Source organism: Halobacillus locisalis, assembly GCF_013694105.1.
GTDB lineage: Bacteria > Bacillota > Bacilli > Bacillales > Halobacillaceae > Halobacillus > Halobacillus locisalis.
The window spans coordinates 1-57,238 of sequence record NZ_JACEFG010000005.1; the positions used below are offsets into that span (position 1 = coordinate 1).

Here is a 57,238-nt window from a genome sequence, read left to right on the forward strand (position 1 = left end):
CTTTCCCTGAACAACCAATGGAGCAACAACCAATGGAACAACAACCAATGGAACAACAACCAATGGAACAGCAACCAATGGAGAAATCAACAGCAGCACCAAACAAGTATAAATCGAAACCTAAGTCTTCTAAGAAAAAGGATAATAGAACATATGAGGTAGATTTTGATCCTAGTGAACTATCTTCATTTGAGGAATTTGAAAGCAGTGCTGAACGAATCGAGGGTGGAACCAACGGTAGTCCTGATTTTCCAAGCATGGATGAGAGCGAACTATTTTCTATAGAAGAAATGAAAGCACAAGAAGACAGTAAGACCTCAAACGAATAAATGGAGGGGTAAGAATTGTTTTTGAATATGAGTAGGCGATCATTCAGGTGGTTCATGATTGGTCTGGGCTTTATTATTGTTGTTCTCTTTACCTTCGCTTATATACGTGGGACCGAATTAAAGGCTCAAAATGAAGAGAAAAATGATGAAGAACAATCTATTAGTCTATCAGACATAAAGGGAGATCCTGAGAAATCTAATAGTGATGAAACAGTAATGATGGATGATATTGCAGAAGAAGCAGATATTTACGGTAATGAGCCGTTAAGTGAAGATGACGAGTTGGACGTAAATAAGTTAGAAGACTTCTTTTCTCAAGAACAAATAACAAAAGCTACAGAGGTTGCCGAAAGCTTTGTCGAGGCCTTTTACCCTTATAACGGAGACAGACCTGCTCAACATATTGAGCAGGCGTCTCATTTGATGAGTGAAGGTTTATATGAGGAAAGAATACAAAGCCTTCCAAGACCCACAGTAGATGTATTTAAAAAGGAACTGGTATCAATATCGAGTTACGAACCTTACGATCCTAATGATAAAACAATGAATCTGAGTGTAAGAGCCAAAGGTAAAGTTTTTAACGCTGATGGTGAGTTAACTAATGAGGAGCTAGTTGAGTACGATTTGATTCTTACAAAGAAAATGGATTCCTTTGTAGTAAAGAGTTATGGCTTTGTTTCTTTAAATTAGATGGCAGTCATATGTAAGTGGGAAGTTCAGATTATGAATTAAGGGAGTGAGGCGATTGAAGAAGTTAGGCTGTTTGGTTACAGGCGGTTTACTTATGACTCCCTTGCTCGGATTATTGTTTTTGGTAGGAATCGTATTCTTTTTTGTAACGGTACTTGGAGAAACTGATGAACAACCTACAAATTTAGCTATGTTGGATATACCACCTGAGTTTATACCTATATATCAAGAAGCAGGGGAAGAGTTCGATATAGACTGGTTGCTACTTCCAGCCATTCATAAAAAAGAAACCATTTTCTCAACATTAGAGAAACCTTCGCCTGTAGGGGCAATCGGACATATGCAATTTATGAAATGTACGTGGGTTGGTTGGAGTCACCCTAAGTGTGCAGGAAGTTTGTTAGGTGATGCAGCTATGACTCCATCCGAATATCATAGCTTATACAATATCAGTCAATATGGCGGTTACGGTATTGATGGTGACGGAGATGGAAAAGCAGATCCTCATAATATAGATGATGCCATATTCTCAGCGGCGAACTATCTATCAGCTAGCATGAGAGGTAGCAGTGAAGAGGAGCGTCTTAGAACGGCTATAAAGGCTTATAACCGTGCAGATTGGTATGTAGATGATGTTATGGCTTACTACGCAAGTTATAAAAATGGTTTTAATGAAAATATGGTAGTGGAGATGGATGGAGATACAGCTTGGATGGTCCCTCATACTAAAAATGCTACATCTGCATTTAACCCTAATCGCATTCACCCTATATATAAAGATGTGAGGCCACATAACGGTATTGATTTTGCAAGTGGAGGTCAGAATTTAGGACAACCGTTACTGGCTTTCAGGTCTGGTACTATAGTTGCTTCAAAGGAATCTAGTGGCTGGGGTAATTATGTCGTGATTGACCATGAAGATGGGATGAGAACTCTTTATGCTCACATGAACAGAAGAGGTGTTGAAGTTGGAGACGAGGTTGAGGCTGGACAGTTTATTGGTGAACTAGGAAGTACAGGTAGTTCAACCAATCCTCATCTACATTTTGAAATCTACGTTAACGGAAGTCCTGTTAATCCGTATCCATATATTAAGAGCTTTGAACCTACTGGGGTTTCGAACTGGTATCCTTATTAAAATCACGAAGTGTAAACACACTTGAACGTTGATATATCAAATGATTTAGATAGATTTTGGTTGAGATGTAAACATTACATGTAAACACTAAAAAATGTTGTTGTATCAGCGTTCAAACCTTCTAAGGTAGAAGAAATGTAAACAGATAATCTATTTTACTTAAATAACACGCTCAAAATGTTTACAAATAAGCCTTAAATGGATTTGTAAAGTATTGATACATAAGGTTTTATTCATGTAAACAAATAGGGGGACAAGATGAAAACACAGAAAACATTCAAGTATAATGACGAAAATATACCTTACTATCATTTTGTTTATCAAGGGGATTTTTCACACGTCATTCATAGAAAAAAGCGTATTCCAAGTCATGAAGATAGGATCAAGGTGAAAAATAGGACGGAATTAGCCTCTTTCTTAATAGATAAAACCATAGAACAGTTTGATTTTCCTAATTATCAAGGTGATTATCCTCATTTCAATGAGGCTGTAATCGTCATTATCCATTCTTTTACCGATTTATATACTAGAGACTTAGACAATTTCTATTACAAGCCGATCATTGATGTAATAAAACATACAGGAATTATTAAAGACGACACCTGGGATAGCTGCTCATTAACTAACTTTGGTAAGAATGATACTGAAAACAAGATACAGGCTTTCGTTATACCACATTCTTACTATCCGCATTTCTTTATTAATGAAGTAGAACCAGAGTTAAATAAGTTGTTTGAGAAGCAGACGAAAATTGAAACAAGGGCAATGCGGGAGGAGAAAATTCAAAAGGAAAAAACGGTCTGTAGCTTCTTTTTTGATGAAGAGTAGCACCCTATATCCACCCTTAAAATTATGATTTTCAAACAGAATAATTTTAAGTCACTTATTAAGCCACTTATTAATCTTTGATTTATGCTTTGAACCGTTGATAATAAAGGGTTTCACGTGAAAACATAAAACCCTTTACTTATTCTTATCTGACGATGAGTGTGGGCTAGGTTTACGAAAAACTGTTTTTTTGTAGTTCTATCCCGCACAGTCATCACCATTTCTACTATCTGGAGGTAATATTATGGAGACGCTTGTTGGGGAGTACAGAGAACAACTGAATGGCGTTAGATTATCGATCTTGCAAGACCTGGTGGAGTATCGAACAATGACCACTGAGCAAATAAGAAACAGGCACTTTGGGGGACGAGGAAACCACGTAAACAATGTGTTAGTTGAATTGCGTAAAAAGAAGTACCTCAAATCCACTTTGCTAGAGGGGAGCAGACAAGGTAGGAAAGGATACTCCTGTCACCGTATCACCGAGAAAGGCATTACGGCATTATTAGATAGCGGAATAGAAGTAACCAAATCTATGAATGACTTATATCTGAGGACAGCTCAACTTCGCTATGTGCTAATGGCTAACGATATTATGATGAATTTGAAACGAAATGGGTGGCAGACGCAAGATAGTAGACAGACGAAGAACGAGTACAACTTGGATGCTCGAGACAACATATTAGGTAGACTAGAAGATCCCGATGGTAAGAGGTACGGGTTCTATGTACTGGAGACGAATTCAAATGTAAGGACCATTGGGAAAATCCAAAGTGAAATAAAGAAAAACTCCATGAAACTCCCCAATTACATCATCTTTAGTAAAGGCCAAGCTTCATATGAAAAGTTTGTCCGGTTCGGAGAAGAAGTGCAGCTAGCGACAGGTAGTGATATTAAACTGATTTCATTGAAAATGGGGATGAATATATTCACGGAGTTCCCAACTCAGAGGAAATGGGCAGAAGCACTTTCGGCAGTGTTCGGCTTTAGAATCATCTCTACTGAGGTTGGTGAAAATACGACCCACCAGTCCTTCCCGATCTTGATTGAATATAAGGGAGAAGAGATGTATTTAGCTGACATGACATTTAGTGATCTTTCGATGGCAAGTAAAATCAATACTTACATGGATGCAGGCTATCGTTGGGAGAAGAAGCGCCTGTTCATCACGTATATGTTGGCAGACTCATTCGATATGCTCTCTGCCGAATCTCAGTCCTATCACCACAGTCAGGATATTACGCAAGAGGATTATGCTAGAATGGTTTCTTACTCAAACAAGGAGGATGGATAAAAATGATTGATGCTCGAACAGAAAAAGGGAAGCTACAGCTCATATTAGAATTAATCGACAGAGAAGATTTAAGGCATCAACTTGATCAGGAGCTAACGGATGCCCAACATGAAGAACTTCTTGCTAAAATTGCTAACTCAATAGCCGAAGAAACAGAACAGTTCAAGTTACGAAGTGTCGCTCACTAGATAAAATGAAAGCACTTTTGAAAAGGAGAGGTAATGATGTTTAAAGAGTGGAGATTAGATGACTGGATGATAGCAGCAGTCACATTTTTATCAGCTTTATTCTTCGTGACGATTTATGCAGATTGGTTTTATCCCCCTGTACAAGTTGTTCTTACGATTTTCGCTTTAAGTGGAATCATGTATGGGATAGTCCAATACCAAAAGGGCGGTAACAAAAAGGAGTTGATCCTCCTCTCTAATACGTTGGCCCAGGCGATGGTTTGGGTTTCGACCTACTCATACCATTATTGGGAGTGGGAATCGATTATTACAAATCGCGGTATGTCATTAGTAGTATTAACAACGCTTATTCCTTTAGCTGTGTATATAGTGGTGGGATATGTGCGTCTTAAGGTTAATTACAAGAGTGTACGAGGCAATCAGCGTCACTCGCAGCAGTGGAAAGTAACAAAGGGCGAGAAGAAGAAGTTAGAAAACTCAAAGGATATCTTTGTAGAACTTGGTGAGTTTTACGAAAAGCCAGAGGCATAAACGATTATACTTATGCCTCTTTTTGTTTGAAAGTGCTTTTGAATTTTTTTATGTTGATCACAATTAGAAATTAAAACCAGTTTTTAAGTGAAAAATTTATCTATATTCGATAAAATAGAGTAAAAATTAATAGGGGAGAGCTTTTGTGCAGATTACTTTGTTAGTAGGAAATGGGTTTGATATTCAGGCGGGATTACACACACGATATGCGGATTTCTACAAGTACTTAAAGTCCAAGGCGAAAAATGATGAACAATTAAAACGAAATGTAATCTATTTAGACATCGACGGTAACGAAGATAAATGGTCTGATTTTGAATTGGCTCTAATGGGGTTAACTCATGAGTGCGGTGATGGTCTAGAATCAAGGTTTACACATACTAAATTAGCTCAAGACAAACATGAGATTCAGAAGTATTTAGCAGAGTACCTTAACAAGGTGAATGCAGAATTCGATGTCGATGCAAACAGTAAAGAAATTATTGGTGAGTTCAAAAGAAGCATTTCCCGATTGCTAAATACTCTACCAATACAAAGGCAAGAAGAACTAACAGCTAAAGTTCCATTGACTGGTAATACTAATGAATTGCAACTAAATGTAATTGATTTTAATTATACATCTCTGTTCGAGAGCTCGTATGATTTGTTAGGTAATTCTCTACTGGAACGTATCGGATACTACGGTCAGAATAGTCAAAGAGATTTACCTGTGAAACGTAATGGCTACACGAAAATCCACGGCAACACCGTTTCAAACATGAATTTAGGTGGACATAAATCTCAGATATCTGAATCATTTGCCGACAGTGACTACTATTTCTTCTTTGATAAAGAGTCTTTAGAGCTATCAAACGGAACTAACAAATACAAAGATGCATCTAATTATATTAGGAGTTCAAACCTATACATTATCTTAGGAATGTCGCTTGGGGAAACGGATAGAGCATGGTGGGAAAAAATAGCTAAAGCTATGGGAGCTGAGAATAAAGCACTCATTATATATGAATACGACCCAAATGAGTCTATAAATGACAGTCCGTTCTTACGTAATCCTAGCATACAAAGAGTAAAAGACCGGTTCATGAGTTTCACTGAGAATCTGAATAGCAAACAACAAAAATCTGTCAGAGATAGGGTTTTTGTGCAATTCAACAGTAAGCTCTTCAATCTAAGTGAGTTGAATGTTGATCGGACTGATTATTCATCTATCGTGAATAATTAAATAAAAACGACCAGTGGAGTCCTGGTCGTTTTTTTATTTGGTTCAGCCTATTAGGTTCTCTTCATACTAATTTCTCCCGATCTCATCAGTATGTACCCCTTCTTCTCTAATTGAATAAGGATTTCTTTCACGCTGTCCTCGTCCTTGTTCACTTTGTATGTTAGCGATTTAATGCACTGGTTTATTGGAGGTAATGACAGTCTACCGTAAAAACTCATATTAACTAGTATGCGGTGCACCTTCTTTTCAGCGTGAGTTAAGTTGCCTTCCACCAGATCCCCCTCCTCAATCTTACCTAATTTTCGGTCTCAAAACTGAGATGCCTAACGGTATTAGTATTTTGGTACTTCATATACTCTTCTTTTCAGTATTTCGTACGTCCCCCACGGATGATCGCAGTTGTGGCAGCCCCTACTTCTATATACATGATCGTCTTTTCTTCGAGTACGACTTATCTTATTTTCAATTGAATCACATACTGGGCATTTCATATTTAATTCCCGTTTGGTCAGCAATTATTCAACCTCTAATTTATTATGGAAAGATCGTTCCTTACATGCTATTCTAACTAAGAATACAGACTATAAAAGTATTCGACAAGAGACAAAAGAGATGACGTATGAACGGGACTTCACTACTTTAGTGGAGTCCTTTCACTTGTCCAAGAGACTAATTTTTAATAATGAAATTGATTTCAAAAACAATATTTTTAATGATATTAATATTGCTATGTATAGTAATTGTAATATAATTATCGTTATGTCTAATAAAAGGTTTTACTTATTGAAATGACGGTGCTAAAATACGTTTTGAACAGTAAATTGTTAATTGGGTGTAGACTGATTACGATTAGGAGTGTGCATTTCATGGGTGAACCTGTAATGCTATCAGAAGTAAATGTCGAGTACATCGAAGCACTTAAACTAGAATATCCCATAGGTGTAGAGGTTCAACTCGTTAAAGCTGACTATAAGCGTTCTTCGTTAAAAACTGGTTTATTAGGTGAAGTGAAGTATGTTGATCAATTAGGCACTATATATGTTCTCTGGGGAAATGGTGAGATATCCGGTCTAATGTATGGGAAAGATGATTTCTTTGTTACAAATCAAACTGTGGCAGGTGTTAAATAATATGAATACAAACCAGGAATTGAATTACATCGGTGCAATCGTTTCAGACTATCAGTTAGCAGAGAGTGAGATCATCAGCTTTGCTAAAAGAGAAGGTATGCAAAGTTTAGTTGATAAATGGAGAGAAGAGAAAATTACGCTCCAAAGGAAACTTGATGTATCAGCAATGCTCAGGGATCTATTCAACAACATTAAAAGTGATAACTAAATTAATATTGTTTTTAAAATTGAAATTAATATTAATTAAGATATCGTTATGAATAGAAGGGTTGATATTGGTGTTAGACGGAAAAGGAATAAAATATCTGGTTGAAAGTTATACAAGCAGCAAAAAGTTAAGACTGTCTGTCCTCTTACTGAAAACGATGAAATCTAAAGGTGACACTGTGATTGAAGTAAGAACTTACGAGGGAAAGAATATGATTGAAGTCATCGCAGATCAGGAATGCGATGAATTATTAGAAGGATACATTGGGAAGATCAAAGTCAAAGAAACGTGTAACATACTAAGGCTTTCAGAAGTTTACGGTATATAAAGTAAAAACCCCTTATTCTCATGATTGAGAGTAAGGGGTTTTTTAATAGCAACATTTAAATGTGTTTCTCCAATTCTTGTTCACTTTCTAGTTCATCAAAAAGAGAGGGAGACGTTTCCTCACTCTTTTTGATCACCTGCTTTTTTGATTGTAAATTAGGCATCCCTTCAACCCTAGAGAAAATAGGGTGGTCAAAAAACTCTTGAAGTGTGATGTCACATCCATGTGCCACCTTGGATATTGTTAAGATATTTGGGTGACTGGAACGTCCTTTTAGAATTTCGTTCAACGTAGACTGGCGCACTTCGGATATATGGGCCAGCTTATGAACGGATCTAATGTTGTTTATCTTCATAAGTTCTCTTATTCGATAAACCACAGCCTCTTTAAGACTTACAACTTCTTTCTTCTCAATCTCTTCCATGCTATCAATCATAATTACCAGTCTCCTTCTTCTTCTCGCTTTAGAACAAGAAGATTAGTCAATTTTACTCTCCATAGTTCGTTTTAATATTCAAAAAATAAATAAATAGTCACTTGCCTCTAAAAGAAAGTGATTTTGAAATGTGTTTTTAAATAAAAAAAGTGATGCTTTGTATGAACTAAGTTGTAAAGAATCACTTGAAAACACTCAGATATGGTTATAAACCGTATTGTATCAACAAGAAATGGTTTTGAATAGTCAGAATCCAATATTTTTTCCAAAATAAAGAAAAATTAAATGAACAGTAAAAAGCACATTTTTAATAATAGCATACCCGAATCTATATATCATAAACAAAAAAATACATGGAAAAAAAGTGGTTAGAAGGATTGATATAACAGGATTTAGGGAGGGAAGACTTAAAATTATTATCACAAAAATGGAATAATTTTAAGTTTTTATATTGACGAACAGTAAAACGTTCATTATAATCGACCTATACCTAATAAACAGTTTACTGTTCAAAAAAAGACTTAAAGACTAGATAGCTAAAAGAAATTGCTTTTGTATGAATAAAAAGACATAGGTAAGCATCACACAATTTACATTAACTTGCAACGGTTTCTTAGAATTAATAAGATATGATTCTTTAGACTCATAAACGAATCGTTTTATAAAGATACTTTTTATAAATGCCATGAGTCTAAGGATCGCGGGTTTACGAGGAGGAAATTCAGTGTTTGGTGAATGGAATAAAGAAATGCGAAAAGCTAGAGGTTGGTCCCAGAGAGAGATGTCAAAGTTAAGTGGTATTCCACAGACTACTATTTCAGGCTGGGAAAACGGTTCAGAGTTAAGTACAAAGTGGTTGGTTCATCTGTGTAGAGTGTTTGATATTCGTATGGAGGAATTGCCATTTGAAGAAATGCTTGATCAGAGTGAGAACGCAAAGTCGAAGAGTGCAGCTGAGGCTGTATAGGAATGACAAACAAAAAAGACGACAGGAGGATAGAAGCCTTTTCCAACTAGAAAAATATAAAAAAATAGGAACAGACCTATCAATAACAGAACCAAAATGTGTGAAAAAATGTGTGAAAGAAGTGTGTGAACAAAAAAAGAAACACCGCATCAGCGGTGTAAGCTGATGCGGTGTTTCAGAATTTCAAATTCATATAATTCAAAAGGTGATTTCATTATAACCTTAAACATCTTTATTGTCAATCCTGAGTAAATACATACGCATGCTTAGTATTAAATGGGAGGTGGATACATGGGCAGCACAATACCTTACAATACTGATCGTTCTATTATGTGGGGGGGCAAAGATGCCTTTACTCATATGTTGGTGACTGGAGCGACTCGTTCAGGTAAGACAGCTTCAATCTTAGAGTATATGTGCTATCAATTGCTATTGCAGAAGAAGAAAGGTAAGAAACTTGGCTTTACTCTTATTGAGCCTAAAGGTGATTCAATTCAGGTAGTTAAAGAATTATGCGACGAAATGGACATTCCCTACATTTACATAGATCCAGAAAATCCAGATGAAACGGATAAATTTAATGTAATGGAAGGTCCAGTAGAAGAAGTCGCGGAGGCGACGGTTGCTGTATTGCAGTCGTTGTTCGGAAAGCAAGAAGCATTTTTCCAAACGATTCAAGAAATATCATCACGGAATATCACCAAGTTACTGAAAGAGCTTCAAGGAGACGAAATGGATCTACTTGATGTTCTGAAAACCTTGAGAAGTCCAGAGATTTTAAAGCAAAGAGTTGCTGACCTGAAGCAAAAGCAACCAGATTCAGAACTGGTAAAGTTCTTTGAATACGAACTGTTAGGTGAGCAAGCCCAGGACTATCGGAAGCTGGTATTGGGACTGAGAGCACAACTTGAGAACGTTACATCCAATGAATACTTAAGAAAAGTCATATCTGGAAAGAGTGACATTAACCTTAATGAGCATTTTGAAAAGGGTGGCGTCCTTCTTGTTAATACATCTCTTGCCAAATTAAAGAAATCAGGGGATGCTTTTGGACAATTTGTTGCCATGCACCTACAAAGTGCAACTTTCCGCAGGCCGAGACCTAAATGGGGGCAAGAACGAGTTCCTCATTACTTCATTTGTGATGAGTACAGTCGTTACATTAACCCTGATGTAGAGATATTTTTGAGTCTTGCAGCTAGTTATAGGGTGGCTGGAATACTTGCTACGCAGTCGTTGGGTCAACTGGAGATTGAAGCAGGCAAAATAAGTGGTCGAGCCATGAAAAAGGCTATTCTATCGAACTGTCGAAACAAAATCGCTTTCGTTGGTCACACTTACGAAGATGCTCAGGAGTTTGCTGATGAGTTTGGTAAAGACCAAGTAACTATAAGGCAATCAACCTTTACTAATCGAATCCTTATGCCAAGACTCTTTCCTGATTCGTATCGTGATACGGAAAGTGAAGAATATCGCTTTACGCCCACCTACTTAATGGATGGCATGAAGCAATATCACTTTGTTTGTAAGATGCTCAAAGATGGAACGCCACAAAAACCATTTGAAGCAAAAGGTAGGATTATCCCGCCTGATTGGAAAGAGCTCAGAGAATGGGAAGATGACGAATCTTCTCAAGGTGCACTTGAAGAAATGGTTGGTAAAGCAAAGCAGTTGTTTAAGTCCTTCAAGAACAAGACCAAACAAGATAGTAACAAGGCGATAGAGAAGAAAGAAAAAGTTGAGCCAGATATTACTGAAAGAGACGATGACATTTATATAGAAGAAAGTGCGGAGGATGAAGTGGATACTATACTGACACCTTCTGAACAACTAGAACATGAAAGAACGAATCAAGAACCTTGGGAAGAGCAGTATGCCCCATACGATCCAAACGACGTGCCACTGGAACCTTACATCCCACATAGTTCAGAAGATGAAGAATCGATGCAGAACTTGTTAGAAGAAATGAACCTTCTGGATGAAGGGTTTGCAATAGAAGAAACTGACGATAGTGAATCACCTTCTGTAATTCCAGACTCACCAGTGGAAGAAAAACCACCTTCTACTAAAGAAGTGGAAAATGAGAAAGCTTCTAAGAAAACCAGTAGCTTTAATGCAGACGGATTTTATTAAAAAAACGAGGAGAGTTTAATTATGTCAGAAGTATTAAATGATGTGCTGATCGAAGGCTTTGATGCCTCTAAGGTCGAGTACAAAGAAAAGAAGGAAGATATTGATAATCAGCATTGGATCAACATTCAGCGTTCATATAGAGTGGGGCGCATTGAAAAAGGTATGATCACAGGTTTTGAGTCAATTAAGATAGATGGCGTCAATGAGCAGCTCTGTGGAATTATCCGTCTGGGTAGCAAAATCAAAGGGATTGTCCCATTATCTGAATCTGACTTTGACTTGAAGAAAGACAGCTCTGCTACGAATAAATTCAGAAGCCTGGCTGGTAAAGAAATCACTTTCAATGTAATTAGCTTTGACGAAGAATCACGTATCTTTGTAGCTAGTCGTAAGCAAGCTCGTGAGCAAATGAGAGAGAAGTTCTTTCAAAACTTCGATGTAGGTCACAACATTCACTTTGCAATCAGGTTTGTGAACAACGACTACCTTGTAGGCGATATCGGAGGAGTTGAAGCCTTCCTTCATGTATCGGAATTAAGCTATGCATGGATTAATGATCTACGTGATCGTTTCGAGTCTGGCCAATTGCTAAGAGTCCAAATTACGGAGATTAACAAAGAGAAACAAGAAGTAAAGGTTTCACGAAAAGCGTTGTTAGAATCCCCGTTCCCCGACTGTGCCGAACGATATAAAGAAGGTGGCGAGTACGTAGCTACTGTAACAGGCGTCACTGGAGGGCACATCTTCACGAATTTAGAAGATGGTGTTGATTCAATCAACTCTCATTTGAAATTTGAGCTTCCTGAAATCGGTAGTAAGGTCTTGATCCGTATTACGAAAGTGAATATCAAGGACGAAAAAATCACATCACGAATTACTCGAACACTTTAAGAGAGGGATGAAAAAGACATGACGACAGAATCTCAACTGGTCACGCCTTTTTCTATCCATCATCATAAATGGCTGTTGTCTTGGAGAAGAATACCAGCTAATCCAAAACACGATAAGCCATACGCTCTTACATCCAAGAAGGAATACAAGGTGTTAGAAGCCATCGCTAGTGTCGGTGTAATCGGTCATTATCAGCTGAAGACCTTATTCAAGATGGATGAAAGTAAGATACAGAAGATGTTAAGAAAAAGGCTTATTGCTCACCATGAGATCTTTAAAAACGATGAAGCGATTGATATATACACCTTAGATAAACGTGGGGCTAACGATGTCATGCCAGAGTACAAGTCAAACTATTGGTTGAGCATGGATGTAAAGCGTGTTTTGCAAGCATTGTCCTTCTTTCAATTCAGTTATTTATTGATGGAAGAGCCTTTAGTGCTCGTTCCCTCACCAGCCCCTTTTATGGGTGGGGTGAAGATAAACGGAAAGTATTTCTACGTTTACATTGCAAAGGGCAGCATTGAAGATTTAACGATGTTTTTAAAATGGAAGCCTTACTTTCAACACCGAATCTTTATAGTAGCCGAACAGATTAATCAACTCAAATCTTTAGAGGTCTTTCTAGAGGCTAGTGAACTGAAAGTCAGAGTGTTGTTAGAAAAGGATCTACCTTATTTGAAGAGTGGTCAAACCCTTCATGATCTAGAGTTTTACCACTATGACAAAAAGCAGGCACAAGAAATGAAATGGCAATATAGCTAATGGAAGAGAGGAGGAACAATCATTGAAGTTTGTACTTGCGATAAAGTCTCAGTTTTCCTTCAAGGTTCTATATGACTTATTGCACTCGAATCCCGCATTTAACCTGATCCGAGTGCACAAGAAGAACATGGAGCATCAGGGGGATATTGAAGAAATCATTGCAGAACAGGAGCCGAACTTACATATAGTTGATTCCTCCCGTTCCGATTTCAAAAGCATTACAGCATATTTGAACAAGCATCATCATAACTTCATCATTTTTGAAGATGATTTTGAGCACACCCAAGAAAAGATTATGCGATTCATCTCAGATAGGGTCACAGATAATGACTATAAAAGACAAGAATCTGAGCAGCAGTATCACCAGGAAGAAAAGATTGTTTATCGGGACAGATATGTTGAAAAGCCTGTCGTCAAAACAGAATACAAATCTATACCTAAGAAGCTTATAGCTGTACTTAACTTCTGGAATGGGGCTGGCTCAACAACCTTTGCTACATCATTAGCAAGAGGGCTAGCTTCTCAAGAGTTAGCGGTTTCTGTAGTGGAGAGCCCTACACAAAAACCTTATCTGTTTGATTACTTGCAGGTGGGCGAGTATGAGGCTCTGAATGAAGAGTTCGTTTATACAGACCTTGCAAAAGAAGTGAAGAACACGGGATTCTACAAAATGAGTGAAGAACCTTTTCATTCTAAGGGGATAGACTGGTACGTCAACGATTCAAGATCCAAACCTGTTCAATCATTCGGTCAGGATGACTTCTTTCATATGATGGTTTCTATCAATACAGACATTCAAATATTCGATTTATCTACCACGTTATTAGATACAACGATGAAAGAGTATTTGAAACACATGGACCACATTTATGTAGTCATTGAAGCAGATCCTGTGAAACTGGATTGGCTGTCTAAGTATGAGAGTGACAGTGGTCTTGCGGATGACCATAGCCAAGAGCACCAGCTCTTTAATTATCTCGAGCTGTTGGAAGAGGAAGGGTATGAGTGGGGTTTTGTCCTTAATAAGTTCACTAAAGAAGGACGAATGAAAGAGTTTCTGAATCATATCCCGAAGAAACCAATCATACAACTACCGCCATTAGATTACCAATCCCTGAATGACTGTATATGGGGGTCGCGATTTGTTTATGACGCTCAGCAAGAAGACTTTGATGAATGGCTCCGACCGGCTTTTGAGGATATCCTACCGAAAGACTTCACGAGGAGTAAAAAACAAAATAAAAAAGGCTTAATAAAGAAATTTATGAGGTCAGGAAAGTAAACGAAAGGGGTTACGGAAAATGAAGAAAATATTTAGATGGGCGATTCCCTTTCTTCTAATGGTAGGTGGAATTGGGTTCATGCTCGCTTACGACTTTTACCTACAGCCAATGCTTAATACAGAAGAAGTAATTGTCTTAAATAAGAACATAGCTTTTGCAGATGAGATAACAAGTTCTGATCTTTCTATTCAGAAGGTTAATAAAGACCACGTAGTAGAAGGTGCATTGCGAAGGGATCAATTGGATCTTGTTCTAAACAAAAGAGCTTCTATTGACTTAGCAAGTGGGACTCAGATAAATAAATCGCTAATCGACTCCTACAACCTTGTTCCAGATACGAACAAAGGAGAGTTTATTGCCCCAATTCCTGAATCTTGGTTATTCGCAGTACCAGGAACATTGCGTAAGGCTTTCGTTGCTGATTTCTATGCTATCAGTGACGGAGAAGCCGTGGATATAGAGCAACTTATTAAAGACTCAGAAGAATTAGGAGGCAAGGCCTCAAGTGAAGAAGGAAATGAGAAAGAGAATGAAAGTTTGATCAAGGATACAGAAGAAGTTTCAAATGCTGTAGAGAAAACTCAAGACCCAATTCTTGAGAATGTAAGGGTTGCTTCCGTTCGTGACCGTAGTAACTCCGAGGTTATTACAACAGATGATCAGACTGAAAGTGGCAGTGGTTCTATTGCAGAACTAGAGATTGTGGCAGATGAAGAAAAGCTAGAAACTATCCAACGCTATGTAGATAAAGGATACAAGCTGTATGTGGTGTACCAGTTCAATATGGAAGATACACAAGATGAAGAGGGTGAACAGTAATGAAGTTGTATATGTTGGGGATCGATCGAGCATTGGAAGAACAGTTGACTCCACACTTTGGAGAAGGTCATATAGTCAATTCCTTAGAAGAAGTCTCTTCAACTACGGATGAAAAGAAGGATAAGAAGAAAGAGCAGCACATGCCGAGCGTACTTCTTATTTCTGATAAAGACGTTAATCCAGAAGAGCTCTCTAATATTCAATCACAACATGAATACATCTTTTACCTCGTCACTAATTCATACTCTAAGCCGATTGAGAAGAACATCCGAAGCCTTTGTCACTTGAATGACATTACTTTGATTCCACCTCGATTAACGGAAGAACAGATTGCAGAGAGGGTATTTACTACGATAAACCCAGAGGCTGAAAAGGAGAACAATGTTGTTTCATTCTTATCAACTGCCTCAAACATTGGAGTAACAACGCTTACTTTGAATGTAGCTCATTCATTTGCTAAACACTCTAAAGCGAAAATAGGTGTCCTTCTCCTGAACGCATGGGAGAGCGGTGAGGTACTATTACCAAACTTCACTGGATCTTATCTTAATGATATTAAAGGCAAACTCAGTAACAAGCTATTGGACTCTGATGAGGAGTTTCGTGCAATCTTCCATTCATACGAAAACATGTATGTGTTAGGTGGGAACAGGAACACTCGTTTAGAGCGTTTATTCAATAAAGAAGAGATTAGTTATTTGATTGAACGAGCTAAGAAAGAGTTCGATATTGTACTGATTGATGCAGGCTCTCATTTCGATAATGCTCTAATGATTCAGGTGTTGGAAGAGAGTTCTCACAAGTACATCGTCTCTAATCAACAACCAAAGGTTATGAATCATTGGAAACGAGTTAACCGCACGATTTTAGAACCTCTTGGATATTCAAAAGAAGAGTTCATGTTGATCATTAACGAATATAACGCGAATAACTCCCTGCAGAATGCTACTGACATTACGAAAGAGTTTGAAACGATGCTTCTCACGACTATTCCATGGTCAAGCTATGGGGCGGTAAGCGAAGCTGATAGCAAGTTTCTATATGACTTCAATGATGCTCCTTTCAATGAATCTATCGACCATATAATGAAGGCGATCAGTCGGGAAAATGACATTCCGTTAGAGGAAGTAGTCAAGAAACGGAAAAGTCTTTTCTCTTTAGCTAAATAAGGAATGGGGTGACGGCATGGGCCAAAGCAATCCAGTGGTTTTTAACTTGAACGAGTATATGAATGAAAACCAAAAGGTACAGAACGAGACAGCTAAAACTAAACTACAGTCTTACTCATTTAAAGAAGTAGCAAGCATGGTAAAGGAACACTTCCATGAAAAATATAAAGATGATGGCTTTTCCGATGATGAGAAGCAGAAAAGGCAAGAGATTGAACACGAAGCTATGTTAGGAGATTCTCAAGCTGAAACCTTCCTCATGAATGAAATAAACGAGTTTGTGCGTGAGGAACAGATTGTAGATGTATCTTATCCCGTATTCTTTGAGTCTCTTACTCACGCAATCTTCCATGAGATATACAGATTTGGAGTCTTCTATAAATGGCAAACCTTCCCGAACAGTCCTTCAGCCTTCATTCAAGGTAAGGAAATTTGGTTCAAGGTAGATGGGGAGCCAGTGAAGCAAGAAGAGGAATTCGAAAGTGATGATTATGTAGATGAGATCATCCGTAACCTTGCTGCTAGTAACAAAGGGCTGAAACTGAACGTGGATAATCCTCAAGAAGAAGTTGAAATGAAGGACGGAACAAGGGTCACGATTATTATTAATCCGCGATCCTTAGTTAAAACAATTGTATTCAGACGTTTCACTGTCCAAAACTTCTCCTTTGAAAAGCAGGCGTCTCTCGGCACGATTGCACGTGAAGATTTACAGCTATTCAAGTTGTTATCCAGAGCTCAACTCAATACAGTAGTGGCTGGTAAGGTTGAATCAGGTAAGTCTACATTACTTAAAACGATTTACGGTGAACGTGACCCTAAGAAGGTAGCGATTCTTATAGAGAATAAGCCGGAATCTTACCTGAAAAGGGACTTTCCCGAAAGACTGGTACATGATTTTTATACTTACGGAACGGATATAAATGATGTCATGCGTATTGCTCTCAGGGTGGATCATGATTACATCATCGTTCAAGAAGTTAGAGGGTTCGAAGCCGAAGGGGCTATTGGAGGAACGGAAAGAGGCGCTGAAGGTCTCTTGATGACGTATCATATCACGAACCCTGAGCAAACACCGATTCAACTTGCACAGCATATTGTCGATGTTTATCCGAACCGAGTATTAAAGAATGAGATCCGTCGTATCGCCAAGCACTTAGACTTAGGAATGATCATGAAAACGTACAAAGGGAACCAAAAGCGAGTGACAGCTATTTATGAGATTTGCTATTCCTTTGAGGATGATTCAGCGTGGATCAACTACCTAATGTGGTACAACGAGAAAACGGGCAAATGGGAATACAACGCCAATATTAGTGAGCAACTAAAGAGTCGTTTATACGAAGGTGACGAGCACATTCACGATGGTATTCTAAATCATCTGGAAAAGCGTCAAGAACAGTCGTCATTGAGCAGAACACCCATTGAACCCATTTATATCAAGTAGGAAGGTGTATAGAAATGTATTGGTTATTAGATGCAGCTGTCGGAATAATCGGCTACACTTCCTTGATCGTAGGAATTTGGATGATCGCAATTCAACCTTTGCTCATGGACGATTTCAAAAGACTTAAAAGGCGTTTTAAACGTAGCAGGCAATTAAGGTTGGCGAATAAAGAAGTTACTACCAAAGAAGGCAGGAGTGCCATTGGGAGACATGTTCGCTATATATTACTTGCACTCAACTACAAAGAAAGTGCAGTAGATATGTTTTTCTTTTCAACTATCACTTTGTTTGGTGTCACCTTTGCTTTTGTTTACATGAACATCAAAGATGTGGTGATTGCAGGTGGTATTTCTCTGATCATTGCTTGTATTCCGTACATTGTACTTAGGTTTATGGTCATAAGAAAACGACTGCATGCTTCCCTTGTGTTTCTGAATGAATTCAGTAACTTCATCCAGGTATATCAATCCACTAGGAGAGATATCTACTACACGATTATGAACATGGCAAAAGAAACTCAAGACAAGCATTTGAAGCAGTCTTACATGGGGTTGATGTCCTCTATTCAGAAGGATAGAAACCAAGAGGAATTCAAGGAATCAGTTTACATCTTTGTGTACTCGATCAATAGTTCCTTCGTAAAGCGACTTGGAAAGCTGATTATTAAATCATATTTGGATGGGACGGATATTTCGTCGGGTCTTAATGACTTAAATAATGACATCAAGAAACGTAAAAAGGATATGGCCACTGAGAAAACTTCAAAGTTAGATGCAATTATGACAGGTTATTTACCTGCAATCCTATTGCCAGCTTCTCTATTTGGAGCTTGGAAAATATCAGGAGTAGTTGCAATGGATGAAATATTCTTTGATCCTTTGGTTTTCACAGTCTTCACTATTTCCACTGTCATGACCATCATTTCAGTATTGCTAACAATTATTAACCAAAAGCCCAAAGCCTATATGTAAGCTTCAGGCATGGGAGAGGAGGTGTGTCTAATGTCTATATCACTAACGCTAAGTATTATAGGTAAAGTGATTTATGTAGCTATATTCGCTTATGCGGCTTACCTGTCTTACAGCTATTTAAGCTCTAACGAGGAAAGGCAACTCTTTAGAACTCGATTTAAAAAGCAGTATCAACAGAGGCAGGAACAGGTTAAGAAGCGCCTTAGCTATGGTTCATTAGACCAACGTTTAAAGAGTGTCGGTATAAGAATGTCGGCAATCAAGTATCAAAGCATTAGGTTCATTACCATTGCACTGCTAACTGGATATTATGTATTGCGTCCATTGGTGGTTCCAGAGCTTGAATTTCAGTTGCTGAGTGTAGTTCTCATAGGCTTCCTTCTAGTGATGACTGAACCGATGCTAGATTTCTCTTTCATTAGGATCGCTATTTCTTTTATAGATGCTAAGAAGAGGCGAAAGAAAACGATTGAAATGTTTACTCTTTATTCATTAATAAAGGTAGAACTTACAAGCGATAGTAGCATGGCTCAAACGAACGTCTATAACTTCCTGAGAGATACTCAGTCGCTATTTGATGATATAAACAGCACCATAACTAGGTTTTTGGCTCAATGGAAGTCAAATCCAGAATTAGCGAAAAACGTTTTCTATGAAGATGTTGGAGGGGACGACGCTAAGATACTTGGAGAGATCCTTTATCAAGTTGATAGCATCCCTAAAGAAGAGGGACTGAAGGTAATTGATTCAGAGAGTGAAGTATTCTCTCACCAATTCTTCGAAAGAGAAGTCGAGAGCAACATTAAGAAAAGTAAGTTGTTCTATCTGTTTGGTACAATCACAGTCTTTATGTGGTTAGCTTGGATCGTATTCTTTGTATTCAATATGACTGAAGGATATCTGATGTAAGCCTGTAAACTTGGTATTCATCATTGGGAACCAATGATTGATATAAATAAAAACACTTTTAAAGGAGATGGAGAAATGGATAACAAAGTATCGATTCTAATTGCGGTGGTATTCTCGTTGGCGATCTTCACTACAGTATTTGCATTAGGACTTGGGCCGACATTAGCGGATAAAGGCTCTGAAATGGACACTAAAATCGAGGGTATTTCCCTAGATGATGCAACACAAGGAAACTAAAAGAAATCTGTACCCCCTTCTTGGACAAGGAGGGGGCTAACTTTTAAAAAGGGGGAGTAAAAATGAATGAACAAATATCCATTTTGCTCTTATTACCATTCATTTTATGGTCGTCATTGCAAGGGATTCTCTACTCTAACTACACCATGGTAGATGAAGCTCTAAAGATTGGCATTTATGAAGGGCAAAAAGAGGCTTCTTTGCAAGGGCGATATGATGTAGAAATCTACGATGATATTAAAGGTTATCTGGTCGATGTCCATAACTTCGACCCTTCTAAAATTGAAGTAAAAGGTACAGAAAAAATCACCCCAAGAGGAGAGCATATGTCTATCCAGGTGACGATTCCCAGACCAGTAACCTCTGTATTAGGGATTTTTACGCCACGGAATGATTCACCAATGATAGTAAAGAAAGAGGTCATGTCTGAATACTTACCATGATCTACAGGGAGGAGGATGACAGATGAGCGAAAACGTTCGAGTAATATTTCTTGTCGGAGTCATGGTTCTGTTGTTCGTAGCTCAAATTAACACTTCAGCCCATGCACGAAGCCTCAAATATTTAAAGGAAGACTTGGAAGCAGCTGTCCATGATGCTTCTTTAGCAGTTGATGAAGAACAGTTGAGCAATGGGGTTTTGGTTTTCGATAAAGATAAGGCTTTATCTAACTTTAAAGAGAGCCTTACTAAAAATACGGTTTTAACTGACGAAGATTACACTGTGAAGTTGTTTAAGACATTTGATAACACCGATACCACCTTTCCGCATACTTTTACTGATTCAGCCACTGGATTGACGGAAGAAGTCTTATACCCTACAGTCCTTGTCGTTATTGAAACGGAAACAGGAAAATATTTCGGTGGAAGCGATCAGAAGAAGGTTGAGCGTGTCGCCTCCTACTCTTACCGCATGAAGGACCCGAACCCTACTGGGAGTATTACTTCATTATCAATGGGCGTAACCCCCTACATAGGAGGGCTCGAGCAATACGAAAGTGGTTTCTACTGGACGGTTCCGTACACCAAAAATGTTACTTCACAGCATGGAATGAGAGTCCATCCAATAACAGGTGTGACCAAGCAACATACAGGTATTGATATAGCTATGGGAGGAGTGGACAAACAGCCAGTGATATCTGCTAGGAAGGGCACGGTAACTTATGCAGGTCGCCTAGGTAGTTACGGAAACCTTGTAATTGTGGATCATGGGAAGGGACTTACGACTCGTTACGGTCATTTAAGTAGTATAGCAGTGAAAAAAGGCGAAGAGGTAGACGGTGCTCAGATTGTCGGAAGAGTGGGAAGTACAGGCTCCTCAACGGCTCCACACTTGCACTATGAAATAAGAGTTAACGGTGAACCGATTAATCCTTTATCTGCTTATTAATTAGGTGTTAATTAAACGAAAAACTGTTCATATTTAACCCTTTACCTATGTTAACTATGGTATAATAGGTGTATAACAGAAAAGGATTAACGAGGTACAAGGAAGGACTGATAAATGATGAAAAAGACTTCGGGTGAATTATTTCGAGGTATGAGAAAGAATATTGCAGCATTGTCATTGGTTGTTGCAACAGGAATATTTGCATCAGGTACTGTAAATGCAACAACAACTCAGTATTTAGGTGAAGAGGTTCCTGTTTCAAAAGAATGGACGATTACGTTTAACACGGAGATGGATCTTCAATCAATAAAGGATTCTTTAAGTGTTGAGGGTTTTGAATTGGCTGATTACGAGGTCAGTTATGGAGAAAGAAAAAATGTCGTAGTGCTCAAGCCAATTAAGAACTACGAACTAGGTTCGAACGTATCTGTGAGTTTTGATGCAACAAGTTCAACAGGCGTATCAATGAAGGAGGACTACACATTCTCTTTCGATGTGGTTGAAGATGTTGTTCCTGAATGGGCTGATATGTCTGTATCAGAGTTAGAGCAAACATATGGTGTTTACAAGTTTATGGCCAGATATCCAACATCCGTAGGACTACTTATTAAAGAATTTAATTGGTACGACGATTACGTCGAAGATGTAGCTTGGTATAAGGAAAGAGGACGCCTTGATGAAATGAAAACACCTGAGCAATACATCAATGAAATGTTGGAGGATCATGGCGGTATTACAACTCTTTTCAGCAGTACATCGTATCCGGATAATGAAGTGATTTCTTTTAATGGTAAACCATTTCTCGATTCTAAGATATACGACTCTTCTCGGTTAGATGACGATGATTGGGGAGGGCAGTATGGTGTTGAAGGTTATGCGATAGCTGCTCGTGATTACATTGCACACCCCCCATCTAATAAGGGAGATTTTCTATTAGATATTAATCGGGATGGTGCAGACTTCGTTATTTACAAAAAAGATGGAGTAAACATTCAAGATGGATTATCCCCTAAACGACCTAACCCATACTTAGGCGAATCAGAACAAGGTGAAACATTATATGTAGACGTTAAAGACGTTTTTGGTGCTGTAGGAGAGGTGGATTTAAAGGACGAACAAGCTACTATCTCTTATCAAGGAAATATATTGGAAATTCAAGATGGTGATCCCCATGCAAAGTTAAATGGAAAAGATGTCCAATTATCCTACGAACCTCAATTACACCAAGAAGGTTCTTACGAGGAGCGCCTAATGGTTGAATCCAGAGAAGTAGCAGAGCTGTTAGGGCTTCACACACGCTCGACAATTTATTATTACGCAGGCTTGCCTGACAGAATGAAATTAGAAGTTGCAAATTATGATTTAGGAGCTGATCGAGAGTTCGGGATTGAGTGGAACGGTTAAGCCAGACTTCTCTTTTCCATCTTTCTTAAAAAGAGGTGGAGTTCATGAAAGCAAAATACAAATACCTTATTGCATCTGTAGCTAGCTTAGTTGTTGTACTGAGTATTTATGGTTTTACGGTCTTCGGAAATGCCATCCCTCATTTAGCAGGCGATATTAGCGTGGGTGATACCTTTGATGTTGTGGGTGGAGGTTCAAAAGAAGGAGGGGACTTTTTAGATAATACTTTCGATTATGAAGCGCCTTGGTATGTTGATGTGAACGGGGAGGCGGAAGTCGGTACAATGCTCTTCTTCCGACCAACAGGTTCAAGTCTAGGAGACATAGCTTATAACAGGGGGCTAACATTCGCACAACCTCAAACTTGGGCGCGTTGGTTTGATACCTTTAATGCAAATGAAGAATATGCTCTTAATAATTTTAAAGAGTTGAGGAGCACATACTTACAACGAAAAGGTGACCAGGATAGTGAACCCTATAATCTTGGTCATAGTAGGCAACTAGGATGGATGAGTGGTGCAATTGTAACTCAACTAGAAAGATCATACGACAAGACAATAAAGTATGTAAACGTACAAACAACCCCTTGGGCAACTGGTTCTGTTTCTGCTCCTAATAGTGCAACGCAAGGTGAATACTTTAATCTGACATTAGATGGTGAAGAATTTCATCCATATGCTTCAGAGATGAATTTTGAAATATATATCGATGGTAAGAAGCAAACAACTGAAACTGTTCAGTCATCTAAGGTGACTAATTACACAGTTCCACTACGAATTAATGATACAGGACAACATGAAATAAGGGTTTACAGTCACGATGCTGTATATCGTGGAGAGTGGGCTGAGACGAATATTACTATCGAGGCAAGCAAAATTCCACCACCCCCTACAGATCCTCCCGATGAGGAGGAATATGGGCCACCTGTTGCTGACTTTGATTATGCACCTAACCTAGTAATTGAAGGAAAAGAAGTTCAGTTTCAAGATGACTCCCATCACCCTGATGGATTGAGAATTGTTGATTATGATTGGGACATTGATGGAGCATCACGTTCAGGACGATCACCTACATACACGAAGGGAACTCATGGACTGATTTCAGCTACATTAACTGTCACAGATGAAAAGGGCAGTACAGATAGTACAACGCAATTGATTCCTGTTTATTCAGAACCAACAGCGATCATTGACACGTACATCTACGATAAAACGGGTGATGACACACACCTTATTGATGACAATAACAATATTATTAATGTTATCAAAACTAATATTGTTAGAGCTGGTGACCCTTTAATTGTTGATGGTCGGGAATCTTACGATCGAACTGGTGAGGAATTAGACTTTGACTGGACGTTCAATGGTGCGTCTGAAACCTTCTCCCAAACCGATAAATGGGGAGATGTTTATTATGACCAGACAGGAAGCTTCAACATCTTTTTAGATGTAACTAACTCTGTGGGACTATCAGACACAGACTCGACAGAGGTAATCGTTACAGATCCAGTTTCCTATATTGACTTTAAGGTAGGCGGTCATTTAAAGGAGAATCGAAAGGTGACGCTAACGGACTTAACCAACTCTCCTGAAAGGTATCCAACTGATTGGGATAAGTCTTATTACGAAATCAAACCTCTGGATGGTCAATCAGAAAGTAGGATCAATCATGTTTCGTCTCTTGGAGAGCCAGACAATGAGCTTTTATTTGAAGATGATGGCGACTATGCCATTACGCTTTATATTGAGAACGAATCGGGGTGGACAGGTCAATTAACTAAAGAGATTACAATTGCGGAGGATGAGAAGCCAGTCGCTAATTTTGGTACATCTGAGGTCATATATCGTGATTCTGATAATAGCAACATAGCGACCATTACGATAAGAGATAACAGTCGTTCTGACGATGATGACATCATTCAGGAGCGAATCTGGCAGTACCGTTACGACACGCTTAATCAATATGGTACAAGTGGTGATTTTGATTCCGAAGAATGGACTACACTTAGTGATACCAATGAGGAATTGATTGAATTAGAGGTTGAAGACGTGGGCTATTACGAACTACGAGTGAAGGTGAAAGAACAATTTGGTCAACCTACAATAGAACAATTTGTAACCGACGATGATTACCGTACTAACACATCGGAATTAAGGGTTGTGACCGTAGATAATCATGCTCCTGTTATGGAATGGGCTGTACCTAACTAAGAACGGAATTTCACCTGAAAGGGGGTGAGAATGGATAAATGAAAACAGTTTTAAACCGTTCAGTATTATTTAAGCTATTCCTGGTGTCGTGGTTTTTGCTTTCTCCAGTCCTCACACCAATAAGCCAACAAAGTGGTATGGGATACGGGGCCGATACAGTTCACGCAGCGTCTTATTATACTTATGGTGATCGAACAGAGTCGTTCAGCCAGTCAGGTACAAGAAGTCGTACTCGTACTGTAACCATTCCTGATATTTATGATGTGAATAGTATAAGAGCCGAGTATAAAGACTCAAGTGGTAACTGGAGGACGCATAGTAATGTGACTGCCAGTTACGACATCACTGGTGATAAGTTAACGATTAATGTTGAAAATAGAGGCTCTACAAGCCAGTATGCTGATCGTGATTCTTATTATGATTCCAGAAAATACAGAAAGTCTGCAAGTGATCACCGTGAGAGTTCTAGTAACTCCTTTCCTTCGTCGGTTAACTACTCTTCCAATGGATACTCAGGAAGACTATCTAAGAGTGGTAGTTCTTCAGTTAAAAGTGGTTCTGCTGCGGATAGTCGAACAGAAACAGATTCTAAAAGTGGACATGACCGAACTCACTTAGCATGTAGAGGTTCAACTGATGAGGACGGCAATTTTAGTGGGAAAATGAGGACAAAAAATACTTCTTATAATGGTACACCAAGCAGTGTTTCTTATAACTCAGGTGGATATTCGGGGACTCTTAGAGAAACTAGAACTAAATCGAGTTCTTTTGGTTCAAATGTAAGTGGAGATTCATGTGGAGATCCGTCCAGAACGCACACATATGGTGAAACATGGACTACTTATTATAGCGGAACTGTTAGTAAGCCTGATACACGAGTCTGGGAGCAAGACTACTCGGGTACGATCTACAAAGGTGGTACTTCATATCGTAATTATGAGTACGCTTATCGAGTGTTTATTGATTACGAGCGAAATGTTGATCCTATCATGAATCTACAATCGGGATTAGATAAGCAACGAGTTGCTGATTTCGAAGGTTTTAACTACATCAATGTAGACGGTAACATATATGATCAGGATGAAGATAATGCTAACAGAGCACCTTCTAACAGCCATTTTGACGTAAATATCAAGGCGGAGATATTGGGTACGGGCTATAGCAAGACGAAGACTGTACGAGAGCCTACCAGTTCCGAAGCCTTTAACATCAATTTTGATTTGTTCAATATGAACATTGAGAACGGCGAATACACCGTAAAAGTAACTGCTAGTGATGGAAGAGGGGGAACAGATACAGGGTCCTTTAATATTAAAATACGTGACTCCCTGTTTGATAACCAACACGTTTTGATCGATGACTTCGTTCAATTCCTTTACACGGTTGAAGACATAGAAAACGATAAAATTATTAAAGAACAGTTCATCTTCGGTCACGACCCTAAGCACTTTGAGTATTCTGATCGAGCGATTGGTGATGAAAGGGTGGAAAGGGTAGAGCCTTACGAACAAAGGTATAAGGGAATCATTCCAGAGGATAACCAATGGCTGGATGAACCTTTTGATTCCTTTAATCGCGTAGGCCATTATGAGATTCAGGGGAAAGCTCAAGACGAGCCAAAGCCAGATCCAAACTTTGAAGAGTTTAATTACTTCTCTAACAACACCCCATCTATGAATATATATGTCCATAGAAAGCCAGTTGCTGATATAGAGGCTTATGTGAATTATCAAAATGAGGTGATGGTCATAGATCGTAGCCTTGATTGGGATAGGTATTCTAAAGGTCAGCGAGGGATAGAGGTAAAAGATTTCTATTATAAGAGAGAATCAAGCTCTACTTGGTTGAGTGGCAAGCCCGATACTCTTGACCATAATAGGGATTGGGAAATCAGGGTGGATGTTGAAGACTTCCAAGGCGAACCCAATACTGATACTGCCAAGGTTGAAGTTGTCGGTACATTCCCTAACGTTCCGCCAATGGCTGACTTTATTTATTGTCGTTCTTTCCCTACAACTAGCGGAGACTGCGAAGATGAACCTTTCTATGTAGGTGATACTATGTCAGTTAAATCAAGAGCCTTTGATGATGATTTGGATCCACTCGATGTAACTTATGAGGTCATTGATCCAAATGGTGATGTGATTGAATCAAAAGAATATCGCGGGTTATTTGACTACTCTAAGGCTTCGTTTGAATTCGATGTTCCAGAAATAGCGGGTGAATACCAAATCGTACAAACTGTCGATGACGGTAATTTCTCAAATTGTGGAACATGCGAGATGAGACAGACCTTCGACGTAGAAGAACTTTCGATTTCAGGAAACGTAGGACATACCGATAAATGGAAGGCAGTGCATGAGAAGATGGATAATCCATCAGATGTCTTCTATTCTGGCGAGAAGTTCTTAGTTGATTCAGTCGTAACTGATCACCTTATAGATAACGTAACTGTCACGTTAAATGGAGAGCAGCTGACAGGTAACATGCTTACAATTAAGAAAGATATGCTGTCTAGTCACCCTAACTATTACAACGAGATTTACGATTACACTATGAGTGATCCAGAGCAAAGGTTGAAATATGAAGATGTAACATTCACGTTTGAGGCAACTTGGGAAAATGGTGTAATCCGGTCAGACGTTGTAACTGTAGAAGTCATAGACTCTGCGATTAACGTATATGATCTACATCGAACCAAGTAAGGAGGGGGCATCGGGCTTCCTCCTTTTTTGTTAGGAATACATTTAAGGTATTGTTCAAATGTATTTGGTAATAGGTAACTATGGTATAATAGGTTAAAGGATTGAATGGAGAAAGGTGATATCATGGCTGAAGAAAAGAAGGACACACAAGTCGTCAATATCAAGCTTGATAGAGCGCTTTGGAAGCAAGTCGGGATCAAGAGTATTGAACTTGATGAAGATAAGAAAGACTTCACTGAAAAGGCTCTAAGGGAAAGGCTAGAACGCTTGAATAAAGAATAATTAGTAAATTTTCTTGCATTTGTGAACAGATTGCCGTTATAATAAGGTCATATTTACTAGTTATTGAGCTCTTTTTCAACGAGCAGTTGTCGCATTTCCGTTAGCAGGAAAAGAACAACACAGTTATTCTTCTCAAGTCCTTAGTGGCTGAGCGTAGTTTGAAGCTACAAAAACATTTATGGGTATACACTGTTTTCAGTGACAAAAAATTTAATGATTGTGATATATGAAAAGACTATTGTATTCATTTCTCTGTAGAGAAGTGTCTAAACGATAGTCTTTTTTTTATATAAAAAATACTTTGAAAGGGTGATGCTTATTCACATTTAAAACGCTTATTAGACAAGCAGTAAGAAAGAGGTTTCAAATTCAAATTAATTTAAAAGGGGGTTTTGTGCTATGTCACAAAACAATGAGAACGGTAAAACGATGGAAAGAAAACAGATTCACAGTGCTTTGGTAAAGGCTATTGGAGAAATGAGTAATCCTGCATTATCTGCGGATAATCCTTTCTTTAAGAGTAAGTACGTGCCTTTATCAGATATCTTGGAGTTAGCGCGTCCTATTCTTGCAAAGCAAGGGATCGCTATTCTTCAAACTCCTTCTGTTCGTTATGAACAACAACAAGGCAATAATACTCAAGTAGCTGTAGTGAAGATTTGTACTACAATCATTCACGATAGCGGGGAAACCATTGAGATTGAGCCATTTGAATTGAAGGCTGATAAACCAACACCTCAGAGTATTGGTTCAGCTATCACTTATGGACGACGTTACAACATTACATCAATTCTTGGAATCGCAGGAGCTGATGATGATGGAAACGTTACTGAACAAGGTAATGGCCAGTCGCAGCCACAGGATAATCAACAACCGCAACAGCCTCCACAAACAGCGATCTCTAGTGTTGAAGCTAAAATCATCTCAGCTGTAGATGATGCTTCACCACAAGGGAAGGAATACGTAAAAGTAACGCTGGAGAAAGGCTCTAAGAAGTTGCAGGTGATTGCGATTGAACCTGACATGATGGATAAATCTCTAAAACTGGAACAAAATTCAGTAGAAAAATTCCATTTAAAACAGGAACAAGGCATCAATTATCTAGTCGGTATCGGTGAACACGTCCAACAATAAGTGATAAGGGGGAGCAGAGATGAATCCTAAAAACCTAAATGTTCAGGCTACAACATGTTTTGAGCTAAGAGGAGTCTTTTTAGTCTCCCTCTTTCCATCAATTACTAAGGGGTTTACTCCTGTTGTATGCGGAGAAGAAAAGGACACAGGTAAAGCGAAAGTTATTCATTCATGTTTGATTTGCAAAGCATATGGTCATCAAAACTGTCCATATGTCCAGGAGGCAATTCGGATGTTCATGATCCACAAGAAGAAAAAATTCCGTGCCTACTCAATTAAGCAATACAACATTGAATGGAAGAATCTTATAAAACTTCCGCAAATTCCTGTACCGTCCCTTTCAAAACCGAAGCCTGTGGAGAAGGTGAAAGAATATGAATACTCTTCCTAATATATTGGAACTGGCTCAAGCTCACTCTTTAGAGTTTGATCCTAAGACTTTTAATAAAAAGGAAGCAAGAACGAAGTGTCCGTTTTGTATGGAAGACTCAAATCGCAACAATAAATACTACTTATCTTTAAATGAGCATAAGGGAGTATTTAAGTGTTGGGTTTGTAAGGAAAGCGGTGGAGTCCTCCGCTTTATGGCGTTGCTCGAAGGTAAATCAGAGCAAGAAGTCATTGAATCATTTCGTAAGAAAAGTGGTTCAGCTTATAAACGTCACCCTGCAGAGCGATTAACACGTCATCAATTAAGCCTTTTGGGTTACCCGAAAATCGATTGGATTGGTAATCGGAAGTATGACTATGAATTGTATAAAGCGTACCGAGAGAAGATCTACTTAGAATGGAAACATTATGTCCAAAGACAGAAAGTGTTTGCTTATAAGCAACTTTTTGTAGGACTGATAAGTGGGAGTCTCAAGGAGGCTATTGAAAAAATTGAGGAGCTTGAAAGGGAGCTGCATGAGTCTTTTAAAGACGAACTGCTCGAAATCCTGTTCCAAGATAGTAAAGAAGAGCAATACGTTGAACTGGAAGAAGTGGCAGTCGAAATGGCTGGCATTACGCATCCTTACAATACATTGCTCATAAAACATTAAAATTCAGGGAGAGATTAGATATGTTGAATAGCTGTACTTTTGCAGGAAGACTGGCAAGTGATATTGATTTGCGTTATACACCTAATGGAAAGGCTGTTGCTAACTTTCGTCTAGCTATTACCCGCCCGATCCCAGATCAGAACGGGGAACGACCTGCTGACTTTATCCAATGTGTAGTATGGAGTAAAACAGCAGAGAACATGGCGAATATCCTTTCATCTGGCGATACCATTGGATTCGATGCTCGTGTACAAACACGCTCGTATGAGAATGATGCAGGTAAAAGGATCTTTGTTACTGAGTTTGTTGTTCATGGTTTTCCGACCTTCTTCAAGGTTAAGAAGTGGAACGAAAACAATAATGACAACAACAGCAGTAATAATAGCAATAACAATTTCAATAGTAATAACAATAACAATAATAAAAACAGTAACACAGGTTCTAATCATGATCCGTTTAGTGACGGTGGAGACGTAGATCTTGATGATGACAACCTTCCGTTTTAAGGAGGTCTTGTCATGCAGACGTTCTCTTATAGTCGCTTGAAGCTTTATGAAACCTGTCCTCAGCGTTTTTTCTATAAATACGTTAAGGGCATGCAAGAAGAAGTCACTAGACCTCTTGCTTTAGGTAAAGCTGTACACAAAGCGATTGAATGTTTACTAAATGGTTTTAGTGTAGACGAATCTGTAGCGAATGGAATCATAGATGTGAACTTTCATGAAGAAGTATCCCGTGAGGATATTTTGTATTTTCTTGAGAGGACACCATTTGGGAATCTAAGAGGGGAAACGGAGTTGCACTTCCGTACCCCTCTTTTTGATTATGAAAATTCACCAGAAATACAGGGTTTTCTTGATCTATGGGATAGAGCAAACAATAGAATCACCGATTTTAAAACTAACTATAAGCCCTATCATATAGAGGATAATTACCAACTTGCTCTATATGCTTGGGCTATGAAGAAAGTAAATAATCTGGAAGGTGATGTTAAAGGCTCTCTCTTGTTTTTAAGACAAAGAGGTGTCAGCAGCACTACGTTTACAGAAGCGAAGATGAATGAGGCAGTCACATGGGCTAGGAACCTTGTAAACGAAATTCGTTTTAAATTAGAGCTCTTAGAGTTCGATTCTACAAAACAAAACGAGTTGTTTCCATACAAGCCGTCTATTCAATGTGAACACTGTCCATTCGCTTATAAATGCTTTCGTGACAACCCTTATCCAGTTAAAAATACGATAATAGGAGAGATTAATTATGATGAAAACAATGACTGAAGGTACTCAAACAATAATGACTGAAACAATGAATAGGAAGGATATTGTGGTCAATCGTTTAAAAAAGGCTGATATCACACGCCTTACTGTTACTTACAGAGACTCTGCTAAAGGAACAGGAGTTATTGAGTACAATAATGGCGTGTTCTATCGCTTTATTATGATTGATGGCGATCCTCAACTTAGTAAGTTGGAGAAGGTTCCCTTTGGCCACGTGATGCTGATTCTTGATTTGATTAGAAAAGGTCGCTATACCGCTATTAGCTATCTCATGTTCAACAATAGAAGTGTTGTAGAAATGGGGTGGGCGTAATGGCAACAGAAACAAAAGTGGATCTATCTAACCTAACTGAAGAAGACGCTAAAATAATCGCGAATGAAATTGTGCGGTTAGACGCGGTTGTAAAGGATATGAAGAAGAAATTAAAGGGGTATGTCGAGGAAAATGGAGCTCTTGAAACACAACACGTGAAGTGGGACTTCAATGACAGTATCTCTTATAAATGGAATGATTCTGAGAAACTTAAAGAATTCTTAAAGAACACTGTGATTGATGGTCTGGTTGCGGACCCGTACTCACTTGTGACCATTAATAAAACAGAGCTGAATAAGCTTGAAATTGATGAATCATACATTAGTAGTTTCGCAGAGAAGAAAGTAACGAAAACATTTAAAAGTACGAAACTGTAATGACAGTAAATAAAGACAGGTACAGGGCAATGTCTCTGTTCCTGTCTTTTTTGCTTCTTATAGAATTTTTAAGATTGGTTTCAAATTCAAATTAATTTAAAAGGGGACGGTCATATGACTGCAAATGAAATGGTGTTACAAGGAATTTCAGAAAATACAACTCAGGTGGAGAGAAGAGTAAATAAGTATGCTCAAGATGCTCTTTGGAACCAATCCTTAAGCATTGCCAATAAGGAAGAGGAATCGTATCAAAATCCTTTACTATTGCAAATGCAAGAGATTATCGAGACGCACGGAGAAATTCATCAGTATCAGTACAATGATCATGACTATGAATTTGTCCGTACACACCCAGACAATCAATTCTTGTGGGTCATTTCAGAAAGTGGTACAGACTTAATCAACCTGTCGAGTATTCGTCTCGATAGTAAGGGCACACCTTCATTCAGAAACTATGCTGAAGCGATTCTAAATGAATCTGGTGACCATGTTAAGGAAATCTACCACTACCATGGAAAAGGTCTAAAGAAATTGTCTCAGGGTGACGTTAGTAAGGTTCTTGATGCATACGAGCTATCCTTCTCTGAAAATCAACTGAAAAAACCAATGAGTATATGTCTCATGTATGACGTTAACTTAAGCATTCATGAGGTGTACTGGCAAAAGAATGAGGCCGTAGGAGAAGGAATTGATTCTTCTGATATAACAGATCCTGATGTCGTTGGATGTATTTTTGTGTCAGAAGGAGAATCGAACATTGTTGAAAGATTTGATATTTGGTTCGACGAAGAGGGCAATCACTACGTATGCCTACCTTCTTACGGCAATTCAGAGTTTGAACTTGATGACTACCTTATAGAAGATCTATTGATGGATTGAAGGAGGGTAACATCATGTTTATTAAGAAGAAATTCATTTCATTGCATACTTACAAACGTAAATCACCATTAATACGATCGGTATTAGGTTCATCTAAAAAAGTACAAATTGAAAGGGAATGGCTTGAGGAGCAGATTAAACCTCAAAGCTTGGATTCTTTCATGGATGAGTACACATTTGATGATTCTTGTTATTTGCATGAACAGTATGTGAAGAAAAGAGAAAGGTTATTGGATCGAAACAGGAATATTGTTTCACATCCAGCTGCGAACTTGGAGAAAATGAGCATCCGAGAATTAAGAGTAAGAGCTGAAGTATTAGAAAGCTCTTTTAAAGATATGTTTGGTGAGGCTCCAATAAAAAATAATAATCATAACTAGGAGAGTGAGCGTATGGGACGAGAAGAAAACTTTATCCAATTTAAAAGGTACTCTGATTTAAAGAAAGAATTGAAAAAGTATCAGTCTAGGGCTACGGAAGAGGATAAGGATTTGCTAGAGATTCGATTTGTAGATCGAGTAAATATTGACCTTCCTCCCTTTAAAAAAGGAGAATACCTAGCTGTTGTATCTGGAGAACGAAGTTATCAACGAACAGCCTTTGGTATTAAATCTTTTTTGAGAATTAGAAGGGTTAAGAAAATTGTTCCTATGGATGATGTTCCTATAGACATATTTCAAAATCACTTCGAAAGCTATTCTTTGGAAGAATTCATGAATTCAATTGACTGAATATAAGACTGAGAACTCCTCTTGTTATTAAGGGGAGTTCCTTTTTTAAATGAAAATTATGAGGTGACGGAAATGATAAAGATATTAGAATTGTTCGGTGGAATAGGATCACCAAGAAAGGCTCTCATTAACTTAGGTGTCGATCATAAGGCTATTGACTATGTTGAGATAGATGAGAAGGCTGTCAGAGCCTATAATGCTTTATACGACAACAAATACCAACCTCAAAGTGTTATTGATTATGACTTATGTCCAGACGTTTTGGTGCATGGTTCTCCTTGTCAGGATTTCAGCAGATCCGGTCAAAGGCTTGGTGGTAAAGATGAGGATAAAACTAGAAGTTCTCTTATGTGGGAAACGCTTCGCATCATTGAGAACATGGGAGTATGGAAACCTAAAACAATTATTTGGGAAAATGTGAAAGGGGTACTTGATAAGGACAATATCGATACCTTTAACAAGTATTTAAGGAAACTTAGTGATCTTGGATATACCAACAGCTTCAGTGTGTTAAATGCTATGGATTTTGGTGTCCCTCAAAGAAGAGAGCGTATTTTCATCATCTCCATGGCAGATGGAAGTAGCTTTGATTTCTCTAAATTGAGAACAAGGTCAACCAGGCATATAAGTGAGTTCTTAGAAAAAGATGTCACCGAGGAGAAGTACATGATCCAAGTGCCTAGTATGCTAAGCAGAATAGAAGAATTTAATCCTGGAACAGCTTCTAAATACCGCTATCTCGACGTAATAGAAGACAGCTGTTGGACAATTAGCACGAGACAAGATAGATGCCCCAATGCTGGAATTATCCGTCTGGATGGTCCGCAGTATAGGTATTTGACCGAAAGAGAGTGTTGGCGTCTTATGGGGTTTGAAGACTCAGATTATGAAGAGGTATTGAGGGAATACCCTACAAAGCCGAATAGAAAGAATGCCACCATTTATAAGTTAGCAGGCAATAGCATTGTAGTTCAGGTGTTGGAAGCAATATTCGAAGTCTTATTAGATAAGGATTTTGACAAAGACTACATTACGGAAGATTGCGGCCAACTACAGATGGTGTACTAATTACCCCAAACCGAATACTAAATGTGTCGGTTGAGGTAATATTTCCGTTTTGTTCGCTGTAAATAGGGGAAAATGTGTTAATATAGTCAATACAATCATAACTATATTGACAGGAAGGTTTAGATCTCCCTCTTCTTGTCTAGGATGGGAAGGAGACCGTTAAGAAATGAGTGTGAACACATTGGATAAAAACCATGAGAAGACTTACACGCGTAAAGTTAGCCAAGTTGGGAATAGTCTTTCCTTCAATATCCCTAAAGACCTCGTGGACTTGCTTAATATTACAAAGGGTGAGGAACTTCAAATCACTTATAATCAAGAAGAAGGTGGAATCATGGTTAAAAAAGCTAATCGGGTTCCAGAAGGAATTCGTCCAGAAATGTTGAAAGCTATGAATAGAGCAGTTGGGAAGTATGACGAAGCTCTTCGTAACTTAAAAGACAGGTAAGGTGGTTTTATTTGGGGAATGATCTATTTAACTGGGGAAGAAATAGAGTTCTTACATTACACGATTATGGAGTATTACAACGACTCTGATCAAGCTGGCATAAGATCAATTGAAGCCTTTGAATCAATGCTTGAAAGACCTAAGACGGAATTATTCGGAGAAGAACAATTCCCTACTGTCTTACACAAGGCTTGCTGTTACTTCCATTCAATCAGTAGGAGTGGTCATATTTTCCACAACGGAAATAAAAGGACTGCTCTAACGGTTCTTGAAACTTACCTGAATATGAACGGATATGAGCTTACTTTCTCTAATAAGCAAGCTGAAGATTTCACTGTTTATGTTGCTGAAGACGATAAGTTCAAGACGAATGACTGTATTGATTTTCTACTGGAAGAGCTATATGAGTTCGTTCAGCCAATGGGTGAAGAGTTGTAATCACGTAATGCAATGAAAATAAAATGATAGAAAAAAGGAGGAGCTGCTTTCTAAGTAGCTCCTCCTTTTCTTTATGAGTATTTGTTTGCTCTAATATAGAATGCCTGAACTAACGTTTTAATGAGATGTTCACTAGCAACCGATCCTAATACATCGTCCAAGCTAACCAAATGACCATTAAATAAAGACATCCCAAACTCAACCATTCTATTAGTAGAACCGGTTAGACCAGCGGTAGCAGGAATTAACACGTCATTCTCCTCATCATAACTCATTAAGTAAAACAGAGGATTATCCCCCACTTCGCTTAGATCATCAGGGAAACAATTGAAGATCTCAGGAACAGCAGCTATATAATAGTTGGCATCGTACTGTGGGTCCTTGCCAAATGTTCTGTTAAATTGGCTCAGCAAAGTATTTAAATTGCTGTTATGCTCTTCACTCGTAAAATACACGGTAATCATCTCCTATTGTATTAAATTGTGAATAACGGATAAAAGAGTTGCAGGGTACTACTCAGTCTACTGCTAGCTTTTCTTCAGATATAGAGTAATCAAACAAGCCACCATTTATTATTATTACTTCCCCTGATTCCTCGTGGGTGCATTCTACCCTGAAATCAAAACTCATATCCTTTTCAATCACTTCAGCTTCCCCTGCAGGCTCGGTTTCACAAATTTTAACTGCTGAATCAATAACAGTTTCGTTGACTTTGTTTATAATCATAAATCCGCCAATCATTAATACCATTGGAGGGATCAATAATAAGGCTTTCACTTCGCTCTCAACTCCCAGTACTCAGTCTTTTGTTAACTTGATTTAGATACCTGTACTCTGAACAAAAAGGCATAAACAGAATCCTCAAGTTCAAAGTGCTCTACAGGATCTACATCGGCAATAACTATTTGAGGTTTACGCTTGGATGCGAAAATGCTTTGAGTCATTTCCTCTAACTCATCTAGTTTCTTTTCAATAATTGAATCAATACTTGTGCCTTCAGGAACCTTTTCAAGTACCAGAACGTCCTTGATTGTTTTAGAATCAGTACCATATTTTCGGTTCTTTAGTAGCTCAAGTGCGAACACAACAGCCTTTTCATCTAATTCGCCTACAGGGAAGGATGGGCTGAGCATACCCGCGACCCCTCCGTTATAGACCATTTGCACCTTACTAACTTCAACAGGGGTCTCCCATTGTTCGTATCCTACAGCTACACGATACTCTGCGTTTTTCGGGTGACCGCCTCTTGCTGGAATAAAGATAGCCCTTGATGCTTCAAATACACGAGCCATTGTAAATCATCCTTTCACTATTAGTGTTACACCAATAGTAATACACTAATAGTTAAGTGTCAATATTTTTTAAAGGACATTGAATTATTGAACAGAGAAACGTATAATGAAAGCATATTTACTAGTTATTCGAGCTCTATTGAGCAGTTGTACCTCCATTCACAGGAGAATCAACACAGTTATTAAACTCATGTCCTTTGAGGCAGAGCGTGGTCATTAACAAACTACACAAAAATTCGAGTGGATTATTCAAAACCAAATAGATAGCGATATTTAAAAGGCGATTAGCGTCATTTCTGATTAGAAGTGGCTTCCTAATGGTCTTTTTTTGTATTTAAAAACAATTTTGAGGGGGTGATGAAAATGGAGTGATCAATTCAGTTGCAGAAATGGAACTGTCACGATTAAAGAAAGAGGTTTCAAATTCAAATTAATTTAAAAGGGGCTAGTAACATGCAAAAAACAATGAAGAAGGCTGGTAAAGGGTTAAGTATAGAGTTCAACTTAGATGAATCAAAGTTCAAAGAAAGTATCGTTGATATTCCTGCAGAAGCCGACTACAAGACTTATAACTCAATCATCGGTTCACAATCGATCGATATTGTGGAGTTCAATGAGCAGTACGACATTGTGGTGGATGACGAGGGGTTGCTAGTATCTCGTAACCCAATAATTAGAGTCCATACACCTTATGGAACAGTCGATCTAGCAGGGAAGCTACTATTCTTAAGACGTGTCGATACAGACGAAGGTATTTCCTCATCAGGTATGAATCCAGGTGAAGTTCTTGAATTGCTTTTCAAGTTGGATAGCAATATAGAGCTGATTGGAGTGTGTAACTTATGAGGTATGAGATTGTTGAAAAACTAGATGGATCCAAAATTAAGCAATGCCCCCAGTGTCAGCAAGATGTTTTGGGGATCAACACAGGGGCTTTTGGAGCATGGATTGAGTGCACGAATTGTTACAAAGATACTTATCTTCTTGAGTTCTCAACGCTTAATGCGCTTGAGGACCCTGTTGAACGTATCGGTTGAATTTGTGTATTTGAATGCAGTTAAAAACAATTAGGAGTGAGAGTTCATGCCTTTAAGTGCTTTGCAGCTGAAGCTGGCCAAGGAGTCATTGCATCAGTCGTATTTCATTAAAAGAATTGATTTAGAAGAATTGAGTGAGATGGAAGAAATGATAAAGAGTGTCCAGTCATATCACGAGATGAGCGATTATTGGCATCACTACTATCGTAAAGGGAAATTTCACTTATGCAACATCATCAAAGCGGTGGAAGAAGCAATCAAAAGCCCTTTGAAGATTGAGGAGAAGATGCCATTCAAAGTTGGCGATCCTGTAAACGTTCCTGCTGGCGATAGAAAAGAAAAGGCAATGGTACTCGGTATGGACGTAGAAAAAGAAATGTATCTAATTCGTCCAAAGCGAAGAAGAGCAGAGTCTTACTACATCGATGTGGGCTTGCTAATTGCCTTGAATAAGGAGAATTGGCAGGAAAAAAAGATGAGTGACTTTACTTTCGTCCAGACGGATTTGGCTGACTATCTTGAATTTTGAATACCTGATTAAGACAGAATTACTTTTAAAAATGATAATGGGAAAGGATTGATTAAATATGAAAGAACACTTTATGAAAAGACTGCAATACTTTGGGATAGATGGAATGGTGATTGGAATGGTTGTTCCTATCATTTGCTTGTTGGTCTTAAATTGGATCAATGGCATTGAGCACTTTGAAGCGATAAAAGAGATGATGACCGCAATTCATGTGGTCACATTTGTTCTTGCTTTTATCTCGGTAGTGGCGTTAGTTTGCAAGGCTGTTTTGAAGGATAACACTTCAACAGCATTTATGACTCTTGCAATCGGGACCTACATTATCCTTGTGACGTGTTCTGGACTAATGGAAGCAACCTTTGTTCAGATGTTGTTTGGAGAGCTATTCACTATTGTTTTGTACTTCTATATGTATAGCTATTTCAAGCAGTTGTTCGAGTTGAATGACGACATCTCTTTCTGAGCGTTTTTACACTTGAATATCATTGGACAACCACAAATCACATACTGTCAAAATGCAAAAGTACTAACTGAAAATTAATTAAGGGAGAGAAATATATGACTTATATTTTCCAGAAAAAGAACCTAATGATAATAGCGCCTCTATTGTATGTAGCCTTACTAGCGATAGCAATAAATGGTCAAGATCTATTAATTCAACCACAGCAATACACGATAGTTGAAGTGATCAATGACTCCAGTGCGTTAGTTGAAGATGGAAACGGTGACCAAGCAACAGTTTACTTCGATGATCGTCCGGTTTTTGACAACGATATTGAATGGGGAGGCTTCCCTGTCGAAGTAATATCTGGTGAGTGGCAAAACGAAGACCGTACAGTTCTGAAGAGTACATTGGATATTTGGGGATGAATTTGAAAGAAAGAAGGGTGTTTTTATGGAATCGATTGAACTAAACAAGCAGTTTGTTAAAGGAATATGGCTAGGGTTAGTGTTAGCTTTAATTTTGCTCTTAGCGGAGTCCACGGTTGTATTAACATTGTTAATAGCGGGGCTACCATTGCTTAAATTCGTCAAAACGAAAAAGCAATTTTCTGCCGAGGAAGATGAAACGGAGAAAGAAGAGTCCGTGCCAGAGAAGCTAGCTAGGAAGAAGTTCAAACTAATCAAACCCAAGAAATATAGAAGAACGACAAAAATTCGGCTAGTAGAATAAGAAAGAATAGATTAAGAGTGAAGAAACTGAATTGACACATACTGTGAAGGAGCGAGTAAAGTGAAAACGATAAACGAAGAACAAGAGATGTGGGAATGGTTAAGTGAAGACAATTGTTCTAAGTGTGGCGTCACTGAACTACCTAAAGACTACCCTTATCATCATTGTGAACAATGCAGAAGATAGATATGCAACTATATGAATAAAATATGTAACAAACCAAAAAGCAACTGATACCAAATCAGTTGCTTTTTTAATCCCTTTAAGGAATCTCTATTTGTTTTATACACATTCACTACTAATATATGTAATTACTGTGTAAAAAAATGTATGATGTATAAGATACGATGATTTCTTTGATAAATACCTCAGTGAATGGAGATATCCAAATGATCACAGGCTTTTTTCATACTTTACGATATTTGAAAACAAAAGCGTCGAATAAGGAAGACAACAAAAATACAATTACCTCAAAAACAGATGAAAATACAAGACCGAGGTTCAAGTTTAAAGAGAAAGATAACTGGAACCACAATATATATGACATAAAAAAGGAACAGTTCACAGGACTAGCTTCAGTAATCTATAATCTAGACGACCAATACCGTGACGAACTCTTTCTAAAGAAGCTAAACGAAGAAATTTTATGGGATGATGACAGTAGGTTCCACATAATAGGCTTTAATAGCTCATTTTGTTTGATAGATATGAAATCAGGGAGTAAGAGGTGGTTTAGTGAAGAAATTGATGCGAAAAATAGACTTAGATGGATAGATACATTGATTTATCAAGACACGGATTTACTGAAGTTCCTAAAGGAAACTTCTAACGAGTGGTACAATAACGATAAATCAAAGAGGTACTATATAAGGGCGAACGGAGTCGTGGACAGAAAAACACGCTGTTACATAGATTTACCTTCCAAAGATGATCAGCCTCTACTTGTATGTGAAGAAGGAGTATCGAGTTACGAGACAACTAAATTAATGGCACATTTATACAACTTAATTGAAGAAGGTGTAATTTAACTATGTATAGGAGAAGCTCTAATTTTGCTTCTCCTTCTTTTTTCGACGAGTTTCTTCATTATATTGTACCCTTATCATTCGCCCTTCTTTTCTTGCTTGTATTGCTTTATGATTTTATAGAATGTATTCTTCTTCAAATCTAACTTACTCATAAAATCTACAGCCGTTAATTGCTTCTCTTGATATGAGGGGTACTGTTCCTTTAACACTCGCAGCTGTTGTTTTGAAAGAGAGTCTAAAGAAATAGCTGGCCTCCCTAAATGCTTTCCCTCACGCCTCGCCTGTGCAATGCCTTCTTTTTGTCGTTTCTTCGTTTTCTTGAGCTCCTGTTCTGCTACATAAGCAAGTAGCGACAGGAACTGATCCTCCATCAGCTTACCTTGATCGCCCATCTGTTTGAATTTACGTGAGTTAAAGAGTTCTTCATTCTCCAGGACAATGATGTCGGCTTCAAGTTCTCTTGTGATGTACTTCCATTCCGCAATCACCTGATCGTAATTCCTACCTAACCGAGTGAACTCATCGATATAGATCAAGTCGCCTTCTCCAATTACTTTACGCAATATCTGATACTGAGGACGCTCGAAGTTACTACCAGTGAGTTTATCAATGAAAATACGTCTAGGTTCAATGCCGATCTCTTCAGTCATTTTATGAAACTGTCTTCCTTCATTTTGTTCCTTAGTCGATACTCTGATGTATCCATAAGTATTACCCAAAAACTCCACCTCTATTCTATGAATCAATGAAAATTTTGTAAAGATGATCATTGAACAATTTACTGTTCAATGTTAGTGTAAATGTACAGCATTTGTTTGTAAAGGTCATTGAACCATTTATGTACGTTTATAAAAATAATTATACACCTTTTTGGTAAATGCAAAAACAGGTCTACCAAGGGTTCGAGGGAAGAAGAAGATTTGTTTAAAAAGTTTACCTTTACAAACTCCTATAAAATGTAAATGACCACATCTCAATTTAGACATGGTCATTTACAATTGCACTATTCTTCTTTTTTCTTGGTAATCTTGTGTGTGATCATGGAGTAATGATTCTTCGTATGGACTTCATTTTTGAATTCTTTAGATTCGATTCGTTCAATTAATTTGGTCACTTCAGATGTAAGCGACTCAACCTGTTTTTCTAAGCCACTAATAATTTCTCGTTGCTTAGTAGCATTTTGTTCGTCAGTAAGCTCTGCTTGTTTTTTGCTCATTGTTATTTGAAACAAGGCAAATGCTAGACCAAGTACTGTTAATCCAACTCCAAAGAAAGTGGAGAAGTCTGTGGAGTCTGATGAATTTATAGCAGCCACAATAAAAAAACCTATACTTAATGGTACATAACAAATGGACAGAACAAATGTGATTGTCTCCCACACACGGATTCCTTTTTGTAATTTCAAGATTACACCACCTAATATCCAATTTATTCTTTATAACTCTATCAAACTATTTAAGAAAAGGGTAGGAAAGGCGAAAATACTATTGGAGGGGATACTATCGAAAGGAAAGAGCAAATCGAGCAGGTGAAGATGACTATGATTGAAGCGTACTTATTCCATGAAAAGAAGGCACAGTTCGTCTATCATCACGAAATAAGGACAAAGGAAATAAAAGTGCTTTATAATACGATGTTCGATGATTTCGATGAAATACTTAATCAACAGCGGGAAATGTCTAAGTAGATGGGTGAATACATGAACTTAACAAAGGCAGGAAGATGGTTACAAAGAGTTATAAGTGAATTTAGACAAATGACAAATAAAAGAGAACCAATCCCCATATCTCCCTCTGCAACAACCAAGCCTAAAATGTCAGAGAATCAGAGAGAGTTTCAAAACCTCATATTTAATGCCAAAGAGATCCTTGAAAGTGAGTTCCCACATAAGATATATGAGTACATATACTTGTTAGGAAAAGCTAGGCAGCATCAATTGATCACAAATTGTCTGAGAAAATCAGTTATTGAGAAGAGTTCAATCGATGATGTAGAAGATTTGTTTTTTTGGTCCCGAGCAGACATTGATTATTCTTTTCATTTATATGATGAAGCCGACCGACGCCTCAACTGGTTTACGGACGAGGAGTATATAGGGCTTTCAGAAATGAGATTAGATCCTAAAGATACATTAATCTTTCCATTAACGTGGAAGAGCAGAAAGTTACGTGATTGTATGCTTGAAATAGGGAGGGATATTGGTCAGCCTTGGGAATTTGACGATATGAACCACAATGTAAAATACGTTAAGCCATTGAATATTGGAGTTGTCATGAACGGTAACCACTCTATGGCCATCAATATCATTAGAAATGAATCTTCTGATGTTAAGGTCGAATCGATCCTTGATTTATCTCCTATATATGAAGAACTTTATACGGACGGGGAATATTTTTGGAAGAAGCAGTCAGGTGAAATGAAAGAACGCAAATTGGCTGAGGTCGATTCAATAGAAATGGCAGCTCTTTTCGAGATAGGTCGATTGATCAACGAGTATCATCCATTGACTAATCTACATGGTAAAGGGCGTTTAATGAATAAATAATGAACTATATATACGAAAGCTGTTTTGTTTCTTCATGGGGAAATGAACTTTAGGGAGGAAGAGTGAGAAAAGAATGATCTCAAAGCAAGATTTGAAAGGCTATTTAAGTGTTGCCATTAATAAGTATTTTGAAGTAACTCGTGAAGAGGGACAGGATAAAGGAAACAAGGAGTCTTATTATGTAGGGCAAATAGTAATACTATCTACATTATTTGGTTACTCGTGGGAGGAACATAAGTCAGAGGGAAACTTCGATGACTTTGTTTTTATGCTGATTGTGAGACTTTCATTAGAACACCAAGGGGTTCATATGAAGCCTGTTGAACGAACTAATCCTAAGGATGATCTACAGAGATTAGTTGAAGAGGTTCTAGTTCAGCTTAATAAATAGAATCCTGTTGTCACTGGCTTAATTCATTATGATTCATGTATATTGCAATATCTATAACAATATTAATATTGTTATTAATAGAAAGTGTGATGTTACCTATCCAGGCGAATGAGAACGTCGAAAATGTTAGGGTTCATGCAATCAACAAAGTCTGTAATAGAGGGGTGTTTCTGTATGAAACACCCCTGAAATTGAGGAACGTCGAAAATGTTAGGGTTAAGGTAGATAAATAATATATGTTGTTTGGTGAGAAGCTCTAAAGTCTGATTGGCTAGAGAGTTTCTTTTTTCTTTCTATCAAGTTTACTTTTTACGACATTCCATGTTCCCACTGATACTAAGCCAAGACCTAAAGCTCCAGCCCCTAAAACACTAAGATTTCTCGCTTCTTTTGAAGTGAAAGTATATCGTAAGCCCTCTGATAAATGCGGTCTAGTATACCCAGATCTTATTAAGTCATTTACCTTGTCGGGGGACATCAATATCCCCTCAACATATTGATAATCTTTAGAAATGAGTTCTCCACATTCCGCATCTGATATTAATTTTCCATTTTCTAACCAAGCCATATTTTCACCTCTTTTCGCGCAGGTATGTATTAGTTACGATACTTATCCAATTAAGTTTCGAAATAAAATGTATTAATACAATCCAAGCTAGATTTGGGTGCACAATTATATATTTCTATTTTACTATTAGTCATGTTGGCAACACTATATAAACAATATGCCATATACGAAGAAGACCTTATTTCCTCTACAGGAAACAAGGCCCTTTCCAATTTAACTATTCTTATCATGCTTCATACTCTTACCTGTTAACCTCTTCAGTTGTTCAGCTAACTCATTCGTATCAATGCTTTCATGAGTAGAAGCTGCAGCTTCATTTTCTCCAGTTTTTTGTTCTTCCTTTTGCTTGAACCAGTCTGGTATGACTTCACCAGTTTCCCATTCATATGGTTCCGCAATTTTTCCATCATCTAATTCTTTTGCGAATTCATTGATCTTCCAGACGACAAAACCAGGAGGGTTTTTCAAACTTTTTGTGTTAGCTGCTTCCTCCATAAGGTTATGCAAGGACTCTTGGTAACTATCCCCCCATATAGCATAGCTTTGAGCTAACCAATTCTTCATAGTCGACTTATTTACTTTTAAATAAAGCTTATTGGCTGTGATCATGAAGTTATCGACTATATCTTCATAGTTACTATCTTCTTCAATCGGGATTGGCTCTACTTTGATCTTATTGAGTTGTATTGAAAAAGTAATTGAGTGGTATTTACGTCCTTTTTTTATAGGTTCATATTCAAAGTAGATGTCAGTTTTTTCTCTCAGCTCTTTACTAGCAGGTTCTAATACCCTTTGACGAAAGTTTGCGAACTCTTTATATACTTCTACTGCTCCTACTTTTCTTCTTAGTTCATCAACTGTAAAAGTTACCACGCCAACATTTTCCCATTTTTTCAATAATTCATAGAAACGAATAGAGTATCCACTTTTCAATTCAAGAATATTCTCCAGTCTGTAACTCGTAAATTGATTCTTAAGCTGTAATAAGTAAGGTTTGAGACGAGGATCAAATGAAAAATCAATAGTGCCTTCTTGTGGACCCTCGTCTGGAGAGTATTCTGCACCTGATATCCAATGAGTCAGTAGCTTCTTGCCATCGGTCTTTTCAATTTCTATAACCTTTGACATTAGCTTTTTCAAGATATCACCTAACTCTGTGTATTTAGGTTGTTCTAAGCCCATCATTTTTGTAAACTCACGAATTGATACTCTGTAAATATGGAACTCTTCATCTCTAGGTTCAATTTGGCTGACAACGTATGCAATAAGCTTTTGTTCCCTTTTGGTTAATGGACTTCTGTATGTAGCCTCAATTAATTCGTTTGATTTCGTAACCCAGTTTCGTTCATTTGAAGATATATCTTTTAGCATCCCATTGACTCCTAACATGAGGTGTTCCGATGTTATGTTTTGTTGCTATTATAAATAATCTAAGGATTATTGTAAATCTAAATATATAGTGACATCGAAAATGTTAGGGTTATGTGTATTGAGATCCTTTCGAATACAGTCATTAAAGTGAAAGCGTCGAAAATGTTAGGGTTACGTGCGTTGAGAACCTTACAAATACAGTTTTCAATATGAAGACGTCGAAAATGTTAGGGTTAGCACCCAAAAAGTTATGGGAGAATCGAAAATGTTAGAGAAAGCGTCGAAAACGTTAGGGTTAGAGATCGAAGATGTAAGGTTAAACGTCGAAAATGTTAGGGTTAGAATCGAAGATGTAAGGTTAAACGTCGAAAATGTTAGGGTTAAGGTATATAAACCCTATGACACCAGTACTTCCAGAGTGCTTAAAACAAGTAAAACAGTTAAACAAAAAAACATTTGTAAAACACCAAAACAATTTGTCTGATGTTTAATACTATTTATTATTTCATCAGACATAATAGCCTTGCTAGAATTGTAGTCATACAAATGATTAGTAAAAATAGACCTCCCTATTAACCAGACAAGTGGGTGAGGGTAAAATCCATGCTAATACTCTCATTAAAACTAGAATAAATGTACAATTAAAAATGTATTTGTACCCACCTATCAATACTTATTGAAATATTTAGATAACAATGATATGATTAATTTGTCACAAACAACCGACGGGTTGTTATCTACCTGAAGCAACAGAATCTACTGAAACAAGGCCATAGTGCCGGATTTGATCCATAATGGATCCGAAAAACAAGGAGCTTATAACAAGTTCCTTGTTTTTTTATGCAAAATTATCAAAAAATTGTTAAAATATATCTAATACATGACAAATAAGGGAGCGTTTTGACATGAGTAATCCTCGCTACACGATTGGACTGGATGTCGGGATTGCATCAGTTGGATTCGGAGTCATCGATGAAGAACGAAATATTGTCGAAGCAGGTGTTCGGTTGTTTCCTGAAGCAGACAAAACAGAGAATGAAAGTAGAAGGACGAAAAGAAGCGCCAGAAGACTCAAAAGAAGAAGGTCTCATCGTAAAGAGCGGGTACAATGGCTTTTAGAGAGAAGTGAATTTCCTACATATTATAAAGGATATGAATCTCCCTATCATCTTCGCGTAAAAGGATTACGAGATAAATTAGATGAGGAGGAATTGTCAGCTTCTTTACTTCACCTCATTAAAAGAAGAGGGATACATAATGTTGATCATCAGGATGATGATCTCACTGGTGAGGACTCTCTATCGACCAAAGACCAGGTGAAACGGAATGCTCAAGCTCTAGAAGAGAGGTTTGTTTGTGAGCTTCAGTTGGAAAGGTTAGAGGAAGAAGGCGAGGTTCGGGGACATCGTAATCGTTTCAAAACGAGTGACTATGTGAAAGAAGCCACTACTCTTTTGAAGAAGCAACAGGAATTCCATGAAAAAATCTCTGACGATTTTATAGATGAGTTTATTCAACTGCTATCAAAACGCAGGGAGTATTATGAAGGTCCGGGCCTAGGCAGTCCTTATGGCTGGGAACAGGACACAAAGAAATGGTATGAACAGATGATGGGAAGATGCAGTTATTTCCCTGATGAGTTTAGATGTGTCAAAGCTTCTTATTCAGCTCAGCTTTACAATGCTTTGAATGATTTGAACAATTTGAGAATTAATAGGGAAGAGCCCAAGCTGACTACGGAAGAGAAGGAACGTCTGATAGAAAGCGTATTTAAAGGAAAGGGATCTATAACGCTTAAGAAAATTGCGAAAGAAATCAGTGTCAGTGAAGAAGATATAAAAGGTTCGCGAGTTAATGCTAGAGGAAAGCCAGAGTTCACCGAGCTTCAAACATATCATGATTTAAGAAAAGTCACCGAACACCCTGATACATTAAACCAAAAGCAAATGGATGATATAGCGGAGCGGCTTACTATGTGGCAGAATCCCGAAGAAAAGTTATCCGCCCTTGAAGAATTGGACACAGATCTACCAGCAGAAGTTTTACAAAAGATGAGTGAAGAACTCAATTACAGTGGAACACACGCTTTAAGTAAGAAAGCTATAGATTTGCTATTACCCGAATTATGGCATTCCAGTAAAAATCAAATGGAAATCTTCTCAGAACTTGGACTCAAACCTAAAAAAGTCGAGCTCAAAGGTCTTAGCACGATTCCTGATAATCATATCGAAGACATCATCTTGTCTCCAGTAGTTAAACGATCCTTCAAACAAGCCATTCGAGTCGTCAATGAGCTTATCAGAAAGTATGGCAATCCTCATTCTATCGTAGTGGAACTGGCAAGGGAGAAAAATAGCCAAGACAAGAAGAAATTCATTAATAAAATGCTTAAACAGCACGCTGCTCTAAATAAGCAGATCCGTGAAAAGCTGGATGAGCATGACCTGGATGCCAATCACAGTCATTTTGAGAAACTACGCTTATGGCACCTTCAGGACGGTCAATGTTTATACTCCCATAAAGCGATTCGTCTTGAAGACCTACTAGACAATCCGATGCATTATGAAGTTGATCATATTATTCCTCGTTCGGTTTCTTTTGATGATTCGCAGAAAAACAAAGTATTAGTACTCACAGAAGAGAATCAGAAGAAAGGGAATCGAACTCCGTTTCAATATTTATCTTCTGGGAGTGGGACTATTACTTATCAAGCGTTTAAAGCTCACGTCCTTCAATTGGCTAAATCCAGTGAAAAAATGCCGAGAAAGAAAAAAGATTACCTTTTGGAAGAAAGGAACATAACGAAATATGAAGTTCAAAAAGACTTTATCAATCGAAATCTAGTTGATACGAGATATGCGACCAGAGAGCTACTTAACCTTCTTCAATCTTACTTCCGTGAGAATGAGTCTGGTGTTAAGGTCAAATCCATCAACGGAGGTTTCACGAATTATCTACGGAAGATCTGGCGCTTCAGAAAAAATCGTGAAGAGGATTTCAAACACCATGCAGAGGATGCGTTGATTGTTGCCATGGCTGATTACTTGTTCGAGAGCCAAAAAGAGCTTAAAGAAGCAAACGCTATGATGACGAATCAAAAATCTGTAGATATGGAAACAGGAGAAATTCTTAATCAATCGTTTGGAGCACTATTCACGGATCAATTCTATAAGGTAGAAGCGATTAAAAGTTACGGCGATTATAAATATTCGCATCGAGTTGATCAAAAACCCAACAGACAATTGATGAACGATACAATTTATTCTACAAGAACGTTTGAAGGTGAAGAGTACACTGTAGGAAAGATAAAAGACCTGTATGACAAAGATAATGAAGATTTGAAGAAAAAATTAGATAAATCTCCTGAAGCCTTCTTAATGTACTCTAACGATCCGAAGACCTTCGAAAAGTTGAAAGTCATCATGAAACAATATGCTGATGCCAAAAATCCATTGGCAAAGCGACTTGAGGAAACAGGAGAGTACCTAACTAAGTACAGCAAAAAGGGGAACGGTCCTGTAGTCAAAGCAATTAAATATAGGCAGAAAAAATTGAATGTTCACAAGGACCTTTCTCATAAATATCACCCCAAGAATAAGAAGGTCGTCACTTTATCTCTTAAGCCTTACCGAATGGATGTGTTTGAAGATGAAGGGAAGTACAAGTTCCTTACTATTCGCTACGATGATTTAAACGAGTCAAAGATGGCTTATACTTTGGATGAACGACACTATGAGAATAAATTGCAGAAAAAAGGAATTAGTGATACAGCTGTTTTTTTATTTAGCCTTTATAAAAATAATGTGATCGAAATCAATGGAGAGAAGTTCAGGTTTGTTGGAGTCAACGACGATGACAAGAACAAAATCGAATGTAAACCAGTTCATACTCATGGAGATAAGAGAATAATGAAATATATCGGAAATAGCACAAAAGTGTTTCATAAATATAATGTGGATGTTCTCGGGAATGAGTATAAGAATCAAATAGAAAAGGCAAGATATGTGATTCCGAAATAACTTAAGGAGTTAGTGTATGAGCTGTAGTTTCAGGTAGATACGTGACCACTTATACCCTGACAAACAAATAGAAGCCGTTTCAGTACTCAGTTATTTCAGGTAGATATGTGAATTAGATATGGCATATAAAATGAATATTTCAGTTTCAGTACACTGTTGTTTTGGGTAGGTATGTGACTTAGAGAGATTAAGAAAGTCATAATGGTTGGTTTCAGTACTCTGTAGTTTGAGGTAGATATGTGACGAAATCGGCCCGATAAGTGCGGAACAGTTTGTTTCAGTACACTGTTGCTTCAGGTGGATAAGCGACAGGACAACGAAAATGGAAAAGTCGGATTCTGTTTCAGTACTCTGCTGTTTCAGGTAGATACAGGACTAACAAATATAAAGAAGGATATCAATATGCGTTTCAGTACTCCGTTGCTTCAGGTAGATATGTAACTACTTTGACAAGTCTTAAATTCCCTTCGGTGTTTCGGTACACTGTTGTTTCAGGTAGATAGGTGACATGATACAAAAAAGATTATAGCCCCTATGTTTCAGTACACTGTTGTTTCAGGTAGATAGGTGACACCTCTTTTAATCCATAACGTAAATTCATTGTTCCCGTAATCTGTTGCTTGAGGTGGATATGTGACTAAGCCATCTTTTTGGGAATAATCTATGTGTTTCAGTACTCCGATGTTTCAGGAAGGTATATGTGCACAAGTTTCCGTTCCTTCCCGTTCTCTTGTTTCAGTACTCTGTTGTTTCGGGTAGGTATGTGACGCATGGAATGGCGAGGAACTAGAGTGAAGGGTTTCAGTACTCTGCTGTTTCAGGTAGACGTGTGACCTCCTATAGTCCCGAGCGTGATAATCAGGTGTTTCAGTACTCCGTTGCTTCAGGTAGCTATGTGACATTACTCAGCTGAACGTCAACAAGTGCGTATTTTCAGGTAGATTCGTGACTTGTCATGACGATTCCTTCTTAGTTGGTATGTTTCAGTACTCCGTTGTTTGAGGTAGCTATGTGACTAAAACTATAGCCAGAAGGAGAAATGACCGTTTCAGTACTCCGCTGTTTCAGGTATATATATGACTTTACCATTGTAGGTAAAGGCGGTGATCTTGTTTCAGTACTCCGTTGTTTCAGATAGATATGCGACCTGTTGACTTTGTTCAAATAGACCAATATAGTTTCAGTACCCTGTTGTTTCAGGTAGATCTGTGACGCATCGCAATGACAAACAAACAGACGGTCAGTTTCAGTACCCTGCTGTTTCAGGTGGATATGTGACTTTCTTGTCCTGGAGTGAAGAAGTACATATGTTTCAGTACTCTGTAGTTTCAGGTGGATGTGTGACTGGAAATGTATGCCTTTTATGATCCGATTGATTTCAGCTGGTCATTAATAATTTATCAAGGTTAATGTAACCTACCTAAATGTAATGGTTTGATTTTATAATTCGGAGTAAATACTTAGTAGTAACTCCGAATTATAGTGCAAAATAAAAGCCACTCCTAACCAAAAGGAATGGCTTTATTTATTCTTGGTAAGAACAAAAGTATAGATAGATATAGCAAGCGCGATCAATGATGTGATTAGTGCTAAAGTAAGCATCAAATCGCCTCATTTCTTGTCATTTTTGAATAATCAGGATATAATAAGAGTAGAATATGGTTGGGAAAGGGATCACTCCCTCTCCCGTTGTGAGTTATTTCTTAGACCTTTTCGCTTTCCCAGAGCGAGGGTCTATTTTCTTTTCACGACTCTTATTTCTCCAAGCAATACTGAGATTAATCGCAGCACTACTTAGGTTCACAACAGACGTGATCAGAACAATCAACTCATCCATATCTACACACCCCCTTTCTTTAAGGGGATACCTCCATTATATCATATTTCACCTCTAAAAACGTTGATTCTATGCGGTTTTTAGAGCAATCCTTCATTCTCGAAAACAGCTTTAAGTAGGTCATTTACATACTTGGATTTGAAGCCTTTTTTCTGTTTTCTTTGCTTGCTTAGCTTATCAAGAGTTTGAGCAACCTCTTTTTCTAAATGAAAACCACAAAAGATTTTCTCGTTCTTCTTTTCGTCCTTTACAATGCTTTTATGAATATCAGCAACGTTAACATTATGAGTTAGTTCCTCATTTACTTCTTCCTGCTGAACAGAACTTTCTTCTTGTTCTTGTTTAGGTACAACCACTTCTTCTTCACTTCTTTTATTCATGCTTGCTACGTCTGCAAAGCTACTAGGTCTTTTCTTTCTTGCCATTTGTCATCTTCCTCTCGGTTAGTAGTTTAGTTCCTCAATCAATTTGAAATACGAATTGACGGTCTTATTAAGTTTTTCTTTTAAAGTGGCTGGGCCATCCCCATATGCGACAGAGTTAGAAAACCGAATGGATCTAGGTATAACGTTATCTGTGACATAAAGGTCATTCTGAGCTGCATACTTACGGCAGTCTTGGAGAAGTTGCGAGTGTAATGTAGTCCTCGCATCCACTAATGTAGGAACAATCGCCTCTACCTCTAAGCTAGGATTGTGCCTCTCTTTAAAGTCATTGTAGAAATTCAATGTTTTCACTAATGACCGCAGGCTATACGTTTCAGGTTGAAAAGGTATCAGTAACGAATCAGCGATCCTTAATGCGTTACTTGTAGCTAGACCTAAGTTTGGTGGTGTATCAATAAATATGTAATCGTAGTTGTTTTTCACCTTTTTAGTCAGCTTATCTTGGAGAAAATCGAAGATATTGGTGTATAAATTACTGTTCGTGAATACTTCGTACTCCAGGAAAGTCATATCATCATTACTTATAGCAATATCAATATTGTCCGATGCAGTAACAATAGCTTCCTCAAATGAAACGTCTTTATCTACAAATACATCATAGATGCTTGTATCATAGGTGTCTGGGTTAATGCCAAAAGCAATACTTGAGTTACCTTGGTTATCAACGTCGATGATGAGCACCTTTTTGTCTTGTCTTGCTAAGACGCCTGCTAAATTAGTGGTCAAAGAGGTTTTTAAAACACCACCTTTGTTTGTTGATACAGCAATTGTTTTAGTCACCTTACATCACCCTTTCATCTTGGTATTGAGCGGTACACCGTTTAGAAAAAGTCTATCACACTACCATTAAGATGAAAATAATATTTTAGATATAGATATATTTTACAACAAAGATAACAATATTGATATTAATATTGTTTTTAAAAATGAATTCTATTTTGAACAATTAACTGTTGCAAGAATCCTTTGTCTTTGGGTATAATGAAGCTATATTTACCAGTTATTAAGCTCTTTTTCACAGAGCAGTCGTTCCTATCCTGATTACAAGGATACATAAATCGACACAGTTATTTTTGGCTATTCACTTAGCTCAGTCATGTCTTAATGACAAAAACAAGTCTTTTTCACATTAAAAAAATTAGATAGTTAGATATTAAAACCAATTCACAAGTTCTATGCCTAAGTAGGTGTAGTCCGTGGATTGGTTTTTTTATATATAAAATTCCATTAAGAAAGGGAGTAGTTAAAATGAACAGAGATTTAGAACATCCCGATATCTCAAAGGTTGGATACGAGAGGGAGGATCTTCCTCAAGTATTCACTAAGTGTGAGGGCTGTGAAGAAGATATTTTGTCTGGTCGTGAGTATGTGTTAATTCACGATGAAGTCTTTTGCTCTAAAGAATGCTTGTTAGGTTTCATCTCTGACAACATCGAGTTTATAGGGGCAAGATATCGTAATTAGATTTCAAACAAGAGTGATTTCAAATTCAAATTAATTCAAAAAGGGGTGGATTCTCGTGAATATTAACGAGCAAATCCAAAGTGGAAACATCGTAGCAACACAAAATCAAGAGGGAGCGCTAGGTTTTATCTTCTGGTACTCGGTATCTTCTAATATTGAGGTGACCAGAGAAGATCTAGGCGATTTATTCAAGAACATTGGAATTGATGAGAACTGGCTACCTAATGAAATACGTCCTAGTGACGCTTTTCGGAGAGCAACCAGTGAGATTCAGCGTAAACGAGTTCCAACGTCTGATCCGAACATTAACCGAAACTATTTATCTCGGGAAGTGTACTCAGACACTCAAATGGTACAGCGAAATATCGTAATCGAAAACGTGGATAAGCAAGGGAAACGGTTAGATTACGAATCAAATGCTACTGTTATTGAGTTGGATAAAGAAAACGTTGAATTTAAAGTGATTTCAAAGCCAGGAGAGGATGCAGCTAGAGAGCTTGCCTACGAGGCCAAACACAAGTTTGATAAGTACATTACTTATTACTCTTCCCAGCAACTTAGGGTTATGGTCAGTAAGTTCCTTAGCAGTTTAGCACCTACACAGGTTCGTCCAAATGGAGGGGTATATTTTATACCGATTAACTTTGCTGACGACCTCAGTAAATTACAAACCCTTTGTGAAGAACTTGATTCCGAAGGGGTTTCTATACCGCTTTATGACTCTAGCGACAATAGAAACATGGTGCTTCGAAAATTAAAAGATGACCTTCATACAGCCATTCAACGCTTAGAGACATTAAAGCAGTCAAATGCTAGTCGAGCACAGTTACAAGAGGCTTTGAAGGAAGCGAAGCGTGTCGGTGATACTTACACTGACTACCGTAAAAATCTGAAGATAGATGTTAGTGAGCTAGAAGACTATCGTGATGACTTGAGAAGTCAGTACATCGAAGTCTTGGATCGTATCACTAAATAAGAAGACAAGAAAGAAATCACTTTTGTATAACTCGAGTTTCTGAGTTTTATAAGAGGCGGTTTCTTTTTTGTTGTTTAAAAGGAGAATTTAGGATGGGTGATTTTTTTCAAACCCGTAGAGGGGTTACGTTCTATGAATACCATGTACCTGAAATGATGAAGTCATTACAGAAAATAGGTAGTGAATTAGAGCGTCAAAACAATTTAAAAGAAGAAGAACTGAAGATGAAACGAGGCGAATCCAATGAGTATTTTACTTCACCAAAGGTCTGAGGAATACCTGAAAGATGTTTTTTCAGCTTATAGTGACGGTGGTGAACTACCACTGTTTCATACTCTTTCGGGTCGCACCATTATACATCTTTACCCTGTGGCTGACACAGTTGATGAGCATGGTGAACTCATAGGATTAGTGGATGCGCTATTTTTTGAAGTGAATATCTACAATGTCGAAACCATGACGTTCTGGAGTACAACTTCAAAGGATGAAATAGATTTAGGCATCCCCTGTAAAGCACGTATATTCAAAGATGGTAGCACGGTTCTGATCATTAACCGCGACATAAAGATTATGGATACTCAATCTTTAACGGTTAAATAAACCGGGCAAATAATATTTAAAATTCTAAGGAGAGAAAATAATATGACTAATAAAATTAAAGATATCAAGAGTGCACTTAATCAAAAATACTTCGAGCGTGAAGAAGAAATTGAAGCGTTGCTCACTGCTATGTTGGCAAAACAACACGTTTTGTTTATTGGAGTAGCTGGTACAGGTAAATCCATGTTGTCTGCTGAGTTGAATAACATTGTTGAAGGGTCAGATTACTTCCAATGGCTATTGAACCAATTCAGTACACCTGAAGAATTATTCGGCGTACTATCTCTTAAAGAGCTCGAGCAAGGAGTGTACAAGCGTAATACATCGAATAAATTACCTGAAAGTCATTTCGCTTTCTTAGATGAAATCTTTAAAGCGAATTCGGCTATTCTTAACAGCTTGCTTACGATCATTAACGAACGTTTGTTTTACAACAATGGTCACCCTGTTCAAACTCCTCTTATGTCTATTGTTGGTTCATCTAATGAGTACCCAGAGGAAGGCGAAGGTCTAGAAGCATTATTTGACCGTTTCTTGCTGCGATACGAAGTAGACTATATCCAGGAGGACAAGTCATTCGTTCAAATGCTTTCAGGTACTAACGATAATGTTGAGGTACCTTCCATTACTTTAGAGGAACTTCACATTTACCAACAGGAAGCTGAACAAGTGAATATCCCAGGATCAGTCATTGATACTCTCCTCGATATTCGTAATGAGCTAAAAGATGAAGGGGTCAGACCTAGTGATCGTCGCTTCAAGCAATCTCTATCTTTACTTAAAGCACAGGCCTACATGAATGGTCGTAATGATGTGGCATTAGGTGATGTGGAATTGCTTAAGAATACTTTGTGGGAAAAGCCTGAGCAAAAGGAAATAACAGCCACGATTGTTAAGGACTACGCTCAGGACGTAAACCAACAAAGGTTCGAATCAGCTGAGAATGATTTTGAAGAAATCAAGGATGCCCTAAAAGAAGAAGGACTATCACTTGAGGAATCTAATGAGAAGATAAGAAAGCTAAAAGTGATCATGGATGAAGTTCAGGGGCTGACTTATGACGAAACGGAGAAGAATCGTCTAACCAAGTCTGTTGAAGCTTACAGAAATGATTATCTAGAAAACACATTAAAATTATTCTAAGAATGAGAGATACAGGTGAAGACTTTAGTCTTTACCTGATCTCTTTTTTATTTTAAAAAAAGGGGTTTTATTACATGCCAGTAACTAAACGTGTGAAACGAAAAGATAGGATATATAAAAAGCCGAGTATTAATTCTGATTCATTTGATGTGAGAAGATTCCACCAGTTATATACTGCATCCCAAGGAATGAAAGATGTACGTGAGAAGGGAAAAGACCTTCCTATGTTCGATAACTTAATTGGGGATGTGTGGAGCAGCTTTTATAAGAGCTCACCTGAATTACTTCCCGATGATAAACAATCGCCTGACGTGCAATCCAATGCAGAAATGGTTGGCAACATGTTAAATGATGATTCCTTTCAGTCTGTTCATGAGAATACCCAATTTGATGATCTGATGTCTGGGTTATCTACAATAAACTACAGTGGTAAGATTTTCGAATGGATAGATGAGCGAAGGAAAGAAAATGAAGAAATGGACGATGCAATGAATCAAGCTCAAGATAAGAAAGAAGAACATGGTGAAGATTCTGACGAGTTCCAACAAGCTATGGAGGGTGTTAGTTCAGCCATTCAGCAAGAAGTTGATCATACTGGTGGAGAGCTATCAAAAATGCTCCAACAAGCACAAGAGGAAGCTAAGAAACAAAAGAAAGATGTCGAGGAGCTTCTTGGTGGTATTCAAAGTGGTACTGCTGATAGTGCACTGAAGGAAGTTCCATTAAGAGAGCAATTTAATCTTGCTGAACAATTAAAAAGCAATAAACAGATGAAAGAAGTTGCTAAGTGGGCTGGTCGGTTCAAACGAATTGCTAAGAGTAAGCAGAAATCTATCTCGAAGCAGTCTATTTCTAAATCAGGAATCACGACAGGCAACGAGATTGATCGCCTACTTCCTAGTGAGCTGTTGAATTACGCAATCCCAGAAGCAAAGGCTGACTTTCTAAGACGATTCACTGAAGGACAGACATTGCAGCACGACAGTAAAGGTAAAGAATCCTTAGGTAGAGGGCCAATCATCCTATGCTTGGATCAATCAGGCTCAATGGATTATCTGGATCAACAATCCAAAGGATTTCTACTTGCTTTAATGTCCATTGCAAAGTTTCAGAAGCGTGATTTCGCATACATTCCTTTTTCTATTAAGGCACGTCCTTATAAGGAATATCCAAAAGGAAAAATCACTCCTTCAGAAATGACTAGAAT

General features: G+C 37.9%; 71 protein-coding genes (1 of these 71 cut by a window edge). 59 read left to right on the forward strand and 12 right to left on the reverse strand.

Annotated elements, in window-relative coordinates:
• The 8 genes from H0266_RS18175 to H0266_RS18210 all read left to right on the forward strand — a co-directional run.
• Positions 1-329: hypothetical protein (locus tag H0266_RS18175; protein WP_220127341.1), on the forward strand; the 329-nt coding region annotated here is incomplete at its 5' end.
• Positions 330-383: 54 nt separating this feature from the next.
• Complete coding sequence (locus tag H0266_RS18180) at positions 384-1,019, forward strand: hypothetical protein (RefSeq protein ID WP_181473871.1); 636 nt, start codon at positions 384-386, stop codon at positions 1,017-1,019.
• 55 nt (positions 1,020-1,074) lie between these two features.
• Positions 1,075-2,157, forward strand: a complete 1,083-nt coding sequence (locus tag H0266_RS18185; protein WP_181473872.1) for a M23 family metallopeptidase — start codon at positions 1,075-1,077, stop codon at positions 2,155-2,157.
• Between the two features lie 258 nt (positions 2,158-2,415).
• A complete protein-coding gene (locus H0266_RS18190; RefSeq protein ID WP_181473873.1) occupies positions 2,416-2,985 on the forward strand; it encodes a hypothetical protein in 570 nt (189 codons plus the stop codon).
• A gap of 244 nt (positions 2,986-3,229) precedes the next feature.
• Complete coding sequence (locus H0266_RS18195) at positions 3,230-4,279, forward strand: replication-relaxation family protein (protein WP_181473874.1); 1,050 nt, start codon at positions 3,230-3,232, stop codon at positions 4,277-4,279.
• A gap of 2 nt (positions 4,280-4,281) precedes the next feature.
• Entirely contained in the window at positions 4,282-4,467 is a 186-nt protein-coding gene (locus H0266_RS18200) for a hypothetical protein (protein WP_181473875.1), read from the forward strand.
• Positions 4,468-4,503: 36 nt separating this feature from the next.
• Positions 4,504-4,998: a hypothetical protein gene (locus tag H0266_RS18205; protein WP_181473876.1), complete on the forward strand. Its 495-nt coding sequence runs from the start codon at positions 4,504-4,506 to the stop codon at positions 4,996-4,998.
• Between the two features lie 145 nt (positions 4,999-5,143).
• Positions 5,144-6,220 (forward strand): AbiH family protein, encoded by a 1,077-nt coding sequence (locus H0266_RS18210; RefSeq protein ID WP_181473877.1) that lies wholly within the window; start codon positions 5,144-5,146, stop codon positions 6,218-6,220.
• 332 nt (positions 6,221-6,552) lie between these two features.
• Here the strand turns inward: H0266_RS18210 and H0266_RS19760 are convergent, their stop codons facing one another.
• Positions 6,553-6,711 (reverse strand): NrdR family transcriptional regulator, encoded by a 159-nt coding sequence (locus tag H0266_RS19760; RefSeq protein ID WP_425484326.1) that lies wholly within the window; start codon positions 6,709-6,711, stop codon positions 6,553-6,555.
• 375 nt (positions 6,712-7,086) lie between these two features.
• Here H0266_RS19760 and H0266_RS18215 point away from each other — a divergent pair, with 375 nt between their 5' ends.
• From H0266_RS18215 to H0266_RS18225, 3 genes are all read left to right on the forward strand, one after another.
• Positions 7,087-7,350, forward strand: a complete 264-nt coding sequence (locus H0266_RS18215; RefSeq protein WP_181473878.1) for a DUF4314 domain-containing protein — start codon at positions 7,087-7,089, stop codon at positions 7,348-7,350.
• A 1-nt stretch (position 7,351) separates the two neighbouring features.
• Positions 7,352-7,558, forward strand: a complete 207-nt coding sequence (locus H0266_RS18220; RefSeq protein WP_181473879.1) for a hypothetical protein — start codon at positions 7,352-7,354, stop codon at positions 7,556-7,558.
• A 178-nt stretch (positions 7,559-7,736) separates the two neighbouring features.
• A complete protein-coding gene (locus H0266_RS18225) occupies positions 7,737-7,886 on the forward strand; it encodes a hypothetical protein (RefSeq protein ID WP_181473880.1) in 150 nt (49 codons plus the stop codon).
• Between the two features lie 55 nt (positions 7,887-7,941).
• Here the strand turns inward: H0266_RS18225 and H0266_RS18230 are convergent, their stop codons facing one another.
• On the reverse strand, positions 7,942-8,310 hold the full coding sequence (locus tag H0266_RS18230; protein ID WP_181473881.1) for a helix-turn-helix domain-containing protein: 369 nt from the start codon (positions 8,308-8,310) through the stop codon (positions 7,942-7,944).
• A 736-nt stretch (positions 8,311-9,046) separates the two neighbouring features.
• Here H0266_RS18230 and H0266_RS18235 point away from each other — a divergent pair.
• The 30 genes from H0266_RS18235 to H0266_RS18380 all read left to right on the forward strand — a co-directional run bounded on the left by H0266_RS18235 (position 9,047) and on the right by H0266_RS18380 (position 35,611).
• Positions 9,047-9,289, forward strand: a complete 243-nt coding sequence (locus H0266_RS18235) for a helix-turn-helix domain-containing protein (RefSeq protein WP_343063345.1) — start codon at positions 9,047-9,049, stop codon at positions 9,287-9,289.
• Positions 9,290-9,580: 291 nt separating this feature from the next.
• Entirely contained in the window at positions 9,581-11,422 is a 1,842-nt protein-coding gene (locus H0266_RS18240) for a type IV secretory system conjugative DNA transfer family protein (RefSeq protein ID WP_181473883.1), read from the forward strand.
• 21 nt (positions 11,423-11,443) lie between these two features.
• Positions 11,444-12,313, forward strand: a complete 870-nt coding sequence (locus tag H0266_RS18245) for a S1 RNA-binding domain-containing protein (protein ID WP_181473884.1) — start codon at positions 11,444-11,446, stop codon at positions 12,311-12,313.
• Positions 12,314-12,331: 18 nt separating this feature from the next.
• Positions 12,332-13,078: a hypothetical protein gene (locus H0266_RS18250; RefSeq protein WP_181473885.1), complete on the forward strand. Its 747-nt coding sequence runs from the start codon at positions 12,332-12,334 to the stop codon at positions 13,076-13,078.
• Between the two features lie 22 nt (positions 13,079-13,100).
• Positions 13,101-14,360, forward strand: coding sequence for a hypothetical protein (locus H0266_RS18255; RefSeq protein ID WP_181473886.1), 1,260 nt, complete (start codon positions 13,101-13,103; stop codon positions 14,358-14,360).
• A 19-nt stretch (positions 14,361-14,379) separates the two neighbouring features.
• Positions 14,380-15,180, forward strand: coding sequence for an SAF domain-containing protein (locus H0266_RS18260; RefSeq protein WP_181473887.1), 801 nt, complete (start codon positions 14,380-14,382; stop codon positions 15,178-15,180).
• Positions 15,180-16,349 (forward strand): P-loop NTPase family protein, encoded by a 1,170-nt coding sequence (locus H0266_RS18265; protein ID WP_181473888.1) that lies wholly within the window; start codon positions 15,180-15,182, stop codon positions 16,347-16,349. Before H0266_RS18260 ends, H0266_RS18265 begins: the two co-directional genes overlap by 1 nt.
• A 16-nt stretch (positions 16,350-16,365) precedes the next feature.
• Positions 16,366-17,796: an ATPase, T2SS/T4P/T4SS family gene (locus tag H0266_RS18270; protein WP_181473889.1), complete on the forward strand. Its 1,431-nt coding sequence runs from the start codon at positions 16,366-16,368 to the stop codon at positions 17,794-17,796.
• A 14-nt stretch (positions 17,797-17,810) separates the two neighbouring features.
• The gene (locus tag H0266_RS18275) at positions 17,811-18,767 is read left to right on the forward strand and encodes a hypothetical protein (RefSeq protein ID WP_181473890.1); all 957 of its coding nucleotides are present in this window, start codon (positions 17,811-17,813) and stop codon (positions 18,765-18,767) included.
• Positions 18,768-18,797: 30 nt separating this feature from the next.
• Positions 18,798-19,676 carry a hypothetical protein gene (locus tag H0266_RS18280; protein ID WP_181473891.1) on the forward strand — a complete coding sequence of 293 codons (879 nt, stop codon included), beginning with the start codon at positions 18,798-18,800 and terminating at the stop codon, positions 19,674-19,676.
• 75 nt (positions 19,677-19,751) lie between these two features.
• The gene (locus tag H0266_RS18285) at positions 19,752-19,913 is read left to right on the forward strand and encodes a hypothetical protein (protein WP_181473892.1); all 162 of its coding nucleotides are present in this window, start codon (positions 19,752-19,754) and stop codon (positions 19,911-19,913) included.
• A gap of 62 nt (positions 19,914-19,975) precedes the next feature.
• The gene (locus tag H0266_RS18290) at positions 19,976-20,356 is read left to right on the forward strand and encodes a hypothetical protein (protein WP_181473893.1); all 381 of its coding nucleotides are present in this window, start codon (positions 19,976-19,978) and stop codon (positions 20,354-20,356) included.
• A gap of 22 nt (positions 20,357-20,378) precedes the next feature.
• A complete protein-coding gene (locus H0266_RS18295) occupies positions 20,379-21,302 on the forward strand; it encodes a M23 family metallopeptidase (protein ID WP_181473894.1) in 924 nt (307 codons plus the stop codon).
• Between the two features lie 114 nt (positions 21,303-21,416).
• The gene (locus H0266_RS18300; protein ID WP_181473895.1) at positions 21,417-22,706 is read left to right on the forward strand and encodes a stalk domain-containing protein; all 1,290 of its coding nucleotides are present in this window, start codon (positions 21,417-21,419) and stop codon (positions 22,704-22,706) included.
• Between the two features lie 44 nt (positions 22,707-22,750).
• Positions 22,751-24,916: a PKD domain-containing protein gene (locus H0266_RS18305; protein WP_181473896.1), complete on the forward strand. Its 2,166-nt coding sequence runs from the start codon at positions 22,751-22,753 to the stop codon at positions 24,914-24,916.
• A gap of 38 nt (positions 24,917-24,954) precedes the next feature.
• Positions 24,955-27,621: a hypothetical protein gene (locus tag H0266_RS18310; RefSeq protein WP_181473897.1), complete on the forward strand. Its 2,667-nt coding sequence runs from the start codon at positions 24,955-24,957 to the stop codon at positions 27,619-27,621.
• A gap of 105 nt (positions 27,622-27,726) precedes the next feature.
• A complete protein-coding gene (locus H0266_RS18315) occupies positions 27,727-27,903 on the forward strand; it encodes a hypothetical protein (RefSeq protein WP_181473898.1) in 177 nt (58 codons plus the stop codon).
• Positions 27,904-28,302: 399 nt separating this feature from the next.
• A complete protein-coding gene (locus tag H0266_RS18320; RefSeq protein ID WP_181473899.1) occupies positions 28,303-29,037 on the forward strand; it encodes an ERF family protein in 735 nt (244 codons plus the stop codon).
• A gap of 19 nt (positions 29,038-29,056) precedes the next feature.
• Positions 29,057-29,428, forward strand: coding sequence for a hypothetical protein (locus tag H0266_RS18325; RefSeq protein WP_181473900.1), 372 nt, complete (start codon positions 29,057-29,059; stop codon positions 29,426-29,428).
• A gap of 193 nt (positions 29,429-29,621) precedes the next feature.
• A complete protein-coding gene (locus H0266_RS18330; protein ID WP_181473901.1) occupies positions 29,622-30,080 on the forward strand; it encodes a hypothetical protein in 459 nt (152 codons plus the stop codon).
• Between the two features lie 20 nt (positions 30,081-30,100).
• A complete protein-coding gene (locus tag H0266_RS18335; RefSeq protein WP_181473902.1) occupies positions 30,101-30,586 on the forward strand; it encodes a single-stranded DNA-binding protein in 486 nt (161 codons plus the stop codon).
• Positions 30,587-30,598: 12 nt separating this feature from the next.
• Positions 30,599-31,357, forward strand: coding sequence for a RecB family exonuclease (locus H0266_RS18340; protein WP_181473903.1), 759 nt, complete (start codon positions 30,599-30,601; stop codon positions 31,355-31,357).
• Entirely contained in the window at positions 31,338-31,670 is a 333-nt protein-coding gene (locus tag H0266_RS18345; RefSeq protein ID WP_181473904.1) for a hypothetical protein, read from the forward strand. The genes H0266_RS18340 and H0266_RS18345 overlap by 20 nt, the downstream gene beginning before the upstream one ends.
• The gene (locus tag H0266_RS18350; protein ID WP_181473905.1) at positions 31,670-32,047 is read left to right on the forward strand and encodes a hypothetical protein; all 378 of its coding nucleotides are present in this window, start codon (positions 31,670-31,672) and stop codon (positions 32,045-32,047) included. Before H0266_RS18345 ends, H0266_RS18350 begins: the two co-directional genes overlap by 1 nt.
• 114 nt (positions 32,048-32,161) lie before the next feature.
• On the forward strand, positions 32,162-32,926 hold the full coding sequence (locus H0266_RS18355; RefSeq protein ID WP_181473906.1) for a hypothetical protein: 765 nt from the start codon (positions 32,162-32,164) through the stop codon (positions 32,924-32,926).
• A gap of 14 nt (positions 32,927-32,940) precedes the next feature.
• Positions 32,941-33,306 carry a hypothetical protein gene (locus H0266_RS18360; protein ID WP_181473907.1) on the forward strand — a complete coding sequence of 122 codons (366 nt, stop codon included), beginning with the start codon at positions 32,941-32,943 and terminating at the stop codon, positions 33,304-33,306.
• Positions 33,307-33,318: 12 nt separating this feature from the next.
• Entirely contained in the window at positions 33,319-33,657 is a 339-nt protein-coding gene (locus H0266_RS18365) for a hypothetical protein (RefSeq protein WP_181473908.1), read from the forward strand.
• Positions 33,658-33,729: 72 nt separating this feature from the next.
• Entirely contained in the window at positions 33,730-34,725 is a 996-nt protein-coding gene (locus H0266_RS18370; RefSeq protein WP_181473909.1) for a DNA cytosine methyltransferase, read from the forward strand.
• Between the two features lie 166 nt (positions 34,726-34,891).
• Positions 34,892-35,173 (forward strand): AbrB/MazE/SpoVT family DNA-binding domain-containing protein, encoded by a 282-nt coding sequence (locus H0266_RS18375; RefSeq protein ID WP_181473910.1) that lies wholly within the window; start codon positions 34,892-34,894, stop codon positions 35,171-35,173.
• 18 nt (positions 35,174-35,191) lie between these two features.
• Positions 35,192-35,611, forward strand: coding sequence for a type II toxin-antitoxin system death-on-curing family toxin (locus H0266_RS18380; protein WP_181473911.1), 420 nt, complete (start codon positions 35,192-35,194; stop codon positions 35,609-35,611).
• 71 nt (positions 35,612-35,682) lie between these two features.
• Here the strand turns inward: H0266_RS18380 and H0266_RS18385 are convergent, their stop codons facing one another.
• The 3 genes from H0266_RS18385 to H0266_RS18395 all read right to left on the reverse strand — a co-directional run bounded on the left by H0266_RS18385 (position 35,683) and on the right by H0266_RS18395 (position 36,903).
• A complete protein-coding gene (locus H0266_RS18385; protein WP_181473912.1) occupies positions 35,683-36,066 on the reverse strand; it encodes a hypothetical protein in 384 nt (127 codons plus the stop codon).
• 61 nt (positions 36,067-36,127) lie between these two features.
• Positions 36,128-36,388 (reverse strand): hypothetical protein, encoded by a 261-nt coding sequence (locus H0266_RS18390; RefSeq protein ID WP_181473913.1) that lies wholly within the window; start codon positions 36,386-36,388, stop codon positions 36,128-36,130.
• 32 nt (positions 36,389-36,420) lie between these two features.
• Positions 36,421-36,903, reverse strand: coding sequence for a hypothetical protein (locus H0266_RS18395; protein WP_181473914.1), 483 nt, complete (start codon positions 36,901-36,903; stop codon positions 36,421-36,423).
• A 453-nt stretch (positions 36,904-37,356) separates the two neighbouring features.
• Between H0266_RS18395 and H0266_RS18400 the strand changes: the two genes are divergently transcribed.
• From H0266_RS18400 to H0266_RS18430, 8 genes are all read left to right on the forward strand, one after another.
• Positions 37,357-37,749, forward strand: a complete 393-nt coding sequence (locus H0266_RS18400; protein ID WP_181473915.1) for a DUF3846 domain-containing protein — start codon at positions 37,357-37,359, stop codon at positions 37,747-37,749.
• Positions 37,746-37,940: a hypothetical protein gene (locus tag H0266_RS18405; protein ID WP_181473916.1), complete on the forward strand. Its 195-nt coding sequence runs from the start codon at positions 37,746-37,748 to the stop codon at positions 37,938-37,940. The genes H0266_RS18400 and H0266_RS18405 overlap by 4 nt, the downstream gene beginning before the upstream one ends.
• A 46-nt stretch (positions 37,941-37,986) precedes the next feature.
• Complete coding sequence (locus tag H0266_RS18410; protein ID WP_181473917.1) at positions 37,987-38,469, forward strand: hypothetical protein; 483 nt, start codon at positions 37,987-37,989, stop codon at positions 38,467-38,469.
• 73 nt (positions 38,470-38,542) lie between these two features.
• Complete coding sequence (locus H0266_RS18415) at positions 38,543-38,932, forward strand: hypothetical protein (protein WP_181473918.1); 390 nt, start codon at positions 38,543-38,545, stop codon at positions 38,930-38,932.
• A gap of 95 nt (positions 38,933-39,027) precedes the next feature.
• Positions 39,028-39,339: a hypothetical protein gene (locus H0266_RS18420; protein ID WP_181473919.1), complete on the forward strand. Its 312-nt coding sequence runs from the start codon at positions 39,028-39,030 to the stop codon at positions 39,337-39,339.
• Positions 39,340-39,364: 25 nt separating this feature from the next.
• A complete protein-coding gene (locus H0266_RS18425) occupies positions 39,365-39,643 on the forward strand; it encodes a hypothetical protein (RefSeq protein ID WP_181473920.1) in 279 nt (92 codons plus the stop codon).
• A gap of 60 nt (positions 39,644-39,703) precedes the next feature.
• Complete coding sequence (locus H0266_RS19665; RefSeq protein WP_281374390.1) at positions 39,704-39,829, forward strand: hypothetical protein; 126 nt, start codon at positions 39,704-39,706, stop codon at positions 39,827-39,829.
• Positions 39,830-40,032: 203 nt separating this feature from the next.
• Complete coding sequence (locus H0266_RS18430) at positions 40,033-40,671, forward strand: hypothetical protein (RefSeq protein WP_181473921.1); 639 nt, start codon at positions 40,033-40,035, stop codon at positions 40,669-40,671.
• A gap of 74 nt (positions 40,672-40,745) precedes the next feature.
• On the opposite strand, the gene H0266_RS18435 is transcribed toward H0266_RS18430, so the two are convergent.
• A complete protein-coding gene (locus H0266_RS18435; protein WP_181473922.1) occupies positions 40,746-41,390 on the reverse strand; it encodes a recombinase family protein in 645 nt (214 codons plus the stop codon).
• Positions 41,391-41,674: 284 nt separating this feature from the next.
• Positions 41,675-42,076, reverse strand: a complete 402-nt coding sequence (locus H0266_RS18440; protein WP_181473923.1) for a hypothetical protein — start codon at positions 42,074-42,076, stop codon at positions 41,675-41,677.
• Between the two features lie 123 nt (positions 42,077-42,199).
• Between H0266_RS18440 and H0266_RS18445 the strand changes: the two genes are divergently transcribed.
• The 3 genes from H0266_RS18445 to H0266_RS18455 all read left to right on the forward strand — a co-directional run bounded on the left by H0266_RS18445 (position 42,200) and on the right by H0266_RS18455 (position 43,607).
• A complete protein-coding gene (locus tag H0266_RS18445) occupies positions 42,200-42,358 on the forward strand; it encodes a hypothetical protein (RefSeq protein ID WP_181473924.1) in 159 nt (52 codons plus the stop codon).
• Positions 42,359-43,216 carry a DUF6710 family protein gene (locus tag H0266_RS18450; protein ID WP_181473925.1) on the forward strand — a complete coding sequence of 286 codons (858 nt, stop codon included), beginning with the start codon at positions 42,359-42,361 and terminating at the stop codon, positions 43,214-43,216.
• 73 nt (positions 43,217-43,289) lie between these two features.
• The gene (locus tag H0266_RS18455; protein ID WP_181473926.1) at positions 43,290-43,607 is read left to right on the forward strand and encodes a hypothetical protein; all 318 of its coding nucleotides are present in this window, start codon (positions 43,290-43,292) and stop codon (positions 43,605-43,607) included.
• A 271-nt stretch (positions 43,608-43,878) separates the two neighbouring features.
• On the opposite strand, the gene H0266_RS18460 is transcribed toward H0266_RS18455, so the two are convergent.
• Entirely contained in the window at positions 43,879-44,175 is a 297-nt protein-coding gene (locus H0266_RS18460) for a hypothetical protein (RefSeq protein ID WP_181473927.1), read from the reverse strand.
• Positions 44,176-44,388: 213 nt separating this feature from the next.
• Complete coding sequence (locus tag H0266_RS18465; protein WP_181473928.1) at positions 44,389-45,546, reverse strand: replication initiation protein; 1,158 nt, start codon at positions 45,544-45,546, stop codon at positions 44,389-44,391.
• Positions 45,547-46,451: 905 nt separating this feature from the next.
• Between H0266_RS18465 and cas9 the strand changes: the two genes are divergently transcribed.
• Positions 46,452-49,565 (forward strand): type II CRISPR RNA-guided endonuclease Cas9, encoded by a 3,114-nt coding sequence (cas9, locus tag H0266_RS18470; protein ID WP_181473929.1) that lies wholly within the window; start codon positions 46,452-46,454, stop codon positions 49,563-49,565.
• Between the two features lie 1,696 nt (positions 49,566-51,261).
• Here the strand turns inward: cas9 and H0266_RS18475 are convergent.
• The 3 genes from H0266_RS18475 to H0266_RS18485 all read right to left on the reverse strand — a co-directional run bounded on the left by H0266_RS18475 (position 51,262) and on the right by H0266_RS18485 (position 52,628).
• Positions 51,262-51,402, reverse strand: coding sequence for a hypothetical protein (locus H0266_RS18475; RefSeq protein WP_181473930.1), 141 nt, complete (start codon positions 51,400-51,402; stop codon positions 51,262-51,264).
• 80 nt (positions 51,403-51,482) lie between these two features.
• Positions 51,483-51,827 carry a hypothetical protein gene (locus H0266_RS18480; protein WP_181473931.1) on the reverse strand — a complete coding sequence of 115 codons (345 nt, stop codon included), beginning with the start codon at positions 51,825-51,827 and terminating at the stop codon, positions 51,483-51,485.
• Positions 51,828-51,845: 18 nt separating this feature from the next.
• Positions 51,846-52,628 carry an AAA family ATPase gene (locus H0266_RS18485; protein ID WP_181473932.1) on the reverse strand — a complete coding sequence of 261 codons (783 nt, stop codon included), beginning with the start codon at positions 52,626-52,628 and terminating at the stop codon, positions 51,846-51,848.
• Positions 52,629-53,096: 468 nt separating this feature from the next.
• On the opposite strand from H0266_RS18485, the gene H0266_RS18490 reads away from it, so the two are divergent.
• The 6 genes from H0266_RS18490 to H0266_RS18515 form a co-directional block, all read left to right on the forward strand.
• Positions 53,097-53,312: a hypothetical protein gene (locus H0266_RS18490; RefSeq protein WP_181473933.1), complete on the forward strand. Its 216-nt coding sequence runs from the start codon at positions 53,097-53,099 to the stop codon at positions 53,310-53,312.
• Positions 53,313-53,367: 55 nt separating this feature from the next.
• On the forward strand, positions 53,368-54,288 hold the full coding sequence (locus H0266_RS18495) for a DUF6744 family protein (protein WP_181473934.1): 921 nt from the start codon (positions 53,368-53,370) through the stop codon (positions 54,286-54,288).
• A 92-nt stretch (positions 54,289-54,380) separates the two neighbouring features.
• A complete protein-coding gene (locus H0266_RS18500; RefSeq protein WP_181473935.1) occupies positions 54,381-54,560 on the forward strand; it encodes a hypothetical protein in 180 nt (59 codons plus the stop codon).
• On the forward strand, positions 54,532-54,888 hold the full coding sequence (locus H0266_RS18505) for a hypothetical protein (protein ID WP_181473936.1): 357 nt from the start codon (positions 54,532-54,534) through the stop codon (positions 54,886-54,888). The genes H0266_RS18500 and H0266_RS18505 overlap by 29 nt, the downstream gene beginning before the upstream one ends.
• A gap of 42 nt (positions 54,889-54,930) precedes the next feature.
• Positions 54,931-56,031 carry an AAA family ATPase gene (locus tag H0266_RS18510; RefSeq protein ID WP_181473937.1) on the forward strand — a complete coding sequence of 367 codons (1,101 nt, stop codon included), beginning with the start codon at positions 54,931-54,933 and terminating at the stop codon, positions 56,029-56,031.
• Positions 56,032-56,105: 74 nt separating this feature from the next.
• Positions 56,106-57,238: the 5' portion of a vWA domain-containing protein gene (locus H0266_RS18515; RefSeq protein ID WP_181473938.1), read on the forward strand. Its footprint extends 301 nt past the window's final position; only the first 1,133 of its 1,434 coding nucleotides appear in the window; it begins with the start codon at positions 56,106-56,108; the stop codon falls past the right edge of the window.

Bases quoted from the DNA above. Each gene is read 5' to 3' on its own strand.
- H0266_RS18180 (WP_181473871.1), top strand. From the start codon at position 384: ATGATTGGTCTGGGCTTTATTATTGTTGTTCTCTTTACCTTCGCTTAT.
- H0266_RS18190 (WP_181473873.1), top strand. From the start codon at position 2,416: ATGAAAACACAGAAAACATTCAAGTATAATGACGAAAATATACCTTAC.
- H0266_RS18195 (WP_181473874.1), top strand. From the start codon at position 3,230: ATGGAGACGCTTGTTGGGGAGTACAGAGAACAACTGAATGGCGTTAGA.
- H0266_RS18200 (WP_181473875.1), top strand. From the start codon at position 4,282: ATGATTGATGCTCGAACAGAAAAAGGGAAGCTACAGCTCATATTAGAA.
- H0266_RS18205 (WP_181473876.1), top strand. From the start codon at position 4,504: ATGTTTAAAGAGTGGAGATTAGATGACTGGATGATAGCAGCAGTCACA.
- H0266_RS19760 (WP_425484326.1), bottom strand. From the start codon at position 6,711: ATGAAATGCCCAGTATGTGATTCAATTGAAAATAAGATAAGTCGTACT.
- H0266_RS18215 (WP_181473878.1), top strand. From the start codon at position 7,087: ATGGGTGAACCTGTAATGCTATCAGAAGTAAATGTCGAGTACATCGAA.
- H0266_RS18220 (WP_181473879.1), top strand. From the start codon at position 7,352: ATGAATACAAACCAGGAATTGAATTACATCGGTGCAATCGTTTCAGAC.
- H0266_RS18230 (WP_181473881.1), bottom strand. From the start codon at position 8,310: ATGGAAGAGATTGAGAAGAAAGAAGTTGTAAGTCTTAAAGAGGCTGTG.
- H0266_RS18240 (WP_181473883.1), top strand. From the start codon at position 9,581: ATGGGCAGCACAATACCTTACAATACTGATCGTTCTATTATGTGGGGG.
- H0266_RS18245 (WP_181473884.1), top strand. From the start codon at position 11,444: ATGTCAGAAGTATTAAATGATGTGCTGATCGAAGGCTTTGATGCCTCT.
- H0266_RS18250 (WP_181473885.1), top strand. From the start codon at position 12,332: ATGACGACAGAATCTCAACTGGTCACGCCTTTTTCTATCCATCATCAT.
- H0266_RS18260 (WP_181473887.1), top strand. From the start codon at position 14,380: ATGAAGAAAATATTTAGATGGGCGATTCCCTTTCTTCTAATGGTAGGT.
- H0266_RS18265 (WP_181473888.1), top strand. From the start codon at position 15,180: ATGAAGTTGTATATGTTGGGGATCGATCGAGCATTGGAAGAACAGTTG.
- H0266_RS18270 (WP_181473889.1), top strand. From the start codon at position 16,366: ATGGGCCAAAGCAATCCAGTGGTTTTTAACTTGAACGAGTATATGAAT.
- H0266_RS18275 (WP_181473890.1), top strand. From the start codon at position 17,811: ATGTATTGGTTATTAGATGCAGCTGTCGGAATAATCGGCTACACTTCC.
- H0266_RS18280 (WP_181473891.1), top strand. From the start codon at position 18,798: ATGTCTATATCACTAACGCTAAGTATTATAGGTAAAGTGATTTATGTA.
- H0266_RS18285 (WP_181473892.1), top strand. From the start codon at position 19,752: ATGGATAACAAAGTATCGATTCTAATTGCGGTGGTATTCTCGTTGGCG.
- H0266_RS18290 (WP_181473893.1), top strand. From the start codon at position 19,976: ATGAATGAACAAATATCCATTTTGCTCTTATTACCATTCATTTTATGG.
- H0266_RS18295 (WP_181473894.1), top strand. From the start codon at position 20,379: ATGAGCGAAAACGTTCGAGTAATATTTCTTGTCGGAGTCATGGTTCTG.
- H0266_RS18300 (WP_181473895.1), top strand. From the start codon at position 21,417: ATGATGAAAAAGACTTCGGGTGAATTATTTCGAGGTATGAGAAAGAAT.
- H0266_RS18305 (WP_181473896.1), top strand. From the start codon at position 22,751: ATGAAAGCAAAATACAAATACCTTATTGCATCTGTAGCTAGCTTAGTT.
- H0266_RS18310 (WP_181473897.1), top strand. From the start codon at position 24,955: ATGAAAACAGTTTTAAACCGTTCAGTATTATTTAAGCTATTCCTGGTG.
- H0266_RS18315 (WP_181473898.1), top strand. From the start codon at position 27,727: ATGGAGAAAGGTGATATCATGGCTGAAGAAAAGAAGGACACACAAGTC.
- H0266_RS18320 (WP_181473899.1), top strand. From the start codon at position 28,303: ATGTCACAAAACAATGAGAACGGTAAAACGATGGAAAGAAAACAGATT.
- H0266_RS18325 (WP_181473900.1), top strand. From the start codon at position 29,057: ATGAATCCTAAAAACCTAAATGTTCAGGCTACAACATGTTTTGAGCTA.
- H0266_RS18330 (WP_181473901.1), top strand. From the start codon at position 29,622: ATGGCGTTGCTCGAAGGTAAATCAGAGCAAGAAGTCATTGAATCATTT.
- H0266_RS18335 (WP_181473902.1), top strand. From the start codon at position 30,101: ATGTTGAATAGCTGTACTTTTGCAGGAAGACTGGCAAGTGATATTGAT.
- H0266_RS18340 (WP_181473903.1), top strand. From the start codon at position 30,599: ATGCAGACGTTCTCTTATAGTCGCTTGAAGCTTTATGAAACCTGTCCT.
- H0266_RS18345 (WP_181473904.1), top strand. From the start codon at position 31,338: ATGATGAAAACAATGACTGAAGGTACTCAAACAATAATGACTGAAACA.
- H0266_RS18350 (WP_181473905.1), top strand. From the start codon at position 31,670: ATGGCAACAGAAACAAAAGTGGATCTATCTAACCTAACTGAAGAAGAC.
- H0266_RS18355 (WP_181473906.1), top strand. From the start codon at position 32,162: ATGACTGCAAATGAAATGGTGTTACAAGGAATTTCAGAAAATACAACT.
- H0266_RS18360 (WP_181473907.1), top strand. From the start codon at position 32,941: ATGTTTATTAAGAAGAAATTCATTTCATTGCATACTTACAAACGTAAA.
- H0266_RS18365 (WP_181473908.1), top strand. From the start codon at position 33,319: ATGGGACGAGAAGAAAACTTTATCCAATTTAAAAGGTACTCTGATTTA.
- H0266_RS18370 (WP_181473909.1), top strand. From the start codon at position 33,730: ATGATAAAGATATTAGAATTGTTCGGTGGAATAGGATCACCAAGAAAG.
- H0266_RS18375 (WP_181473910.1), top strand. From the start codon at position 34,892: ATGAGTGTGAACACATTGGATAAAAACCATGAGAAGACTTACACGCGT.
- H0266_RS18380 (WP_181473911.1), top strand. From the start codon at position 35,192: ATGATCTATTTAACTGGGGAAGAAATAGAGTTCTTACATTACACGATT.
- H0266_RS18395 (WP_181473914.1), bottom strand. From the start codon at position 36,903: ATGGCTCGTGTATTTGAAGCATCAAGGGCTATCTTTATTCCAGCAAGA.
- H0266_RS18400 (WP_181473915.1), top strand. From the start codon at position 37,357: ATGCAAAAAACAATGAAGAAGGCTGGTAAAGGGTTAAGTATAGAGTTC.
- H0266_RS18405 (WP_181473916.1), top strand. From the start codon at position 37,746: ATGAGGTATGAGATTGTTGAAAAACTAGATGGATCCAAAATTAAGCAA.
- H0266_RS18410 (WP_181473917.1), top strand. From the start codon at position 37,987: ATGCCTTTAAGTGCTTTGCAGCTGAAGCTGGCCAAGGAGTCATTGCAT.
- H0266_RS18415 (WP_181473918.1), top strand. From the start codon at position 38,543: ATGAAAAGACTGCAATACTTTGGGATAGATGGAATGGTGATTGGAATG.
- H0266_RS18420 (WP_181473919.1), top strand. From the start codon at position 39,028: ATGACTTATATTTTCCAGAAAAAGAACCTAATGATAATAGCGCCTCTA.
- H0266_RS18425 (WP_181473920.1), top strand. From the start codon at position 39,365: ATGGAATCGATTGAACTAAACAAGCAGTTTGTTAAAGGAATATGGCTA.
- H0266_RS18430 (WP_181473921.1), top strand. From the start codon at position 40,033: ATGATCACAGGCTTTTTTCATACTTTACGATATTTGAAAACAAAAGCG.
- H0266_RS18450 (WP_181473925.1), top strand. From the start codon at position 42,359: ATGGGTGAATACATGAACTTAACAAAGGCAGGAAGATGGTTACAAAGA.
- H0266_RS18455 (WP_181473926.1), top strand. From the start codon at position 43,290: ATGATCTCAAAGCAAGATTTGAAAGGCTATTTAAGTGTTGCCATTAAT.
- H0266_RS18460 (WP_181473927.1), bottom strand. From the start codon at position 44,175: ATGGCTTGGTTAGAAAATGGAAAATTAATATCAGATGCGGAATGTGGA.
- H0266_RS18465 (WP_181473928.1), bottom strand. From the start codon at position 45,546: ATGCTAAAAGATATATCTTCAAATGAACGAAACTGGGTTACGAAATCA.
- cas9 (WP_181473929.1), top strand. From the start codon at position 46,452: ATGAGTAATCCTCGCTACACGATTGGACTGGATGTCGGGATTGCATCA.
- H0266_RS18475 (WP_181473930.1), bottom strand. From the start codon at position 51,402: ATGGATGAGTTGATTGTTCTGATCACGTCTGTTGTGAACCTAAGTAGT.
- H0266_RS18480 (WP_181473931.1), bottom strand. From the start codon at position 51,827: ATGGCAAGAAAGAAAAGACCTAGTAGCTTTGCAGACGTAGCAAGCATG.
- H0266_RS18490 (WP_181473933.1), top strand. From the start codon at position 53,097: ATGAACAGAGATTTAGAACATCCCGATATCTCAAAGGTTGGATACGAG.
- H0266_RS18500 (WP_181473935.1), top strand. From the start codon at position 54,381: ATGGGTGATTTTTTTCAAACCCGTAGAGGGGTTACGTTCTATGAATAC.
- H0266_RS18505 (WP_181473936.1), top strand. From the start codon at position 54,532: ATGAGTATTTTACTTCACCAAAGGTCTGAGGAATACCTGAAAGATGTT.
- H0266_RS18510 (WP_181473937.1), top strand. From the start codon at position 54,931: ATGACTAATAAAATTAAAGATATCAAGAGTGCACTTAATCAAAAATAC.